Genomic DNA, 57,671 nt, shown 5'->3' on the forward strand with positions numbered 1-57,671 from the left:
GATTTTTGTTTACAAATATAAATATTGTGATATAATTAACAATAAAAGATAGTTCATTATTTATCAAAGTATTATTGTTAAAAAGGATTATGTTTATTATTTTTTTAGAAAGCAACCTTAAGTATTAGAAGGTATTTTGAAAAAAACTTATTCTATAACGTTAGGTATTCAGATGTAGTCTGGAAAGATTATCTTATAGCATATGGGACTTATTTGGTCCATACATGGATATATTTTTTCCAATTTATAGTTTGTTATTTAACAATCTAATACTAAAATTTATTGTTGAGGTGAATGAGATGGAAGTTAAAAATAAGGAAGAATTATTACAAAAATTGAAAGAAGTGAAAAAAGCTCAAAAACAATTTTCGCATTTTACTCAGGAACAGGTGGATGAAATATTTTTTAAAGCTTCCATAGCTGCCAATAATAAAAGAATTGAATTGGCAAAGATGGCTGTAGAAGAAACAGGAATGGGGGTAGTTGAAGATAAGGTTATTAAAAACCACTATGCTTCGGAATATATTTATAATACTTACAAAAACGAAAAAACCTGTGGGATAATAGAGGAAGACTATTTTTTCGGTACCGCAAAAATAGCAGAACCTCTTGGGGTCATTGCAGCTATAATACCTACAACTAATCCTACTTCAACAACGATATTTAAAGCACTGATTGCCCTAAAAACTCGAAACGGAATAATTTTTTCTCCCCATCCGAGAGCTAAAAAATCTACTATAGCTGCGGCTAAGTTAGTTCTTGATGCAGCAGTTAAGGCGGGAGCGCCTGAAGGAATTATAGGTTGGATAGATGGACCTTCTATTGAACTTTCCCAGTTATTAATGAAGGAAGCTGATTTTGTTCTTGCAACGGGAGGACCTGCAATGGTTAAAGCTGCTTATTCATCAGGGAAACCTGCAATTGGAGTGGGACCTGGGAATGCTCCTGCGGTTATTGACGAAACTGCTGACATTAAAATGGCTGTGAGCTCAATTCTTATGTCAAAAACTTTTGATAACGGCGTTGTATGTGCATCGGAACAATCTGTAATAATAGTCGATAAAATATATGATGAAGTTAGAGAAGAATTTAAAAGAAGAGGAGCTTATATATTAAATAAGGAAGAAATTGATAAGGCAAGAAATATAATCTTAAAAAACGGACAAGTAAATGCAGATATAGTTGGACAGCCGGCATATAAGATTGCCAATATGGCAGGGATAACAGTACCTGAAGAGACCAAAGTACTTATAGGAGAAGTAGAATCTGTAGGAATAGAAGAACCATTTGCTCATGAGAAACTTTCACCTGTATTGGCAATGTATAGGGCTGAAGATTTTGAAGATGCTGTATCAAAGGCTGAAATACTGGTGGAACACGGAGGATTCGGACATACTTCTTCATTATATACAGATCCCATAAAGTCCAAGGATAGGATAGAAAAATTCGGGCTGCTGATGAAAACGGGGAGAGTCATAGTTAATATGCCTTCTGCCCTCGGAGCCATAGGAGATATATATAATTTCAAACTTACCCCTTCATTGACCTTAGGATGTGGATCTTGGGGAGGAAATTCCGTATCTGAAAATGTTGGTGTAAAACACCTGCTTAATATTAAGACTGTTGCAGAAAGGAGAGAGAATATGCTTTGGTTCAAAGTTCCGGAAAAAATTTATTTTAAATATGGCTGCCTTCCCGTAGCATTAAAAGAATTAAAGGACATGAATAAAAAAAGAGCATTTATTGTTACTGATAAAGTTATTTATAACCTTGGATATACCGCTGAGATTACAAAAACTTTGGAGGAATGCGGAATCAGTTATGACATATTTTATGATGTTAATCCTGATCCTACATTGGAAACAGCAAAAAAAGGTGCTGAAAGAATGAAAGATTTTAAACCGGATGTGATAATAGCATTGGGAGGGGGTTCTCCCATGGATGCGGCAAAGATTATGTGGGTTCTGTATGAGCATCCGGAAGCAGAATTTGAAGATCTGGCCATGAGATTTATGGATATAAGGAAGAGAGTATATAAGTTTCCCCACATGGGAGAAAAGGCAACTATGGTGGCAATACCGACATCCTCCGGAACGGGATCGGAAGTAACTCCTTTTGCGGTAATAACTGATGAAAAAACAGACATAAAATATCCTCTTGCAGACTATGAATTGACTCCGGACATGGCAGTAATAGACACAAAACTCATGATGAATATGCCGAGAGGTTTGACGGCGGCTTCGGGAATAGATGCATTAACTCATGCTATTGAAGCCTATGTTTCTGTTTTATCTACGGAATATACTGACGGATTATGTTTGCAGGCTATTGATTTGATATTTAAGTATCTTCCCATTGCTTATAATGAAGGGCCCTCTGATGTGGAAGCAAGGGAAAAAATGGCTCATGCATCAACTATTGCAGGAATGGCCTTTGCCAATGCTTTCTTAGGTGTATGTCATTCTATGGCTCACAAATTAGGTTCAATGCATCATGTGCCTCACGGTATTGCCAATGCACTGCTGATAAATGAGACAATAAAATTTAATAGTTCAGATGCTCCAAGAAAACAGGCATCATTTCCTCAGTATAAATATCCGCATGCTAAGTCTAAGTATGCTCAGATATCGGATTATTTAAAATTGGGAGGAAATACTGAAGAAGAAAAAGTAGAACTTTTAATTAAATCAATAGACGAATTGAAGAAAAAAATAGGAATTCCTAAATTTATCTGTGAATTTGGGATATCCAAAGAGAATTTTTACAGTACTTTGGATGAAATGTCGGAAAGAGCTTTCGATGACCAATGTACGGGATCCAATCCGAGATATCCTCTAATAAGTGAAATAAAACAAATGTATATAAATGCTTTTGAATAAGAGTCAGCATATGCTTACAGCTCAAAAAAATAAAGGCAGATTAAATTCTGCCTTTATTTTTTTGAGATATTCTATTTTAAAACGGTGAAGACTATATCTACATTCATACTTTTCCCATTTCTTATAATATTTAAACTTGCTTTGTCGCCTTTATTGTATTTATAAAGTATTTTTTTCAGCTGACTCATATTTTCTACTTCCTGATTGTCGATTTTTGTTAACACGTCTCCGTTTTCAAGCCCTGCTTTTTTTGCAGGAGAACTAGGATCTATTTCCAAAATTATTATACCCTTGTCTACATTTAAATTTACTCCCAACTGAGCTTCATATTTTTCTACTTCCACTCCGGTTATTCCCATGTAGACAATTTTATAAGATCCATCCTTTATTACTTGTTCGATTATAGGTTTTGCCACATTAATTGGTATGGAAAATCCCAGCCCCTCTGCTGTTTGAATCTTTGCAGTATTTATACCTATTACCTGCCCTTTTTCATTTAACAGAGGACCTCCGCTGTTCCCAGAGTTAATTGCCGCATCTGTCTGTATCAGATCTTCAATTACGTTATATTCATCTACCTGAATTGTTCTATGAAGACCGCTGATTATACCTGACGTAACACTTCTCTGAAAATCCAAACCTAATGGATTTCCTATTGCAACAGCTAATTGTCCTATTTCAAGGTTGTCGGAATCTCCAAGCTCTGCGGCATTTAATCCTGTGGCATCTACTTTAACTATTGCTAAGTCCAAAGCAGTATCGTACCATAATACCTTGCCCGATTTTTTGGTGCCGTCTTCAAACAAAACGGTTATTTTTTTAGCATTTCCGTCTCCGATTACATGAGAATTGGTAAGAATATAACCGTTGCTGTCTACTATGATTCCTGAACCGACACCTTCCACTTCTCTCTGCCAAAACATATCATTTTGTATTTCTACTGTTGTAATTCCTACAACCGAACTTATTGTTTTTTCTGCGACGGCCGTTACGCTGCTGACATTGCTATTTGGAGTTATATTTATTTTTTGCGCTGTATTTGTTCCGCTTTTTCCCTGCGTATAGATGGCAGGTACGGGAAGTATTTTCCCATATAAATAATTTGGGGCTATATATGATGTTACGATTCCTCCAATAATAGCTGCAACTATAGCTACAATAAAGTAGGAAAGAAAATTCTTCTTTTTTGGTTTTTTACTATTATCCTGAGAATAATAGATGATATCCGGTTTGTTCTCATCCATTTAAATTACCTCCTTATTCATTTTTCGTATCCTATACATATATAATAAAAAACAAATATCGAAGAAATATGGTAAAAGTGAATTTTTTTATAAAAAAATTTTTTCAAGATTTCCCACAAAGTCTTGATAATAATTACATATTTTTTTCAGATACTATAAACAAGGAGGTATTCAAAAATGTATAAAGAAAGGAGTGTTCTTAATTAAATTGTTGAAAAAAATTTCGATTATTACTGTTGCATTGGTTCTTTCTGTGTCTGCATTAGTATTCGCAGATACGGAAGAATATTCTAACACCAAAATTGAACAAAATACACAAGAAGAAGATTCTAAGAAGATAAGATCAGATATTAAAGAAGACTTGCCGGCAGAAACGAAAGCACAAATTAAAGAATTACGAGAAAAATTAAAGAGTGGCGAGATAACCAAGGAAGAATTTAAAGAAAAATTGAAAGAAATATTGCCGGAAGGATTTGAATTCAAAGAGAGAAAAGAATTACCGGAAGAAGTAAAGACTCAGATTAAAGAATTACGAGAGAAGTTAAAAAAAGGTGAGATAACAGAAGAAGAATTTGAAAAACAAATGAAAAAGATAATGCCGGAAGGCTTCAAATTCAAAATGAGAATTAAAGATGGGAAAGAATTACCAGAAGAAGTAAAAACCGAGATTAAAGAATTACGAGAAAAGCTAAAAAATGGAAAAATAACCAAGGAAGAATTTAAAGAACAAATGGAAAAGATCATTCCGTCGGATTCAAAATAGAAAATACACAAATTAGAGAGAATACCTCCTTTCCCCCCTCTGATATTATTTTAGTTAAACCCCAAAAAAGGTATGGTGAAATTCCATACCTTTTTGCTATAATATATTTAATATTATATAAATTTGAACATAGGGAGATTGATTTATATGTCTTTTAAAATATATTTAGTAGAAGATGACAGCAATTTAAATTTGGTCTTAACTACTTATTTAAAAAAAGAAGGATGGGAAGTAAGTCCTTTCTTAACTGGTAAAGACGCTCAAAAAGCTATTTCAAATCCGCCGGATTTATGGATATTGGATATTATGCTTCCGGATATAGACGGATATCATCTTCTTCAGGAAATCAGGGAGGCTTCTTTAAATATTCCTGTTATATTTATATCTGCAAGAGATGCGGATATAGATAGGGTTGTCGGTTTGGAATTGGGAAGTGACGATTATTTGCCTAAACCTTTTCTCCCCCGGGAATTGGTTATTCGTACCCGGAATCTTTTAGAAAGAGTATATGGAAGCGGCAGCAGAAACTTGAATATTTCTCCTTACAGTATAGATGAGTCCAGTAGAACAGTAAAATTAGACAATGAAGTTATTGAATTAACTTCAAAGGAATTTGATCTTTTGGTATTTTTCGCTAAGAATAAAGACAGAGCCCTTTCGAGAGAACAGGTACTCAATTATGTTTGGGGAGAAAATTATTTTGGAACGGATAGAGCTGTGGATGATTTAATAAGAAGACTCAGGAAGAAGCTTCCTCTTTTAAACGTAGAAACTATATACGGATATGGATATAGGGTGATGGACTCATGAAAAATTATCCTTTATCAATACAGATTTGGATGGTATTTGCTTTGATTACATTATGTATATCAATACTATTGGTCTTTGTTTTACCGTTGACTTTAAGAGATTTTTTTACTAAAGAAATTTATGAAACTATAGAAAGCGCTCAAGACTTATTAATTAATAGAATTGACAGAGATTATTCCGAAGATGATTTTAGTTCCGACAGTTTTTCTGAAAAAAAACAAATAGAAAATATTCGAACAGTAAATCATTTTATGATATATGGCAATAATACTATATTTATTACTTCCCCCACAATTTCTATAGACTTTCTAAGTGAAGTAAGAGAAAAGATAGAAACGCAAAACGCCAGCAGCCAAAGATACAGCGGACAAATCAACAGCAGAAAAATGTTTTATGTAATCTCAAGGGGCAAGATATGGGACCATGATGTGTACCTTGTATCTTATATGTGGGACTCCTATAGAGATGATTTAGTTCATACCTTATTCAGAAGATTAGTTGTAGTTATGACTTTTATTCTTCTTTTAAGTTGGATCCCAGCTATTTTTCTGTCAAGATATTTGTCCAAACCCTTAGTGGCATTGGAAAGAAGAGTCAAAAAATTAGCAAATCATGAGTGGGATGAGTCGTTTCAACTTGACCGAAAGGATGAAATAGGGGAACTGGGAGACTCCATAGAACAGTTAAGAAATCAGCTTCTTAAGCAGGATGAATCCCAGCAGTCATTTTTACAACATGTATCTCATGAATTAAAGACTCCTGTCATGGTTATCAGAAGCTATTCCCAAGCCATAAGAGATGGCATATATCCAAAAGGAAATTTGGATTGTACTCTTCAGGTTATTGACAACGAATCGGAACGATTGGAAAAGAGAATAGGAAATCTCCTTTATTTGACCAAATTGGATTATCTATCTTTGCACAATACTTCTAAAGAGATATTTGCATTAGACGAATTGATAAGAGAAGTTGTAGAAAGGCTCAGGTGGCGTAGAAATGAATTGGATTGGTTTGTAAAATTGGAACCTATAAAGATAAAAGGGGATATAGAACAGTGGATTGTGGTATTAGAAAATTTGTTGGATAATCAAATCAGATATTCTAATACAAAAATATCTATTTTCTTGACTAAATCCATAGAAGATGACAATGAGAAAGCATTGCTGAAATTGTGGAACGACGGAGCTCCCATTGAAGATAAGATCATGGAAAGACTCTTTGATAAATTCAACAAGGGATACAAAGGACAATTCGGATTGGGGCTTGCAATTGTTTACCGTATAGTGACTCTCCATGATTCCAAAATTTGGGCAAAAAACGAAGAAGAGGGCGTTTCTTTTTATGTAGAAATTCCATTAAGTGAAAATAAAAATTAAAATTCTTAAAAAATTAGTTGAAATATTTTTGGGTAGGTGCTAATATGGGTTTGGATAATTAAATATGTTCAGATGAGGATAATGAGAGATATTCATTTAGAATGGCCGAAGAAGAAATATAGTGATTTTGTCAAATGACTATAGAAGCTTTCAGGCAAAGGGATTGTTATCCGATGGATCTCTGGAAAGATGGAAATCACCGTAGGAGCAAGTGCATCATTTACGATGCTGCAACTCTCAGGTAAAAATACAGAGATATAATGACATCTGTATTGTCGTGTCATTATATCTCTGTATTTTTTTGTTTTTTATTATTAAAATTTGGAGGTGAATGTATTTGGAAAATTTAAAGAAGACCCCATTATATGAATGCCATCTGAACCTTAATGGAGAAATGGTTGATTTTGCAGGATGGAATCTTCCTTTGCAATATAAAGGAATAATCCAGGAACATGAAAAAGTAAGAAATGATGCAGGAATTTTTGATGTTTCTCATATGGGGGAAATTACTGTAAAGGGGCAAGATGCCTTTAATTATTTGCAGTACATTGTTACAAATGATATTTCCAAGCTTCAGAATAATGATGTCATATATACCTTTATGTGCAATCCTCATGGCGGAGTGGTTGATGACCTTCTTGTATATAAGTTTGAGGAAGATTATTTCATGCTTGTCGTAAATGCGGGAAATATTGACAAGGATTTTCAATGGCTGATCAGCAATAAGGAACATTTTTATGTTAATATTTGCAATATTTCGGCTGGGATAGCTCAAGTTGCCGTTCAGGGGCCTAAAGCCCAAGACGTGCTTCAGAAAATTACTGACTTTGATCTTAATGAACTCAAATTCTTCAAATTTAAAAGGGGTGCATATATAGGCGGTAATAAGTGCATGATTTCAAGAACCGGCTATACAGGTGAAGACGGATTCGAAATATATTCCGACAATGAAAGTATAATTTCTGTTTGGAAAAGCACAATTGAGGCGGGAAAAGAATACGGTATTCTTCCGGCAGGTCTCGGTGCGAGAGATACTTTGAGATTTGAAGCAAATCTTCCTCTTTACGGCAATGAGCTTTCCGAAGATATAAGCCCTATTGAGGCAGGATACGGCTTTTTTGTAAAAACTAATAAAGGAGATTTTGTAGGAAAAGATGCCCTGCTAAGGCAGAAAAAAGATGGAGTTAAAAGAAAAATAGTGGGATTTAAAATGACAGGAAGAGGAATACCCAGAAAGGGATATGAAGTTAAAAAGAACAACAAAAATATTGGGTTTGTAACGACCGGATATTTTTCTCCTACTTTAAAGAAAAGCATAGGTCTTGCAATGATAGATATCGATTATACTGATTTAAATACGGAAATAGATGTAATGATAAGGAATAAACCTATAAAAGCAGCAGTAATCAGCAGAAAATTTTATACAAAAAATTATCGGGAGGAATGAAAAATGAAAATATTGAAGGATTTGCTTTATACGAAAGATCATGAATGGGTGAAGGTTCAAGGCAATGAAGCATACATCGGGATTACAGATTATGCGCAGCATGCCCTTGGAGATATAGTCTTTGTAGATCTGCCCGAAATAGGTCAGGAATTTGAGGCTGGAGATAATTTCAGCGCAGTGGAGTCGGTAAAGGCGGCTTCCGATATTTATATTCCCATAAGTGGGAAAATATTAAATATAAATGAAGCTTTATCCGATGATCCCGCTCTTATAAATCAAGATCCCTATGAAAATTGGCTTGTATTAATTGAAATTAAAGATGAATCCCAATTGAATGATTTAATGAATTCCGAAGAATATGAAATTCATTGCAAAAAGGAGGATTAATTGATGTATCCCTATATACCAAATACCCCGGAAGATGAAAAAATTATGTTAGATTCTATAGGGTTATCCTCTGTCGATGATCTTTTTGACGATGTACCGGAAGAAGTGAAATTAAAGAGAAGACTCAACATAAATTCTCCCATGTCTGAAATGGAAGTTTTAAATCGTTTAAAAGCTCTTTCCAAAAAAAATATCAGTACCGAAGATATGGTATGTTTTCTTGGAGCGGGAGCTTATGATCACTATATTCCGTCAGTAGTGAAATATGTAATTTCAAAGCCGGAATTTTATACTGCCTATACGCCTTACCAGGCAGAAATAAGTCAGGGAACTCTTCAATCTGTATTTGAATATCAGAGCATGATATGCAGCCTGACCGGAATGGACGCAGCCAATGCTTCAATGTATGATGTAGGTACGGCCGCTCAGGAAGCTGGATTTATGGCTTGCGAAATTACAAGAAGGAAGTCTGTGGTTGTTTCCAAATCGGTTCATCCCGAAGTACGTAAAGTACTTAAGACTTATATGAAATTCAGACAAATTGAAGTTGTGGAAGCGGACCTAAAAGACGGAGTTACGGATATTGAAAAGCTCCAAAAAATTATAAATGAGAATACAGCAGGAATTATAGTTCAAAATCCTAATTTCTTCGGAATAATAGAAGATTTTTCCGAAATCGAAAATATAATTCATAGAAACAAGGGATTAATGATTATGAGCGTTGATCCCATATCTTTGGGAATTCTTAAAACCCCTGGGGAATGGGGAGCGGATATTGCTATAGGGGATGGACAAAGTTTGGGAAACAGTCTGAATTTTGGAGGCCCTTATTTGGGATTTATGGCAACAAAATCAAAATTCATGAGGAAACTTCCGGGAAGAATTGTAGGGCAGACGGAAGACAAAGACGGAAAGAGAGCTTTTGTCTTAACTCTTCAGGCAAGGGAGCAGCATATAAGAAGAGAAAAGGCAAGTTCAAATATATGCTCCAACGAACAATTAAATGCCTTAGCTGCAACAGTGTATATGACTGCAATGGGCAAGGAGGGCTTAAGAGAAGTAGCTCTGCAGTGTATAAGTAAATCTCATTATGCCTTAAAAAAGATAATTGACACGGGAAAATTTCAGTTGCTGTTCGACAAACCATTTTTCATGGAGTTCTGCCTAAAGAGTAAATATGACGGAACAAAAATAAACGAAGAACTTTTGAAGAAAAATATTATAGGAGGATATGAATTGGAAAGGGAATATCCTGAATATAAAAATTCCGTTCTTTTATGTGTAACGGAAAAGAGAACAAAAGATGAAATAGATATTCTTGCTGATGCATTGGAGGGAATAAAGTAAAATGAAGGAATACAATAAACTTATATTTGAAATTTCAAGGAAAGGCAGAAAAGGGTATTCTCTTCCAGAAAATGATGTTCCCCATCTAAAAGCAGATGATATAATTCCGGAGAATTTGTTAAGCAAAAATGAAATTAATCTGCCGGAAGTAAGTGAAGTAGATATAGTCAGACATTATACCCAATTAGGAAATAAAAACTATGGAGTGGATACGGGATTTTATCCTCTCGGTTCTTGTACAATGAAATATAATCCTAAGGTAAATGAAGAAGTTGCAGCTCTTTCGGGATTTACAAATATTCATCCCTATGAAAATGAGGAGAAGGTTCAGGGAGCTTTGGAGCTTATGTATGATTTATCGAAGAAACTTGCCGAAATAGGGGGAATGGAAGAAGTTACACTTCAGCCTGCTGCCGGCGCTCACGGAGAAGTTACAGGACTCATGATTATAAAATCATACCATGAATATAGGAATGATTACAAAAGAAGGAATATAATAGTCCCAGATTCTGCTCATGGAACTAATCCGGCATCCGCCGCAACCGTAGGATTTAATGTAATACAAGTGGAATCAAATTCCGAAGGGAGAATAGATATAGCAAAGCTGAAAGAGGTTATTAATGATGAAACGGCAGGACTTATGCTTACTAATCCCAATACCTTAGGCCTATTTGAAGATGATATATTAGAAATATCCCGTCTGATTCATGAATCAGGAGGCCTTCTGTATTATGATGGAGCAAATATGAATGCTGTGATGGGTATGGCAAGACCGGGAGATATGGGATTTGACGTAGTTCATTTTAATCTTCACAAGACCTTTTCAACCCCTCATGGCGGAGGTGGACCGGGGAGCGGTCCTGTAGGAGTAAAAAAGGATTTGGTTAAATTTCTTCCTTTGCCGATAATAGAAAAAAAGAATAATAAATATCGTTTGGACTATAACAGACCGGAATCGATAGGAAAAGTAAAGTGCTTCTATGGCAACTTTGGAGTTATGGTCAGGGCATATGCTTATATTCTTTCAATGGGAGGAGAAGGTCTCAAACAAGCAAGCAAAATGGCTGTATTGAATTCCAATTATATAAAATCGAAACTGAAAGGATATTATAATATTCCTTTTGATCATCTATGCAAGCATGAGTTCGTTTTGGGAGGACTTAAAAATGGAAACGGAGTTACTACATTAGATGTGGCCAAAAGATTGTTAGACTACGGTTACCATCCTCCAACCATATATTTTCCTCTTATTGTTAAGGAGAGTATAATGATTGAACCGACAGAGACCGAAAGCAAGGAAACGTTAGATGAATTCATTGATGCCATGATTGAGATTGCCAATGAGGCTGAAAAAGATCCTGAGATCCTGAAAAATGCGCCTTACAATACGATAATTAAGAGAGTTGATGAAGTCAAAGCCGCAAGAAGGCCAATTGTTAAAGGGATATAAACTGGGAGGTGATGAATATTATGGAAAAAGATGTTGTGGTAATAGGAGGAGGACCTGCAGGATATGCTGCAGCTATAAGAACAGCTCAAATGGGGGGGACTTCCCTGCTTATAGAAAAGAATAATCTTGGAGGTACATGCCTTAATGAGGGATGTATTCCCACAAAAGTGTTATACAGAAATGCAGAGATTTTAAAAACCTTAAAGAATATAGAGAATTTTGGGATACATGTGGACGGATATTCCATAGATATAGAAAAAATTCAGGAAAGAAAAAATAATGTGATAGATAAGCTCAGAAATGGCATTTTACAATTATTGAAGAAAAATAAAGTTGAAGTACTTTATGGGATAGGGAAAATACAAGATAAAAATACGGTTGAAGTTATATTAAATAATGGGGAAATAAGAAATATTCGGACTAAAAATATAGTAATAGCAACAGGGTCAACCTCTGCCCGATTACCCATAGAGGGGAGCAATAATCCTCAGATTTTCAACAATAAAACTTTACTGGATTTTAACAAGGTTAGCAAAAGCTTATTTATAATAGGCGGCGGAGTTATAGGAATGGAATTTGCCAATATATTTAATGAAATGGGTTCGGAAGTAACGGTTGCGGAATTTATGCCTGCAATATTACAACAAGTAGATGAAGATTTAATTAAGAGATATAAAATACTTGCCAAAAAAAGAGGGATTCACATTCATACGTCGGTTAAAATAAATAAAATTGAAAAAGATGAAAAAGAGTTTATAATAACCGGAGAAAATAAAGACGGCGAAGTAATATTTAAATCGGAAGACGTACTTTTGGCAGCAGGGAGGACACCGAATCTTCGGAGATTAAATATTGAAGAAATGGGAATAAATTTTGATAAAAAAGGGATAAAAGTGGATGAAAGATATATGACCAATATTCCCGGAATATATGCCGTGGGAGATGTAAACGGCATATCAATGCTTGCTCATTCAGGTTCATATCAGGGTATACAGGTGGCAGAAAGAATAATGGGAAATGAAGACACTTTAATTTTGCCTCCTATTCCAAGTTGTATTTTTGTCTTCCCCGAGATTTCTTCTGTGGGCATTACAGAAAAAGAGGCTAAGGACAAAGGGATAAAATACAAAACGAGTAAATTTATGTTCGGGGGGAACGGCAAAGCTCTCGCTATGGGAGAAGAAGAAGGATTGATAAAGATAATAGCCGATTCGGAAGACGATACAATCCTCGGAGTTCATATTATGGGAGCCCATGCCTCTGATTTAATTCACGAAGGAATGATCGCGGTATATAAGAAAATGAAATGCAGTGAATTTTCTCATACAATTCATGCTCACCCCACTTTGTCGGAAGTACTATCGGAAGCGATAATGACTGTAAATAAAGAGTCAATATATTCGTAGAACAGACCTTTTTATCCATGTATATCCCCTTGATCTTTTGTTAATAATTACTAATAAAGGAACGGGGGGATATTATGGATTATAAAGAAAGAGGAAAAAGAATAATTAAGTTGGCAAATGTATTATCTTTTAAACCTATTGAAGAAAAATATACGGCAGAATATGAAAAAAAGGAACTTATTGAAGATTTAAAAGCAGCTCATAGGGAATGGAAAGACAAGGAATCTCATTTTAATGATGTCACGGACCCGGACTTGATAGATCACGCTATATACGAAATAGAAGCTTCCAAGATAAAATATTTCTATTTTTTAAAAAAGATAAAAGAAAATCATCCGTTATAGCCCATAGGTAAATCATGTTCTTCCTCAATATAAATTTTCCGTAAAGTGGGTTTCAAAAAAAGCTTCCTTAAAATTCTACTTCATATAAAAGCCTTTTTTATAACCCATAGGGAAATTAAGATTTCCTTAATATAGATTTCCCGTTAAATGGGTTTCAAAAAAGACTTCCTTAATTTCTATTTCATATAAAAGTCTTTTTTATTATATAATAATATTAATATATAGTAGGGAGGATAATATTATGGGAATTGATTTTGGGGTAATACTTGCTTACGGAATTGGGCTGATTCTTCTTTATCTTATAGGTATGCTTCTTGTAATACCTATAAAAATGATAATCAGACTTGTTATAAATGGAGTACTGGGTGGAATACTTCTTTTGATTGTAAACTTAATAGGAGGATTTATAGGGATAAATATAACCATAAATCCTTTGACGGCAATATTGACGGGATTTCTGGGAATTCCGGGAGTTATACTGTTAATAATCCTTCAATATATTTTATAATCCATGGAAAATCCCATTTATCTTAATTTATATTTGACCTGAAATGGGTTTCAAAAAAGGCTTCCTTAATTTATAAGGTCTCAATAGAAGCCTTTTTTATTACTCATGGGGAAGTCATATTTTATTATTTGCATTTACATGATTTTTTTGATATAACATTATTAGTAAATAAAAAACCAAGGATAGGAGGAACTATATATATGGTAACCGAAAAATTGAAAGTCGAAACCAGAGAAGAAATAGGAAAAAATAAAGTCAATAAAATTAGAAAAGCTGAATATATTCCAGGAGTTATATATGGAAAAGACCAGAATACTTACCATGTGAAAATAAAAGAAAATGAGTTTTATAAAACTTTAAGAAAATTTGGGCGTTCTTCTATGCTCAACTTAGACCTTGACGGCGAAACAGTTCCGGTTATAATTAAGGAAATTCAAAGTGATGTTATAAATAATAAAGTTGTTCATGTGGATTTTCAGAAATTAGTTATGACAGAGAAGATCAAGATGAACATACCTATAAATTTAATTGGGAAAGATAATATAAAAATTCAACCTTCTATGGTAGTTCAACAATTGGATGAAATAGAAATTGAATGTCTTCCTGGAGATATTCCTGAAGTAATAGAAGGAGACGTATCGAATATTGATTTCAAAACTCCTCTTTTAGTTAAGAATTTAAATATTTTTGGAAACGAGAAGATTACAATACTTAAAAATGAAAATGATGCAGTAGCCATTTTGGTAGAACCTTCAAGATATACTGAAGAAGAACCTGCAGAAACTACTGAAGAAACTCCGGAAGAAACAGCGGAGGACGAAAAAGAATAAAAAAATATGTAGAAAAAGGTGTTAATTCTTGGTATAATGTTGTATAATTTAATAAAATGTTGGATATCAAAATACCTGTGGTGGGAGTTGGTATTGATGACTAAGATTATACTTCTTATACTAGTGATAATACCTGTATTTATTTTTGAATTCTATATTCTTACAGATTTAATAAAGGACTATTATTCTCAAAGAGATAAGAAAAAAACCAATATTAAAAAATTTCATGGGTTGCAGAGAAACGACTTATATATGAAAATGAAATAAGTACCTTTTTAGGTGCTTATTTTTTTAAAAAAGAAATTTAAAAGGGAGTGGACAAAATGGGTAGAATATTAGGATTTTATTTGTTTCCTCATCCTCCCGTTGTTATTGAAGAAATAGGAGGAGAGGAGAGACTTAAAGCTCAACAAACCATAACGGGGGTCGAGAAGCTGTCGGAGGATATTGAAAAGAAAAAACCTCAGACTATTATTATAATAACACCTCACGGTCCCATGTTTTCTAACGCAGTTTCTATTTCAACAGAAAAGAACCTTAAAGGGGATCTGAAAAAATTCGGAAATAATAATCTGGAATTTAACTTTGAAAATAATCTGGATTTAGTTGACAAAATAGTGGGAAAAGCTCAAAAGGAAGGAATACCCACGGCTAAAATAGATGAAAGGTTTGGATCCCTTTATAACGTAGATCCAAATATTGACCATGGTACATTAATCCCGTTATACTTTGTTAATAAAAAATATTCGGACTATAAGCTGGTCCATATAACATATGGGCTTATTTCTCCTTTAAAATTATATAAATTCGGAATTCTTATTAAAGAAGCAGTATTGGAATCCAATGAAGATATAGTGTTTATAGCAAGTGGGGATCTATCTCACAGGCTTTCCGACGAAGGACCATATAACTATGCCCCTGAAGGGAAGATATTTGACAGAGAAATAGTTGAATTTTTGAAAGAAGGTAATTTTGAAGATATTGCTTCCTATGATTTAAATTTCGGAGAAAAAGCGGGAGAATGTGCATTAAGAAGTTTAATTGTTCTGTCAGGATTTTTGGACGGTTTAAAATTAAAGACAGAAGTTGTATCCTATGAAGGGCCTTTCGGAGTGGGATACTGTACTATGAAAGGGTCCGTGGAAGGGGAGAAAGGCGAAGGCTCCACATATGAAAAGATATTGAAAAAACAACAGGATAGAATTGAAGATATAAGAGCAAAGGAAGACTCTTATGTAAAACTTGCAAGGCAGAGTTTGGAATATTACGTATCAACGGGAGAGACCATGAAAATTCCGAAGGATCTTTCAAAAGAATTATTGAATGAAAGAGCAGGAGTATTTGTAACGATTAAAAAGGATAATCTTCTCAGAGGATGCATAGGGACCATAGATCCGGAAGAAAGTTCAATAGCGGGAGAAATAATAAGGAATGCTGTAAGTGCGGGAACAAAAGATCCCAGATTTAATCCTGTTCGTAAAGATGAATTAAAGGATATTGTATATTCGGTAGATGTTCTCGGGAAAGCAGAGATTATAAAATCGATTGATGAACTGGATATAAAAGAATACGGAGTAATAGTATCCAAAGGGTTTAAAATGGGATTGCTGCTGCCCGATATTGAAGGAGTGGATACTCCGGAAGATCAAGTTAGTATTGCTATGCAAAAAGCCGGCATAAAAGATATCAAAGGCTGTACTCTTGAGAGATTCCAAGTAGTAAGGCATTTTTAGGGGATGAAAAATTAAGATTGTTAGAGGTAGAAAGAAGTTTGTTGTGGGAGATGAAATATATGCGTGATTTTAAGGAAGCCATGTATTATGAAAAAATGAATAACGGCAGAGTTAAATGTTTTTTGTGCCCTCACCGATGTACAATAAAAGACGGATATTCGGGGATATGCGGAGTCAGGAAAAATAAAAACGGGATTTTAAATACAATAAATTATGGGAAAATATCGTCCTATGCCTATGATCCTATTGAAAAGAAACCATTACGCAATTTTTATCCCAATACAAGGATATTTTCCATAGGAAGCTTCGGATGCAATTTAAAATGTCGATTTTGTCAGAACTGGCAGATTTCTCAACAGCTTCCCCCTACGATAGAAATTCCGGATAAGGATATTTTGGCTCTTGCAGGAGAAAATTCCATAGGAATTGCCTATACTTATAATGAGCCTACAATATGGTACGAATATGTTTTCCACATAGCAAAGAAGATAAGGGAAATAGGGTTAAAGAACGTATTGGTAACTAACGGGTATATTGAGCAAGAACCCTTGAAAGAACTTCTTCCGTTTATAGATGCATTAAATATAGACCTGAAATCCTACGATGACGAATACTATAGAGAACTATGCGGAGGGAATATAGGACCGATACTTGAAACAATTAAAATGTCCGCAGAAAAGTCTCATGTGGAAATAACTACTCTTATTGTTGAAGGAGAAAATGATTCTCCTGAAAAAATTGGGAGTATGGCTTATTGGATTTCTCAGATTGATAAGAATATTCCTCTTCATATTACAAGGTATTTCCCCGCATATAAGATGAACAATCCCCCTACATCTTTGGATATATTGACGGAGCTGAAAGAACAAGCAGATAAGTACCTAAAATATGTTTATTTAGGTAATGTATAAAGAAGGAGATGTCTTATGAATACTCCCATATTTAATGCACTGACAGAATATATGGATAAAAAAGGAGTATCTTTTCATATGCCCGGACATAAAGGGAAAAATACTCTCATAGATTGGGGAAAATATATTCCATATATAGATGTAACCGAAATTGAAGGAATGGATAACCTGCATAATCCTACCGGTATAATAGAGGAAAGTCAGAGACTATCGGCAAAAGCATTCCATTCTAAAGAAACTTTCTTTTCCGTGAACGGAACTACGGGAGGAATATATATAGCATTAGCAGCAGCGACCGATCCTGGGGATAAGATTTTGATTCAAAGGAACTGCCATAAATCCGTATATAATGGAATAATACTTAACAGACTTATTCCCGAATATATTTATCCTCATTATAATAAAAAATATAACTTAATAACAGGAATAAATCCGGAAGATATAGAATTAATATTAAGTAAGGATTCCGATATAAAGGCAGTAGTTGTCACATACCCTACTTATTATGGGATATGTTCAAACGTTGAAGAGATTTCAAGAATAGTCCATAAATATAACAAGATCTTGATAGTGGATGAAGCCCATGGAAGTCATTTCGTTTTTTCTCCCCATCTTCCCATATCATCTTTGGAGGCGGGAGCGGATATTGTAGTTCAAAGTACTCATAAGACTCTTCCAAGTTTTACTCAAACTTCCATGATTCATGTAGGAACAGACAGGGTAAATATAGATAAATTAAAAACCATGTCCTCCTTGTATCAAACCACAAGTCCTTCTTATATATTTATGGCTTCTTTGGATATAGCAAGAGAATATATGGAGACAAAGGGAGAGGAAAAACTGAACTCTCTTTTTGAAAATATTGACTATACTTTAAATAGGATACGACATATGAATAATGTATTTGTTTTCGAAGGGGATGCTGAAGATGATACGATATGGGATTTTGATAAGACAAAGATTATTTTAAGAATTAACGGAATGAAGGGAACGGAGCTCCAAAGAGTACTGAACAAAAAATATAATATACAATTGGAAATGGCTGATTATTATTATGGACTGATTTTAACTACGTTAATGAATGATAGGGAGGATTTTGAAAAATTAATATCTGCATTGACAAATATAAAAAAAATTGACAAGAATATTCCGACCTTATCTGTAGATTTCCCACCTGTTAATCAAATTCTTAGTCCCTGGGAAGCCTTTTATGGGAATAAAGAGGAATGTAAATTAAAAGATGCAGTGGGAAAAATTTCAGGAGAATTTGTAGTACCGTATCCCCCGGGTGTCCCCTTGATATGTCCTGGGGAAGAGATAACACCGGAAATCTACGAAAAAATTAGATTTTTAAAAGAAAATTCAGTGGAAATAATCGGGTTATTAGATTATAATATAGAAAAGATACGAACAATTAAATAGAAAGGAAGACTTAATATGAGGGGATTATTCATAACTTTGGAAGGACCTGATGGTTCGGGTAAGAGTACGGTTATCAAACTATTGTCAACATGGCTTAAAGAAAAAAATGTAGAATTTATAACAACCAGAGAACCAGGAGGAACCAATATAGGAGAAGATATAAGAAAAATTATATTGGATAAAAAAAACAACTCAATGTCTCCTCAAACAGAAGCTCTTCTTTATGCGGCAGCCAGAAGTCAGCATGTTTCGGAGAAGATACTTCCAGCATTAAAGGAAGGAAAGGTAGTTATTTGTGAAAGGTTTGTTTTATCCAGTCTTGCATATCAGGGAATTGGAAGAGATTTAGGAATAGATGAAGTGAAAAAGATAAATGATTTTGCAACAATGGGAATAGAGCCGGATTTAATTTTATTTTTCAATGTAAATCCCAGGTATTCTCTTAAAAGAAAAACCATAAGACATGGAGGGGATAGGCTGGAAAAAGAAGGAGAAAACTTTCACCAAAAGGTTTATGAAGGGTATCTGAAACTTTTAAAGATATACCCTAAAAATGTTAAAGTGATAGATGCTACAAGTACATTGGAGGAAGTTTTTTATGAAGTCAAGGAGAGCATGAAAAATATTCTTAAAGGAGGGGGAATTACAAAGTGAAGTTAATAATTGCCATAGTTCAGGATCAGGATGTTGTTACTCTTATAGATGAATTAACTGAAAAAAATTTTAGGGTTACAAAGTTGTCTTCAACGGGAGGATTTTTAAAATCGGGAAATACCACGCTTCTGATTGGAGTAGAAAACGAGAAGACACAAGAAGTATTGAAAGTTATCGAATACAGTTGTAAGACCAGAGAAATTACCACTTCTTTATTGACGATGTCTATGCCGGGAGAAAGCTATATTCCATATCCTATGCAGGTAAAAATAGGAGGAGCTACGGTATTTGTTGTAGATGTAGAACAGTATATAAGAGTGTAAATAAAGGGGGAGATAATATGAAGCTGATAATAGTCATTATTCATAATGAAGATGAAAATAGACTGATAAAAGAGTTAATCAAAAATAGATATCAAGCTACAAAGTTATCTTCAACAGGGGGATTTTTAAAGTCAGGAAATACTACTCTTCTTGTAGGGGCGGAAGATGAAAAGGTAGAAGAAATAGTGGATATAATTAAATCTGTATGCAGAAAAGAAACTAAAAACAAAGAAAACAGGAAAGACGAACAAGGAGGAACAAATATATTTATAATGAATGTTGATAAATTTAGGAAGATGTAGTTGGGGGAATTATATGAATTTTCAGGATATAATAGGTCAGGAAAGAATAATTGAAAATCTTAAAAGAGCTTTTAAAAATAATAAACTCAGCCACAGTTATCTTTTTCAGGGAGCCGACGGAATAGGGAAAAAGATGACTGCCTTGGCTTTTTCAAAGGCTCTTTTATGTAAAGAAAAGGGAGAAGAGCCATGCAATCGATGCAGTTCATGCGTTAAATTTGAAACAGGAAATCATCCGGATTTTTTTTTAATTCAGCCGGATAGAGATATAATAAGGAAAGAACAGATTGAAGATGTTATAAGTGATATAAATTTTAAACCCTTTGAGAGCAGCAGAAAAATTTATGTAATAGATGACAGCCAGAAGATGACCAGAGAAGCTCAAAACTGCTTTTTAAAAACCTTGGAGGAACCTCCTGACTATGCTATATTTTTTCTCATTATCGGACAGAACATGGGACTTCTTCCTACAATATTGTCAAGATGTGAGATAATTAAATTTTTCCCTGTGAGAAAAGACGAATTGGAAAAATTTTTAATAAGTAAGTATAAAAAGAGCAAGGAAGAAGCGGAATTTATATCTTCATATTCCAAAGGCAGTGTGGAAAAAGCGATAAGCATTGCTTCATCTGATGAATTCGTTGAATTGAGAGAAGAAACCATAAAAATTATTACGGATATAGTAGAGGGAAACAGTTTAAAACCATTTACTTCAATGGAATTTTTTATAAAAAACGAAAAAAAGAAAGAAGAAATATTTAATATAATATTATATTGGTTCCGAGATATATACCTGTATAAAGAGCTGAAGAAAAAAGACCTGATAATAAATAAAGACAAATTAAAATTGATTTCTGATCAAACTTTTTTAGATATAGATAAAATCAATGATATAATAGATAATGTACAATATACAAAAAATAATGTAGATAGAAAAGCTAATTACCAACTTTCGATAGAAACAATGCTCTTAAACATACAGGAGGGATGAGATGGTAACCGTTGTAGGAATTAGATTTAAAAAAGCAGGAAAGATATATTATTTTGATCCGGACGGATTGAATATAGAAAAAGACGATTGTGTTATAGTTGAAACATCAAGGGGAATAGAATTTGGATACGTGGTGGTAGGAATGAAACAAGTCACGGAAGATGAGATAGTTCCGCCCCTTAAGAAAGTTTTAAGAATCGCAACGGAGGAAGATTATGAAACTCATAGGCTGAATAAAGCAAAAGCTAAAGAAGCCTTTGATATATGTTTGAAAAAAATTGCAGAACACAAATTAGATATGAAACTTATAGATGTGGAATACACGTTTGATAATAATAAGGTCATATTTTATTTTACCGCAGACGGCAGAATAGATTTCAGAGAACTGGTAAAGGATTTGGCAAGTATATTCAGAACGCGTATTGAGTTAAGGCAAATAGGAGTAAGAGATGAAGCAAAGATGATAGGGGGACTTGGTCCCTGCGGGAAGCCTATATGTTGTGCCGCCTTTTTAGGGGAGTTTGAGCCTGTTTCCATTAAGATGGCAAAAGAACAGAATTTATCCCTTAATCCTTCAAAAATTTCAGGTATCTGCGGAAGACTTATGTGTTGTTTAAAATATGAATATGAAGTCTATGAAGAGCTCCTCAAAAAAATTCCTTCTGTAGGCACTATAGTTATTACGCCTTTGGGAAGAGGAACAGTAGTAGACACTTATATCATATTGGAAGCTGTGAAGGTAAAAGTAAAATTAAGCGACGGTACTGAAGGGTTAGTCAATTATAAGGTTTCCGAATTGGAAGTAACGGAAGAAAGGGATCCGGATTATGTTGTCCCTGTGGAAGAAAATCAGGAATTAGAGAATATAGAAAATTTTTGTAATAATACAGGCTGTGAAAGAAACATAGATTGCAAAGGCTGTGAAAGAAATATGAACTGCCCCATGAGAGAAGAAATAGAAAAACGTAAAGAATGAATAATAAATAATAATTCCCCTTTAAATCTTTCTGAATAAATGGTAAAATAACTTTAGTTGTTAAGATAAGTATTTTAGGGGGTGAATGTAAATGGCATATGTAATAGGTGATGCATGTATAGCCTGTGGCAGCTGCGCAGCTGAATGCCCAGTTGAAGCAATAAGTGCCGGAGATGATAAATACGTTATTGATCCAGATAAATGTATTGAGTGTGGATCTTGTGCAAATGTATGTCCGGTAGATGCACCAAAACCAGAATAATGATCTTTAAAAGGCCCCCTAATAGGGCCTTTTTTGATAATGGGAGAGAAAATCTATGGGCATAACTTTGAATTCTGATGAAAGATTGGATACAGTACCGGGAAGTTGTTATAAAATAATACAGAATATAAAAAAATTTTCTTATGGAACAGATGCAGTTCTTCTTGCTAATTACTGTAATGTAAAAAGAGGTTCAAAAGTTGTGGATCTGGGAACCGGAACGGGAATTATTCCTCTTTTGCTTGTGGGAAGATTTGAAGCGGATAAGATATATGGATTGGAGATTCAAAAGGATATGGCAGAAATGGCGGAAAGAAGCATTATATTGAATAAACTACAAGATAAAGTTAAAATAATTAATATGGATTTAAGAAATGTTTCCGATTTTTTTAAAAAAGAAAGTTTTGATGTAGTGACTTCAAACCCGCCCTATATGGTTAATGGAGGGGGAATTATAAATTCCGACGATAATTTCAGTATTTCCCGCCATGAAATATGTGCTACCTTAGAAGACATAGTGAAATCCGCAGAATTCCTTTTAAAGGATAAAGGGGAATTTTACATGATTCACAGACCATACAGAATAGCAGATATAATATGGAATCTCAGAAAGTATAAATTAGAACCTAAATCCATATGTTTAGTTTATCCCAAAATTGGGAAAAAACCTAATATGGTATTGATAAAAGGCGTGAAAAGAGGAAATCCCGAAGTAAGGTTTGATGATCCTATATATGTTTATAACGAAGACGGAAGTTATACTGATGAAATATATAAAATTTATCGTATGAATAAGGAGAAAAATGATGGATAAAGGTACTCTGTATATATGTCCTACTCCTATCGGCAACCTGGAAGATATAACTTTAAGGACATTAAATATTCTTAAAGAGGCAGACCTAATTGCTGCGGAGGATACCAGACATACATTAAAATTACTAAATTACTATAATATAAAGAAACCCCTCATCAGTTATCACGAGCACAACAAAAGGGAAAGAGGAGAAAAAGTAATTAAAGAGATAATTGAAGGAAAAAGGGTAGCTTTGGTTTCTGATGCGGGAATGCCCTGTATACAAGACCCGGGAGAAGATCTTATTAAACTTGCAATAGAAAAGGAAATACAAATAGTAGCCCTTCCCGGAGCAAGTGCTTTTATTCTGGCATTGGTTCTCTCAGGATTTCCTACGGACAAATTTGTATTTGAAGGGTTTCTTTCTTCATCAAAAAAAGACAGAATTAAAGATCTAAACAGGATTAGAGACGAAAATAGGACCATAATTCTTTATGAGGCTCCTCATAGATTTTTAGATCTGATGGAGGATATAATTCAGGTACTGGGAGATAGAAAAATGTCAGTATCAAGAGAACTTACAAAGATTCATGAAGAAACTTTTAGAGGAAAAGTGTCGGAAGGAATTAAAAAATTCAAGGAGGAAGGAGTAAAGGGAGAGCTTGTTATAATTCTTGAAGGAAAAAAAGAAGAGGAAAAAAATTTTGATGATTTACCTGTAAAGGAACACATTAAACAGTACATGAGAGAAGGGCTTTCTAAAAAAGAAGCGGTTAAAAAGGTAGCTAAGGAGAGAAAATTGCCGAGAAATCAAATATATAAAGAAGGAATAAATATAGAGGATAAATAACCCCTTCTGTAAGAAGGGGCAAATGGAATTATTTCTTTCTTAATTCTTCCAAGCAAGCAGGGCATATATTTTTACCTTTAAATACTTGAACATCTTTAGCTTGTCCACAGAAAATACATGCTGGGGCATATTTCTTAAGTATAATTTGCTCTCCTTCAACATAAATTTCCAATGCGTCTTTCTCGGCAATATCCAGTGTCCTTCTTAATTCAATAGGTATAACCACTCTTCCAAGCTCATCTACTTTTCTTACAATTCCAGTTGATTTCATATTTCATTCCTCCCATTTATTTAATTTATATCGACTTTATTCTACAAGTTAAATAGTATCATATATGCCAAATTAAGTCAACATTTTTCTGAGTGAATTATGAAAAAATTTTGAGAAGATAAAGTTGTAAAGTTTAAACGGAACAGAAAGGGGAAAACATGTATAAAATCAGTAAGGAACTCAAAGATAGGACAAAAGAACTAAATGAAAAATTAAAAACCAAGTACAGCAAGGTTTTTCAGATGAGCAAAAATGAAATTATTTCATATATTGAAGAAAATATCGGGGAAATAATTAAACTGGAAAGTTTACCTTTGGAGGAACTTAAAAAATATTATGAAAAGGGAGGAATAATAGGAGTTGATGGCTCAAAAAACAGGATAGGGAGTGCTTTTCCTCATTTTGTGGAATTATATCAGGGCCTTGCTAAATGTACTAAAGGACAAGATTCCTCAGTATATAAGGGAGATTTTTATACTCCTTTGTACAATGAGGAAGAGAAAAATATTTTAAATGAAAATGAGGTAAAGACAAATTCGGAAGAAAAAATTCTTAATTATAAATTATCGAAAATAGAAGTGGATGCGGCTCTTGAAGGCATTAATAAATTTAATCCTTCCGTTGTGATGATGGATGGTTCCTTGATAAGGTACAATATTGAATGTAACAATGAATGGATAAAATTAAAAGATGAATGTGAAAAAAGAAAAATAATACTTATAGGCGTGATAAAAGAAATAGAAACCTCAATTATAGGAAACTCCATGATTAAAAACAAAATTCTCAAAGATTACGAAATATTTGGAGATAGGGAGATGCTCTACGGACTATTGGAATATAAGGATATGATTTTAATAGAAACAAATGTAGGAAATAAAAATGAGGCAGGGCTTTCTTCGGCATTCATCAGAAGTTCCTTTTCACCTACGGCTATCGGATTGGATATATTGGAAAGCCAAAGGGATTGTATAATCGATATGGGGAGGCTTGTTGTTTCACTTACGGCAGAAAACAGCAGGGGTGTTCCCCTGTGGCTTGATATTGTGGATAAAGAAGTAAAGATTTCAGATAAAATGATGAGAGGAATACTGGAAACCGCTTTGGACAGAGAAATATTGGAGAAACTTTTTATTTCCGAAAGAGATAAAAGATGGTTATAGGAGGGAAAGATATGAAGGTTGTGGGAGTAACTACGTGTCAGGAAATATATATAGGCTCAAGGTCCAGAAATTTCAGAATGAATGAATTTCTAATAATACAGGACTCATATCAGGGAGACCTTTTGGGAGAAGTAGTGGAGGCTCAGACTTATAACCGCTACATTCCTTTAAATATAAACGGAGATTTGGCAGACAATCATGTCTTAGAGTCCTTACGAGCAATAGGCTATGATATTGATGAAGATACTATTTACATAGCCAAAATCAGATTGGTAAACGAAGCTTCTTATCCTGTGGAAACCGGGTCGGATGTACGAATTCCGGAATTTTCCGAAGTAAAGGATTTAATGATTAAATCTTCTCTGGAAGAAGGGCTGATATTGGGAGAAATAAAAAATACGGATCAAATGGTAAAAGATATGGATGATGAATTCAAAGATATTCTATATACCTTTGAAAATAATGAACTTAATGAACAGAAAGGCATCCCTTTTATATTTAATTTAAGAAGTATGCATCAATATCCTCATATAGGTGTGTTCGGCGGTTCAGGCTCGGGAAAATCATTTGGACTCAGGGTTATTCTTGAAGAACTTATGAAATTGAGCATTCCGACCATTGTTTTAGATCCTCATTTCGAGATGGATTTTTCTCAGGAAGGAGAATATATTCCGAAGGATTTAAGAAAGGATTTCTCGGAGAAATTTAAGTGTTTTCAAGTAGGATATCATATAGGAGTGAAATTTGAAGAGCTTTCCAATCAGGATTTGAAAAATTTGCTGGAATCTTCGGGTAGAATGTCTGATTCCATGAATAATGTGGTAGATATCCTATTTAAAACGAGAGACTCCTATTTGAGCTTTCATGAAAGATTGAAAATGCTTATGGATGCTCAGGAAGAAGGCTCCTTAGATAAAATAATCAACAAAATAAACGCTGCCACTACAGCTCAAGAAAGGAAAGGATGGGAAAGAAGAAAAGAAATATTTTTAAATTATGATAAAATATGTCCTTACAGTTCAGTAAAAGGAATAATGTGGAGACTCAATAGGCTCAATAATGAAGGGATATTCAGCAAGGATATAAGAGAGGTGGAAGAAAACCTTAAAATGGGTAAACTTGTGGTAATTCAGGGAAGTACAAGAATTCTTCAGGTATTTTCTACCTATCTTTTGAACAATCTTTATCATAAGAGAAGGGAATATAAAGATGCCCAGTATAAAGGAATAGCAGAAGATTATTTTCCGCCTTTTATCATAGTTACGGACGAAGCCCACAATTTTGCCCCGAAGGGATATGAAAGCCCTTCTAAGTCCATACTTAGAGAGATATCCCAGGAAGGAAGAAAATACGGAACCTTTTTAATTTTGGCTACCCAGAGGCCTACCCTCCTTGATGAAACCATTACTGCTCAATTAAACACTAAATTTATATTCAGAACCGTAAGAGCATCGGATATTCAGACAATAAAAGAAGAAACGGATATCACGGAAGAAGAATCAAGAAGGCTTCCATATTTAAAATCGGGAGATGTATTTATTTCTTCTGCCGTAATGGGCAGAACGGTATTTGTAAGAGTAAGAGCATCGGATACTACAAGTCCCCATATAGAGAACCCCTTTGATGAACTGGTAAGAAACAAATCAGATGATGAAGAAAAATTTTATGATATTATTAAGAACAGTATTCCCATAAATGAGCCTGATATTATATATATAATTCAAGATATAGAAAAAGAAACGGGAATAACATATACGGTGGAAGTTTTTAAGGAAAGGCTGGAAAAATTAGTACAGTCGGGAAGGTTAAAAAAAGAATCCACTCCGTTTTATGACGTATATAGATAGTGATGTTCTATAAAAAAGACTCTCCTCATATATTTAAACAAAAGGAGAGTTTTTTAATGATAAATACCATATGGTTTTTGCTTATATTTTTAGGAATAATTTATTCTCTGTTTTCAGGAAATCTTCAGGAAATAAATAATGCAATCTTAAAAGAAGCCGAGGCAGGAGTACTATTTTCTATAAATCTTATCGGAATTATGTCTTTTTGGCTTGGGGTAATGAACATAGCCGAAAAATCAGGAATATTGAAAAAGATTTCAAGACTGTTCAAAATACCCATTAAAATGCTTTTCCCCGGAGTTCCCGACAATCATCCTGCTCAAAGATGGATAATAATGAATTTGATTTCCAATATGTTTGGAATAGGAAACGGAGCAACAGCCTTTGGGCTGAAAGCAATGAAGGAATTGAATAGTCTTAATCAGAATAAAAAAAGAGCTTCTAATGCTATGTGTATGTTTCTCGTGATAAACATGTCATCAGTTCAATTAGTTCCGTTGACTGTCATCAAGATGAGAATGGATTTGGGATCTAAAAATCCCATGGAAATAATAGCCCCTGCTTTTTTGGCAACATCTGTTTCTTTAATAGTGGGAATAATAACCGTTAAGTTATTGGAGGTAAAATACAGATGTTAAATGCCATATCCGTAATCATCATACCGTTTATTGTAGGGACAATATTATTATATGGTTGGCTTAAGGGAGAAGATATATATTCTCTTTTTATAGAAGGAGCAAAAGAAGGACTAAAGACTTCCATAAAAATCATGCCCTATCTTATAGCGATATTTATAGCGGTAGGGATATTTAGGGCCTCTGGAGCAATGAATATGATGCAAACTTTATTTGAACCGGTGAATAAGATCTTAAAAATACCCGAAGGAATACTTCCGCTTATAATAATCCGTCCCATATCCGGAAGCGGAGCTTTGGGAGCGGTTAAAGACGTGTTGGAACACTGGGGGCCCGATTCTTTTCAAGGAAGAGTTGCGTCAATAATGATGGGCTCTACGGAAACTATTTTTTATACCATATCGGTTTATTTTGGCTCAATAGGAGTAAAAGACTACAGATATACCTTAAAAGCTGCTCTTATTTCTTATGCTGTTTCCATATTCTCATCAATATTGATTGCCGGAATTTTTTTTAGATAATGATAAATTTTAACTAAATTAAAAAAATAGGAGCTCTGAGCTCCTATTTTTTTAAAACATATACCCTTACCTTCCTTCTGCCAAAATCTTTGCAATCATCAGCAGAAGAAAAAAACAGATCTACTCTGCTTCCCTTTATAGCGCTTCCTGTATCTTCAGCTACAGCAAATCCATAATCCTGAGTATGGTCTAAACTTTCTATATATAGTTTAGAACCTAAAGGAATAATGCTTGGATCAACGGAAACTACCCCAGGCCGTGCTTTAGTACCCAAGGCGGTTAAGCCGTAACTATTGTCCCCGGGATTTTTACCTGTACTTTCATAAGATAAATCATAAGCCGTGGCAACGGCTACAAAAGAATGAGTATACCTTATGGCACCACGGGAAGACACAAAGTAATCCTTGGAACCTTTTTCCACAATTCTGGGAATTGGCTGAGAAACAATACTCTCTGATATTGTATCTTGAGAAGATAATTTTCCATCCTTAAATGTTGATTTTACAGTTATTTCTTTTAATCCGTTTGTTCCCTCTTGTACTACCTTTGTAGTTCCCTTTTCTAATTTATCCGTATGTTTTATGATACTCTCAAAGGGTAATTCTTTTTTAACTGTGTTAATCTTTTCTTCTACTCTTACGATTTTAATTTCTTCCATAGGTTCTATTTTTTCTCCTAATGCAGGATATGTGTAATCAAGTTCCCCCAATTTATAATTTAAATCTTTAAGTATATCTTCCACTCTATTATTTACAGATTGAACTTCGGCTGTTTTCCCTCCCATATTTATAACATAAGTTTTAGGCGTCTTAATGACGATAGTTGTGTCTCTATCAATCTTATAATTAGGTTTTAAATTTATTTTGGAACCTTCGGGAAGAGATATTTTTTCGCTTTTCAATAATTCTCCCACAGTAGACTGAAACGTATTTACTTTTCTTGTTTTATTGTCTATAGAAATAATAACCTCTTTTTGCTCCGCTTGATAAATCCCCAGAATTAATACAGCTGCTAATGATAATAAGGTCAAAATTTTTAGGTATTTGTTATTTTTATTCCAAAAAATTTTCATATTTTTTCCTCCTTCAATTTTGACTGTATAGTATTTTATTTCAAAATTATATGTTTGTCAAATTTTATAATAAAAAAGTGTAAACTTATGTAAATACAATAGCTCTATCAATAGGTTAGTATTGCCATAATATTTAATATTATTACATTTTGGATTTTAGTGGGTTGGAACAACAAAATAGATTGAATATTCTTGCATTTATAAAGAATTTATAATTCGCCCCTTGACAAAAATAGCTTTTTCCTATATATTATTTAAATAAATCATTATATGTGACAAATAATGAAGGGAAGAGTAAGCTTAAAAGAAAACTTTAGAGAGCCGGGTTTGGTGAAAACCGGTATTGGAAGTTAAGCTGAATATGGCCCCGGAGTTTTACGGCTAAACATGAAAGTGAAGCCGTAACGGAGTTATGTACGTTAACACATAAGGTTATTATTTGTAACTTAATGAGGTTTGAACTGCGAAGTTTAAACAAATTAGAGTGGTAACATGAAAAATAAGTCTTCATCTCTATAACAGAGGGGAAGACTTTTTTATTTGGAAAATATAATTTGGAGGGATTAAATTGAAGACTTATTATTTAACTACACCTATTTTTTATCCCAGTGACAATCTTCATATAGGGCATGCTTATACTACAGTAGCAGCAGATACATTAAAAAGGTATAAGAAACTTATGGGATATGATGTTTTATTAGTAACGGGAACGGATGAACATGGACAAAAAATTCAACAAAAAGCATTAGAATCCGGGGAAACTCCCAAGGAATATGTAGACGGAATTGTTGAAGATATAAAGAAACTTTGGAATATGCTGGATATTTCCTATGATATATTTATCAGAACTACAGACGAATATCATGAAAAAGCCGTTCAGAAAATATTTCAGAAGCTCTATGAAAAGGGAGATATTTATAAATCATATTATGAAGGACTTTATTGTACTCCCTGTGAATCGTTTTGGAGTGAAAGCCAATTAGTTGACGGAAAATGTCCCGATTGTGGCAGAGAAGTCCATTTTGAGAGAGAAGAGGCATATTTCTTCAGACTATCAAAATATAAGGACAGAATAATAAAATTATTTAATGAAAACCCGAATTTTATACAACCTGATTCCAGAAGGCATGAAATGATAAACAACTTTTTGAATGAAGGATTAGAGGACCTTTGTGTTTCAAGAACAGCCTTTGATTGGGGGATTAAAGTTCCCTTTGATCCGAAGCATGTAGTATATGTATGGATAGATGCTCTTTTATGCTATATAACTGCATTAGGATACGGAAGTGAAAATGATGAAAGATTTAAAAAGTATTGGCCTTGCGATGTCCATTTGATAGGTAAAGAAATAGTCAGATTTCATACTATCATATGGCCTGCCGTATTGATGGCTTTAGATATTGAGATACCTAAAAAGGTATTTGGCCATGGATGGATACTTCTTGAAAATGATAAGATGTCTAAGTCAAAGGGAAATGTCATATATCCGGAGCCTATGATTAAATTATACGGATTGGATTCCTTTAAATATTTTCTTTTACGAGAATTCTCATTTGGGCAAGACGGTTCTTTTTCAAGAGAGAAATTTTTGCAAAGGCTTAATTCGGATTTAGCAAATGATTTAGGAAACCTGGTCAGCAGAACCGTTACAATGATAGAAAAATATAGTGAAGGATTAGTACCTGAACCATCCGAAGAAGGGGAATATGATAAAGATTTAAAATCCTTGGCTTTGGAAATTCCAAAACAAGTTGAAAAGTATATGGACGCTTTGAATTTCAGCGATGCATTGGAAGAAATATGGAAACTGATTAGGAGAGCCAATAAGTATGTAGACGAAACATGTCCTTGGATTTTGGAAAAGGAAGGGAAAAAAGAAAGGCTGGATACGGTTCTTTATAATCTATTGGAGTCTTTAAGAATTATTTCTGTGCTAATAAGACCTTTCATGGAAAAAACTTCTGATGAGATATTTTCAAGATTAGGATATGAGACTAAAGACCATTCTTGGGAAGAAAGTAAAACATGGGGATTAATTCCTTCCGGCCAGAAAGTCCATAGAGGAGATGTATTGTTCCCCAGATTGGATATTGAAAAGGAACTGCTAAGATTAAACAAAGAAAACGAGAAGCTTATGGAAGAAAGAAGAGAGAAAAGATCTTTAGGAAAAAAACCAAAAGAAAAACTTAAGAAAAGCTATATAGATATTGATGATTTTGATAAAATAGATTTAAGAATCGGAAAAGTTCTTGAAGTAAAAAAACATCCCAGAGCAGATAAACTTTTAGTATTTAAAATCCAATTAGGAGAAGAAATAAGACAGATAGTATCGGGAATAGCAAAATATTATTCTCCTGAAGAATTAGTAGGGAAAAATGTAGTTGTAGTCGCTAATCTGAAACCTATAAAGCTAAGAGGGGAAGAATCTCAGGGAATGATATTGTCTGCTGCAGATGAAAAAAAACTTTCCGTAATTACTACCTTGTCCGGTATTGATTCGGGGGCAAAGGTAGAATAGGAGGTAGAAAATGTTAATAGACAGTCATGCTCATTTAGACGATGAACGGTTTGATCCCGACCGGGAAAATATTATTAGTTCCTTAAAGGAAAATGGAATATCTTTAGTTGTAAATCCCGGGTCGGATCTTTCTTCCAGCATTAAAGCAGTAAGGCTATCGGAGGAATATGAAAATATTTATGCCGCTGTGGGGGTACACCCCCATGAGGCAAAGGCAATGAGCGAGGAAACAATAGAAGCATTGAGAAGTCTTTCTGCAAGAGAAAAAGTTGTTGCCATAGGAGAAATCGGTCTTGACTATTTTTATGATAATTCTCCGAGAGACATTCAAAAAAAATGGTTTTTGGAACAGATAAGACTTGCTAAAGAAGCAGACCTTCCTATCATTGTTCATTCAAGAGATGCTTCTCAGGATACTTTTGATATAATTAATCAGGAAAAGGATAACAGGCTTAGGGGGGTTCTTCATTGTTACTCCGGAAGCGAAGAAATGGCAAGGGAATATATAAAATTAGGTTTCTACATTTCCTTTGGGGGACCAGTAACATTCAAGAACTCTAAAGTTTCAAAAAAGGTGGCTCAGGATATTCCTTTAGACAAGATGCTTATTGAGACCGATTCTCCTTATTTAACTCCCGAACCTAACAGAGGGAAAAGAAATGAACCGTCATATGTAAAATATGTAGCGCGCACTATTGCAGAGATAAGGGGAATAAGCTTTGAAGAGTTGGCGGAAAAAACAGCGGAAAACGCAAAAAATCTTTTTAAAATCGAAGAATAGATATGGAGGATATAATTGATTAAGGAAATAATAGTGGTAGAAGGCAAAGATGATATTCGGGCGGTAAAAAACGCCGTAGATGCGGAAGTCATAGCTACAGGAGGCTACGGATATTCTAAAGAACTTATAAACAGATTAAAAAAAATATCGGAGCGAAGAGGTGTGATTATTCTTACGGATCCTGATTTTGAAGGAGAAAGAATACGAAGGAATATCTCAAAGGATTTAAAAAATTGCAAGCATGCTTTTCTCCCGAGAAGAAAAGCATTGAAAAAAGGTGATATCGGAGTAGAAAATGCAGGTAAGGAAGATATAATAGAAGCTTTAAAAAAAGCAAGGCCTGCTTCTGTAAAAAGAATCGAAAAATTTACTCATGATGACATGATAAATTTTGGATTAACAGGCAGCAATAATTCTAAAAGAAGAAGAGAAATCTTGGGGGAAATCTTGGGTATAGGATACGGAAATTCTAAGCAGTTTTTAAACAGGCTAAATAATTATGGTATATCCAAAGAAGAATTTATAGATGGATTAAAGGAAATGGAGAAATGGAATGGAAGATAGAAGACTTTACTCTCCCAAAATGGTGAGAGATATCTTAGAAAAACATAATTTCAAACTATCGAAAAGCCTTGGGCAAAATTTTCTGATAGATGGGAATATTGTAAGAAGCATCGTAGAAAAAGGAGGGATAACTGAAAAGGATTTTATTCTTGAAATAGGGCCGGGAATCGGAACGCTAACGGAAGAACTGAGTATAAAGGCAAAATATGTTGTAGGAATAGAATTAGACGAAGCCCTTCTTCCCATATTAAAAGAAACACTCCGAGAGAGAAAGAATGTGGAAATAATTCATGGAGATATATTAAAAATAGATCTTGAAGAGCTTTTTCATAAAGAATTTAAGGGAGAAAGTATAAAAATAGTGGCAAATCTTCCCTACTATATAACTACTCCCATTATTGGAAGGTTGCTCGAAGAAGAATTAAACATCCAAGGAATAATAGTAATGATTCAAAAAGAAGTAGCAAGAAGAATGATTGCTAAAACTAATTCAAAAGATTACAGTGCATTATCCATATTTGTTCAATATTATACCGACCCTGAAATAATTCTTAATGTTCCCCGCTCTGTATTTCTTCCCAAACCAAAAGTCGATTCTTCCGTTATAAGGTTAAATTTGAAAGACCAAAAAATGGAGGTCGAAAATAAAGAAATATTTTTCAAAGTAGTACGGTCAGCATTCAATCAAAGGAGAAAAACTATCCAAAATTCTTTATCTTCCAAGGAATTAAATATTTCAAAGGAAAAAATAAAGGAAATACTAACTTTATGCAATATAGATCCCCAAAAAAGAGCGGAAAATTTAACTGCAGAAGATTTTGCAAAGATTAGTTCACTTTTTCCTCCTATTTAACATATATTAATAATAGTAACAAAAAGGGAGGGAGATATATGGGGACATCTTATATGAGAAAATTTTTTATACTTAAAGATGATCATTGTATGTTTTTAAATATTAAGCCTAAAGGTTTTGGCAAAATTATGGTAAAAGGGATAAAGGGAGAATTAGAGCTAAATATTGAAAACTGCGAGACGGAAGAAGATTATAAAATATTTTTAATAGGTAGAGGCAATCAGAAAATAGTATCAAACCTATTGGGGAGGATCATGACTGATGAAAGAGGTAAAGGAGCTGCAAAACTTACATTTAACTTGAATAGTATGGGAGAAGAAAAAATACCGATAGAAAAATATAGCGGAATAATTCTTAAAAGAGGAGAAAATATTTTGCTTACAGGATATATTGTTAAAGATGATGGTATAATAAATCAATATATAAGAAATTCTTCCCATGGGAAAACATTTCCTCAGGAAAGAATTGTTAAAGAGCCTATTGAAAAAGAGGATAAAGTGCCGGAAATATCCCATATACCTGAAAATCAGGAAAATATCCCGGAGCCGGAGCAAACTCTTCAGGGGCTTCACGAGGAACAGGAAATAGTAGAAGAAGAAAAGATACAAGATGTAGAAAATATGGTGGCAGATTCGGAAAACCAAGAATCATCTGATGATACTTTTGAAGAACAGGAAATGAAATACAAAGAGAGACAGCAAGATATGGAATACATAAAGAGAGTCAATTATAAATCTCAGATGACAAACTATTTATTGAGTATCCTCAGATTTTTTCCTAATATAAAACCATTTAAACTTGATCTTAAAGGATATGAATGGTGGAGAATAGAAAGTGGAGATCCTGACATGCACAGAGGTTTTCTTCCTTTTTATAATTATATATTTAATATGGGAAATGAATATGATTTTATGGGTGATACCCCCAATTGTAAAAGTATGATGAAAAAATACGGACATTATATCTTTGGAATGTATAAAGAAAGTGGAGAAGTTAAATATTATATATATGGGATTCCCGGAGAATTCTCTGCAGAAGAGCATCCATTAAGAGGTGTTACGGGGTTTAACACGTGGTTTGAGGGAGAAAGTGCCATAGGATATTGGTTAATATATATTGACCCTATGACAGGACATGTAATTCGTCTTCTTAATCCAATGGTTCCTTCTAATTGAACAGTATATGATATAATTATATTAAGGAATAGGAAAGGAGGAAATTTATAATCTTGCAATATATAAATAAAGGAAAAACTGAAGAAAATGGTTCAAGTTGTGCAGTCTGTTTCGACGAGAGAAATCTTAAAAAGGTTAAAGAGAATATGATTGAAGAAAAGAAAATAAAACTGCTTTCAGAAACTTTTAAAGCCTTGTCAGATCCGACGAGACTTAATATTATCTACGCTCTTTCTCAGAGCCCATTATGTGTGTATGATATAGCTCGGGCTTTAGATATGAGTCAGTCGGCAATATCTCATCAATTAAGAATTCTCAGGAATTTAAGATTGATAAAATATAAAAAGGAAGGGAGAATGATGATTTATTCTTTAGACGATGATCATGTTCTACAGCTTTTTAATCAAGGCTTGGATCATGTTAAGCATCAATAAAGAAGAGAAAAACTATAAATTCTTTGTTACTATATTAATGGCACTTATAATTTCGGACAAAACAGCTATTCGTTTTTGCCTATCTAAAATAAAAGCTTTTTTTTCTCCTTCGCTTATATTTGATAAAAAATACATTGGGGGCAGGTTATTAAGTGCTATGGATTTGACATCATTTGAATAATTAATATTTTTAAGGAAGGGGTAACCTTCTTTAATTTCATTTAATATTTCACATACCAAAATTTCCATATAATTTTTTACCATTTAATCCAGCTTCCCTTACATTAGATTTGTAATAAATATAATTTAAATTATATCATATAGTCTTTTAGTCATGCAATACTTTAGAGCAGAGGTCCTATAAGTTTTTAAAGAAAAAATTAACGAACCAATAAAAGGATTTAAAAAACTTGTTATATTTATAATGGAATGAGGTATATATATAATAGGTTTTTAATAAGGAGGAATTTAAATGTCAAATGTTGTAGTATATTCAACAAGTACTTGCCCTCATTGTGTAGCTGCAAAAGAATATTTGTCGAGTAATGGGATAGAGTATACGGAAAAAAATGTACAAACGGACCCGGCTGCAAGAAAGGAACTTATGGCAATGGGACATATGGGAGTTCCAGTTATATTGGTAGATGGAGAAGAAGTAGTCGGATTTGACAAGCAGAGATTAGATGATCTTTTATCATTAAACAAACAAAAACAGTAAATACTGTTATCAATTGAAAAGTTTAGCAAAAAAGGCTTCCATCAAAATATTGATAAATTAAGGAAGCCTTTTTTGAAGCCCATTTGATGGGAAATATAAATTAATGAAAACAGGATTTCCCTATGGGTTATAAAATAAGAGGCTTTTTCTTTATATAATATATTATATAAAGAAAAAGCCTCTTAAAAGCTATATTTAATTATTCAAAGCTTCTAATAATTTTTCCAAATCCATTCCATGAACCATTGCGGCTTCTTCTAAAGATTCCATCTGGCTGGCAGGGCATCCAATACAACCCATTCCATTTTTTATAAGGATTTCAATAGATTCGGGATACTCTCTGATTATTTCACTAATAAGCATATCCTTTGTTATTGCCAATTTATATTTCCTCCTCTAATTTTTTTAGATAATAATATCATCTTTTATATACCCATTGTACTATATATATATCATTTCATAAACCCTAAAAATTATAAAAAATAATTAAAATTAAAAAATATTAATCATAAAGAATAAAAAAAATAATAATGGACATTCTTATAACAGGAGGTGAAAATATGGAAAATAATGATAATAACAGAAACAGGGAAAATGAAAAAAGCAGGGATAAAAATAATACAGGCGGTAGAACAAGTGTGGGGGAAGTGCTTTTAAGGATACTTGTTACAGCAGTAGTAGTAGCAATAGCAGCGTTTTTGACTCCCGGATTTACTATAAACGGATTGTGGAGTCTTTTATTGGCAGCAGTTGTAATAGCTCTTCTTGACTGGTTGATACAAAAGGTAGCGGGAATAGACGCATCACCTTTTGGAAGAGGAATTACAGGGTTTATAGTGGCAGCAATTATTTTATATGCTACAAAATTTATAGTACCCGGATTTAATATATCAATATGGGGAGCTATCATAGGAGCCTTAGTTATAGGCATATTAGATGTAATAATCCCAGGAAGAGCAATGTAGATGAAATACAGGAAAGCAGATTATCTGCTTTCCTGTATTTTATTGTTTTTGGATATCTCGTTAATTTTTTCATATAGCTTTTTGGTATTCCTATTGCTTATAAAAAATGGGAAATTTTTTATTATAATCTTTGATTCTTTGTATAAAAATAAAAAGCATACATAAAATACATAATGTACATTAAATAAAAATTATGATATAATGGGGGTGAAAGAGAGGTGTTTTTAATGTTATCTATAAATGCTACAGATATGAGAAAAAATTTTGGAAAATATATTGATGAAATTGTTAGGACTAAGCCTATATTTGTGAAACGTTCCAGAGACTGTTTTATGGGTATCAGTATAGAAATGGCTAAAGAATTGGTTAAAGATGTTACTTTTACCGTGGATAAATATATAGAAAAAGACAATTCTGTTACTTTATCACTCAATGGATTTGACTTGGTAGTAAATGAAAAGGATGAGACTACTGCAATAAATTCTTTGATAAAAGATTTTAGAGAATATGCCTTGGAATATTATAAAGATATAGAGTTTTGGTCAAGTGATATAAATAGAAGAAACCAGATGAAATCTATATTGAAAGTTCTCCTAACCGATAATGACGAAGAGATAAGAGAGAGTTTTGTATGCCAAGTTGGAAAGAATTAAAAAGATTTTGCGATAGAGATGGATGGGAATTATATAAAAATACTGACCATTGCTTCTATCGAAAAGTAGAAAAGGATGGAACCATCAGAAGGGTAAAGATTTCAAAAGGTTCGGGAGAAATAAAATATCATCTTTGGCGAGAGATACTTAAAAAACAATTAGGAATAACTCAGGAATATTTTAATAGTAAAATTTAACAACAGAATAAAGGAGGAATTATTGTTGGATAAAAATGAAATATACAAAGCGCTGGCAAAAGTCAATGATCCGGAACTTAACAGAAATTTAGCGGAATTAAATATGATAAAAGAAGTAACGGAGGAACAAGGAAATATTAATGTGGTACTTTCTCTGACTGTAATGGGATGTCCCATGAAAAATAAAATAGAGAACGACGTAGTTGATGAATTGATGAAGTTGGACGGAGCAAAAAATGTGACTGTAAAGTTTGTAGAGATGACCAATGAAGAAAAGAAAAAATTGTTTTCCGACAATAAAAAAACTATAAATGATTTTAAAAATACTGTTATTCTTGCAATAGGAAGCGGAAAAGGCGGAGTTGGAAAATCTACGATTACGGCTAATATTTCTATAGCATTAAGCAGACTTGGATTTAAAGTAGGGGTTCTTGATGCGGATATATTAGGTTATAGTATTCCTCAGATAATGGGTATTAAGGATCAAAGACCTAAAGTAATAGGAGAAAATATAATAATTCCGATAGAAAAGTTTGGGATAAAAATAATAAGTATGGGAAATTTGGTAGATGATGAAAAGCCTCTTATATGGCGAGGACCAATTCTTGCAGGAATATTTACTCAATTTTTAAATGAAGTAAGTTGGGGGAAACTGGATTTTTTGTTATTGGATCTTCCACCCGGAACGGGAGATATTCCTTTAAGCATTATGCAGCAAGTTAACGATTCAAAATTTATTATAGTTACTACTCCTCAGATTACGGCAAAGGATGTTGCCAGAAGACTGGGGTATATGGCTCAAAGAACCAATACAAAGATATTGGGAGTAATTGAAAATATGTCTTATTTTGTATGTGATAAATGCGGTGAAAAGCATTATATATTCGGTAAAGGAGAAGGGCTGAATTTGAGCAAAGAATTAGGAGTTGATTTGTTGGGAGAAGTTCCTTTGCTTAAAGAGATAAGAGAGGGAAGCGATAAAGGCAAGCTGCCTATTTTGAAATATAAAGAAGTAGAAAGAATATATATGAATATAGGAGAAAATATAGTTAACCATTTAAAATAAATTTGAAGCGGAGAGATTATCATGATAAAACCAAAAGCATTGAAAGTTGGAGATACTATAGGGGTTATATCACCTTCCGGACCTACTTCAAGGGAAAATGTTGAAAAAGCTCATGATGTACTTATGAAAATGGGCTTTAAAGTAAAAATGGGGAAAAGTGTATATGAGCATTATGGCTATTTATCAGGCCGGGATGAAATAAGAGCAGAAGATATAAATAATATGTTTTCGGATGATGAGATAGATGCAATAATATGCATGAGAGGGGGATATGGGGCTTCAAGGATATTGGATATGATAGAATATGATAAAATCAGGAACAATCCTAAGATATTTGTGGGATATAGCGATATCACTCTTCTTCATATAGTATTTAATCAGATATGCGGACTTGTCACCTTTCATGGGCCTATGGTTTCATCAGATATGATAGAAAATTTCAGCGATTTTTCGAGAAAAAGCCTTTTTAACTTTATATCCGAAAAGAATCCCGAAAAGAAAATCAAAAACCCCGGGGATGAAAAGATAGAAACCTTTAGTATGGGTGTATGTGAAGGAGAGATAACAGGAGGTAATTTGTCCCTTATAACGGCAACCTTAGGGACACCTTATGAAATAAATACAAAGGGAAAGATACTTTTTCTTGAAGACGTAAATGAGGAACCTTATAGTATAGACAAAATGCTTACTCAGTTGAAACTTTCAGGGAAATTTTCGGATGCCGCAGGGCTTATTCTCGGAGATTGGAATAATTGTACTCCTAAATCCCATGAATATTCAAACAGCCTTACTCTTGAACAAATATTTGAAGATATCATTAAGCCTTTAAAAAAACCTGTCATAAAAAATTTGAAATCAGGTCACTGCAAACCTAAAATCACAATACCCTTTGGAGTCAAAGCGCGGTTAGATGCGTCTAAGGGAGAATTATATATATTGGAAAATACAGTAGAATAAAAAATTGGACAAAATAAGCACCTGAGATTTAAGCTAAAAATAAATCTCAGGTGCTTTTTATTTATGGAAAATGACCACTTTCATCTTATTAAATGCTTTTGAAAGATATAACTATATTCTGCTGCTCATTTTTTAACAAATAATTAAAAAACGTATTGCATTTTGTTTTATAAGTAGTATAATAAGCTTAAGAAATATTTCTTAAGTGAAATTTTGTGCAAGGGAGTTGAGTTAACAAATGAAAGCAGCGGTTTTTCACGGTATAGAAGATATAAGAATCGAAGAAAGAGAAATTCCTAAAATAGATGATGACGGTATTTTAATAAAAGTCAGCTATTGTGCTATATGTGGAACTGATGTAAGAATATATTTTAATGGGCAAGATAATGTAATTCCACCGAGAATAACAGGCCACGAAATTTCTGGAGTAATTGATTCAATAGGAAAAAATGTGCAAGGATATAAAGTAGGGGACAAGGTTGTAGTAGTTCCTCAAATTGCCTGCGGAAAATGTTTTGAATGTTTAAGAGGAAATAGCAATATGTGCAATTCAGCAGACGTTATCGGCTACGGGCTTGACGGAGGATTTGCAGAATACATGGCCGTCCCCGGAAAGGCAGTGGAACATGGAAATGTAATAAAGCTTGAGAAAGATCAGGATTTAAAATTTTCGTGCATAGCAGAACCTCTTTCCTGTGTAATAAACGGGCATAAGAATTTAAATATAAAATTAGGAGATGATGTATTAATCGTAGGTGCCGGACCTATCGGTACAATGCACGCGCTTCTTTCAAAAGCCCAAGGAGCATCCCGTGTAATATTAGCAGATATCGAGGAGAACAGATTAAATTTAGCTCATGAATTGGGTACTGATTTTGTAATAGATACCAGCAAAACAGATCTATATGAAGAAGTTAATGAAATAACTAAAGGTCAGGGGGTGGATGTAGGTATCGCAGCGTGTTCAGTTCCATCTGTTCAGAGTCAGGTATTGAGTGTTATAAAAAAGGGGGGAAAAGCTCTTTTTTTTGCTGGTCTTCCTAAAGGTAAATCTATAAATCCTATAGATACAAATATTATTCATTATAAAGAGATATCATTGTACGGATCCTTTGGTTCAACTATAACTCAGCATATCACAGCACTTAAGTTGATAAATTCAAAGGTTATAAATGCAGATAGGCTGATAACTACAATACTTCCAATTGATAAACTTGTAGACGGGATTAAAATGGTAAGAAGAGGAGAAGGACTTAAAATAGCAATAAAGATGTCATAAAATATATATTTACAAACCACCTCAGTATATTATACAATTATATTATACGCATAATTTCCTATAAGAAAATTTGTGCATAAATAATTGTTATGGGGTGATAAAGTGATAGATATAAATCAAGAAAGATTGATGCTTAGAGTGCTGGATATGTATTATAATAAGGAACTTTCTCAGGAAGTTATAGCTAAAAAATTTCATATATCCAGGTCAACCGTATCGAGACTGATTAGTAAAGCTAAAAAACAAGGATATGTAAGCATTCATATTAACTATCCGGTGAATAACTGTATTGAATTGGAAGAGAAATTTGAAGGAAAGTTCCACTTAGAAGAAGCTATTATATTGAATGCTACCAGTACGGAATTTTCCGACATGGTTGTTCCTCGGGCGGCGGCAGAATATTTACTCAGAATAATTGATGACGATATGTACATATCTATGTCCTGGGGTACAACTCTGAGAAAAACAGTAGATAATATTGCTGCTTTAATGCCTGGGGTAAAAAGAATCTTTAGGGGAGTTAAAATTATTCCTCTCTTGGGATCTCCTAAAATGACTTTAAATATTGATGCTCAGCTTAATTATTCTAACGAATTGGTTGAAAGGTTGGGGAAAATTTTGAATTCAGCCAGTTATAATTTATCTGCACCGATGATAGTTGAAAATAAGACTGTCAAAGGGGTATTAGAATCAGAGAAGCAAATAAGTGATATTTTAAAGATGGCTAAAAAAGCAGATGTTGCTATTGTAGGAATTGGTTCGGTAGATGAAAAATCATCACCATTATTTTCAGGATTGATAACAAAAGAAGAGCAGAAAAAACTTCTTAGTCTGGGGATAGTGGGAGAAATTGCATTTCACTACTATAATGAATCGGGAGATATAATATCAACTGAGTTTGATGACAGGTGTATAGGGTTAAAAATAGGTGAAATATTAAATATACCATTGAGAGTGGGAATAGCTTATGGGGAGAAGAAGATTAAATCAATTCGGGCTGCTCTTAAAGGGAAATTAATAAATGTGATTATAACGGACAGCATTACAGCGGAAAAAATTTTGAAGGAAGGTTAAATTATGAATGATTTTTCTTTCATAGTTTTATTTTCAGCTTTAGGGTTATTTTGGATAATACAAGGAATTTTTACTTATTATCAAATGAAGAATGTTAAAAGGAACTACCAAGATATTTGTAAGAATTATGATAAAGGATATTTTTTTGGAATGGGAAATAAAAAGGGAATACTGTCAAGGGGGTATATAGTATTCCTTGTGGCTAAAAAAAACGGAGAAATTGTTCAAGGAAAAATATTAGGCGGAGTGTCGGTTTTCAATAGGTTTAAGAATTATGATGAGATAATTGGTAAGAATATCTACAATTATAAACCGGACAGTACGACTTCAAAATATAAAGCTGTAATTATGGCAATAGAAAATATAAAAAATTATATAGAAGAGAAAAAAATTGAAACTAAGGAGTGTTAAAATGCTTGTAAATACAAAGGAAATGCTTTTAGATGCAAGAAGGAAAAAATATGGAGTTGTACAAGCCAACGCATGGGATTTAAATAGCTTGAGAGCTATTTTAAGAGCAAGTGAGGAGAAATCCTCTCCTGTAATAATCGGCCTTGCAGAAGCTCATTTTAAATATATATCTTTAGCTGAAGTTTATAGTTTAATTAGATACTATGAAAATACGTTTTCTGTTCCGATAGCCCTGCATTTAGATCATGGAAATTCTTATGAAGCAGTGATTGGTGCTATAAGGAATGGTTTTACTTCTGTAATGATAGATGCATCCGGTGAAAAGTATGAAGAGAATGTAAGAAGGGTTTCCGAAGTGGTAAAGGTTGCTCATGCTTGTGATGTGACTGTTGAAGCCGAATTAGGACATGTAGGCATGGGAGAGGATTATGAAAAAATAGATGGAGAATTAAAAGATAAGTTTACAAATCCAAAACAGGCCAAAGAATTTGTTGAACTAACAGGAGTAGATAGTTTAGCTGTAGCTATTGGAACAGCTCATGGTGAATATAAGGGAAAACCCAAATTGGATTTTGAAAGATTAAAGGAAATAGCAGATGCAGTAAAAGTCCCATTAGTTCTTCATGGAGGTTCCGGAACGGGAGATGAAGCTCTTAAAAAAACAGTAAAACTGGGGATTTCTAAAATAAATATTTGTACTGATCTGATGAAAGCGGCAAAGGCTGAGTTTAATTCAGTAATCAATAATAATAATGTAAATTATGCTGATGCGCTGCTTGCCGGAGAAGATGCAATCAAAAATTGCTTGGAACATTATTTTGACATATTCGAATCATCAAATAAGGTAAATGCCTGCTTGTAAGCAGGTATTTACCAAAGATAATATTTAAACCGATAATAGTTATTTATAAAGTATAGTTTTTAAATATAAAGAAATGAAGTGAAATTATTATTTATTAAATATATTAATTCAAGGAGGGAACTATATGAATGCGTTATCTAAAGGAGCAGAATATTTTATTTCACTGTTTCAGGCAGGAGGTAAAACTTTAGTAGGACAAATTACCGGTATATTGCCGACCTTGGCATGTTTGATGGTAGTTATAAAAGCAATAATAAAGTTTATCGGTGAAGAAAAATTAAACAGTTTTGCACAGCACAGTTCGAGTAATACTTTTATGAGACATTTGATATTACCTGCAATTTCGTGGTTTGTACTTACAAATCCGATGTGTTATTCTATGTCAAAGTTTATGCCGGAAAAATATAAAGCATCCTTTATAGATTCGACATTTTCATTGGCACATCCTTTTACAGGGTTATTTCCTCATACTGACCCGGGAGAATTATTTATATGGCTGGGAGTATCTCAGGGGATTCAAAAACTCGGACTTCCTATAGGAGGGCTTGCAATAAGATATTTATTGGCAGGACTTGTTTTGGCCTTTATAAGAGGGTCATTAACTGATAAATTATGGATGTATTTTGCTAAGAAAAATAATCTTCAAGTTGATTAGTATTTTGATGGAATGAAAACGTTGCTTGTTTTTTTGAAGGAGGAATAATATTATGACTTATAAAACAGTTAAAGTAGAAAAAGGCAGAGGAGGATGGGGAACTCCTTTACTAATTACGCCTGTACCCGGAAAAGATAAAATATCATCTATAACGGGAGGAGGAATTCATCCCGTAGCTCAGAAGATTGCCGAACTGTCGGGAGGAACTGCCATCGATGGATTTAAACATCCTGTGGCGGACAGTGAAGTGGTCTGTGCTGTTATTGACTGCGGAGGTACATGTAGATTGGGGATACTTCCGAGTAAAAATATTTTAACGATAAATATTAATGGGGGAGGGCCTTCAGGTCCTTTTGCAAAATTTATAAAGGAAGGATTATATGTTTCGGGAGTCAGGGTTGAAAATGTGAGTTTAGCGGAAAAACAAACAGGAGGGGAGAAATAAAATGGATAATAAAGCTGAAAAAAAATCCAATAGCTGGGAAAAAGCGTTAACTTCTTTCGGCAGAGGAGCGGGAGTTTTTACTTCAACATTTTTTCAGGCAGGTAAGGAAACAGTAGAAGTAATTATAAAAACAGTTTTGCCTTTTATGTTTTTTGTATCTGCCCTGATAGGGATAATTACAAAGACCGGAATAGGAAATGCTATAGCTAAAGTTTTGAGCCCTCTTGCATCGACTTTGTGGGGATTAATACTTATATCATTATTCTGTGGCATTCCGGTACTTTCTCCGTTACTGGGACCTGGAGCCGTAATTGCCCAAGTAATAGGAGTTTTAGTTGGGACGGAAATAGGACGGGGTAATATTCCTCCGCAATACGCCCTTCCTGCACTTTTTGCGATAAATGTTCAATGTGGGTGTGATTTTATTCCGGTTGCTATGGGATTGGGAGAAGCTAAACCTGAGACGATAGAATGTGGGGTACCTGCAATTTTAGTTGGAAGATTTTTAACAGGTCCGGTTGCCGTCCTGATAGGAGTACTATTTAGTATAGGACTGTTTTAGAAGGTATAGTATAAATTGGAAAAAATAATATTCGAAACTAAAATTGTGGAAATAGGTAAGGATGCGCAATCAATGCTAAATAATAATCTTCTTATATTGTTTGGGACAGATGCGCCCGAAATATTAAGAGATGTATGCTTTATGCATAATAACAAGGATTTAATTGGGAAAATCTCAGCCGGAGATGAAGTAGAAATAGACGGCCAAATTTATACTGCCGGGCATGTTGGAAATGTCGCCTGTAGTACTTTGAGCACTATCGGACATTGTACTTTTGTATTTGGATTAAATAAAAAGCAGTTTCTTCCGGGGACAATATATCTTAATGAGATAAAGATTCCGGAAATTAAGGTCGGAACAATAATTAAAATAAGTAGTAGTCATTAAAAAAAACGGAGGTTTTATAAAACCTCCGTTTTTTTATTAAATATGTTCTTTGATATTTGTTCCAAAATTATCCTTTCAAAAATCTATTTTAATACATCATTCACTAACTAATCTTGCCGTTCATAAGATATATTAATAGTCGTATAAAAGGGGGAGATAATTATGGAGGACTATTTTTTTGTAAGATATTTTGATGTAGAAAACAATGAAAAAGTGGATAAACCCCTTGAGGAAGTAGTAAAGATATTGTTGCCTTCTCAAATTAATATAGATTTTCATGTGGAAGCATTAAAGGCTCAGGCTATAATACTTAGGACGAATATAATTCGGAAATCTATTAAACTTGGAGGAAAAGGGTGTGATAAACATGAAGGGGTTGATTTTTGCAGAAGCAGCCATTGTTATTCCTTCTCTTATTTAGAGGATTACAAAGACCTATGGAAAGATAAGTATGATGAGAATATAAAAAAAATCGAAACTGCAGTAAAGGAAACAGAAGGTCTGGCGTTGACTTTTAATGGAAAACCGATTCTTGCAGAATATCATGAGACTTGCGGAGGCAGTACTCAAAATTCTGAGAATGTAATAAAATCCAATGTAGTGTATCTGAGAAAGGTTTTATGCGAAAATTGCAAGTATTCTGCTAATTGGGAAAGCTATAAAGATTTTAATTTAGAAGATTTGGAAAAAATTTTTAATACCACTTTCTCAAAAGAAGCTTTATCTGATAAAGGTCAAATAGAAGGATTTTTAGAAGGAATAGAAAGAGATGAAAATGGAAGAGTATTGAGTATAGATGTGAATGGAGAAAAATATGAAGGCAATTTTATAGTAGAGAAATTAAAATTGAACTCTAATAAATTTAGTATTCACCCTTTGACCATAAGGTTTATTACAAGAGGGAAGGGGCATGGGCTTGGTTTTTGTCAGTACGGAGGAAACCAGATGGCAAAAGAAGGCAAGTCGTTTAATGATATATTGGAGTATTATTATACAGGGATAAAAATAGATAAATATCCTCTGCCATGTATAAAATATCCTCTTTATGGAAAAATAATAGTTATAGATCCAGGTCATGGAGGGAAAGATTTCGGCCATGTGGGAAACCTGGGATTTAAAGAAAAAGATATAACTTTGAATATTTCAAAAGAAATTAAAGAAGTTCTCGAAAATTACGGAGCCAAAGTTTATCTTACGAGAGAAAAAGATGAGGAAGTTCTTCTTATTAAGAGAGCGGAAATAACAAATAATATAAAGCCTGATTTTTTTCTTAGTTTTCATATGGATTATACTGCAAATTCCGAAGGAAAAGGATGTAAGATATATTATTACAGAAAAGATGAAGAAAGTAAAAAATTGGGCACTATATTTTTAGATAATCTTGAAAAAAAATTGTCTGTAGTAAACAAAAATATAAGGGAAGGAAATTTTTATCTTTTGAAATATATTAATGTTAGTTCCTTGATTATAGAAATAGGATATTTATCAAATATTGAGGAAGAAAAAAGATATATGGACGAAGAATATATAAAAAAGTTGGCTAATGTAATATGTGAGAGTTTTTTAGAATATTATGAATATTATTTTTTATGCTCTTAAACATTGACAATAAAACAAAACAATAGTATAATATTTATTTTATTTGACACATTGGACAACTTATGATATAATGAACTTTGTGGGTGTCCCATTGCACTCCTTCGGCCTCCTAAATATAGGAGAGTATCAAAGGGTAGGTGATTACGTTGTTAGAAAAAAACGGATTGTTGAAAATTCGTAAAGATGTTGAGGATTGTATAGGCAAGAAAGTAATACTCAAAGCAAATAAGGGAAGAAAAAAAACTACTGTGAGAGAAGGAATAATTGAAAGTGCTTATCCAAGCATATTTGTCGTAAAAATTTGCAATCAATATGATAATACTCGCAGGGTATCATACACCTATTCAGATATATTAACAGCAACGGTAGAAATAACTGTATGTGATGGAGAAGAGAGAAGAATAATGATTAGTTAAATTAGTTAATTAGCGAGAATTTATAAAAAAGGCTTCCATTAAGATATTAAAAATTAATGAAGCCTTTTTTGAAACCCACTTAACGGAAAATACACATTAAGGAAATCATAATTTTCCTATGGGTTATAAAAAAGGCTTCCATTAAGATATTAAAATTAATGAAGCCTTTTTTGAAACCCATTTAACGGAAAATATACATTAAGGAAATCATAATTTTCCTATGTGTTATAAAAATGCTGCCGAAAACTTTCGGCAGCATTTTTTAAATTGTTATGGAATTTTACTTATGGTATAATTATTAATATAAAATTTTGTGAGGTGTAGTTATGACGACGAGAGAAAAAATGAGGAGAGAGAGGCAAAGGAAGAGAAGAATAAGATTTGGGTTTTTTCTTATAGCTCTAACAGCGGTAACTATATTTTTAGGGGTAAAAATCGGAGAATTTATACGAAAGGCTGATTTCGGTGATAAAAATAGTATAGGGGCTTCCATGGAAGTAAAAGAAGGAGAAGAAGCAGATGACAAAAATGACGATAAAAATGGTGAAGAAGTGTCTTATGAAGGAGAAGCCTTAAATGTGATAGAAAGAAACGGAATTACCAAAGTCTATAAGGAAAAGGATTTAAGCAGTGAAGTGATATATGAATTAAATGATCATGATAAAGTGGAACTATTAGAAACTTTGCCTTTTGGCTGGTTTAAAATAAAACTTCAAAATGGACAAACTGGCTTTGCCGATACCAGATACATACGTTCCAGAAGTATACCGCCTTTTGAATATGACGAAAATTCTTCAGAATGGGTATTGATGTTTACGGAAGAAGATCAAACTTTAAAGATATATAAAAATGGAAAAATCGAAAAGACATCCCTTGGTTCCAGCGGAGAATGGGATAATTTCACTCCTAAGGGAGTGTTTCAAATAGAAAAGGACAGGAGAGGAGATTGGGCTTATATTCCAAGGTTTGAACAGGGGATTAAGTATTGGGTAGGATTTAAGGATAGTTATTTATTTCATTCTTTGCCTTTTGATGAAAATAAGAAATTAATTCAGGAAGAAGCAGAAAAACTTGGAACTCCGGCAAGCCATGGCTGTATAAGACTTCCTGTAGAGATAGCAAAATATATATACGACAATGTGCCTGAAGGTTCAATAGTTATTATAAAATAATAAAAAAAATACCGACTGTCAAAGTCGGTATTTTAAAAAGGGAAATAAGCTAAACTATTTTAGTTAGCTTTTACGGGGAAGAAAGACCACTTGGAAGTCTCTTTTCTATTATATATTTTTTTTTGTATATAAGTAAATAGGACTTTAGAGCTATAAATTGACAATTTTATAAAATCTGTGACAAAAATTTCTCTTTTTTTTTAAATAAATTTTATCTTAATAATTTTGTAATTGACTTCATAATATATTTTGACTATAATAAAAAAATTTATTATAGTCAAAATACAGTACTTTTTTTGGACATTAACTCATATACTTCTCATAGGATATAGATATACAAATGGTATCGATAGGAGGGGTAATATGGCTGTAGAGCTTGTAAAGGACATACTTAAAGTAGATGAATTGAAAGGAAAAGACGAGACTCAAACTATGGTTGAAGCGGAAATATATTTGAATCAATCTAAACCGGAAATAGATAAAATACTGTGGGTAGATGGGAAAGCTCAAATAACAAATTCAAAGATTGTTCAGGATAAAGTAATTATTAATGGTATTGTTAAATTTAAAGCAGTATATAAGTCGAAGGAAGAAAATCCAAGGATATTTAAATTAGAAACAGTTCAAGACTTTAGAAATGAAGTAGAGCTTGAGGGAATAAATGAAAATATGACTTCTGATGTAAAGATAGGGCTGGAATATATAGAATATGAGTTATTAGATGAAAGAAAAGTGGGACTGAAGTCATTGGTAAATATACAAACTAAAGTAGGGCGAACCAACACATTGGAAGTTATAAAGGATATAAGAGGAGGAGAAGATGCTCAAATACTTAAAGAAAAGATTAAATATAACGATGTAATAGGCATGAAAGAATCTTATACGATAGTTAAAGAAGCCTTTGAGATAGAAGAGGGGATGCCGCCTATAGATGATATATTGAAGGTCGAATTAAATACATATGAAAAAGAATCTAAAGTGGTGGACGGAAGAGTTATAATTTCCGGAATATTGGATTGCTTAATTGTTTATAATGGCGGAGGAAATATTAATTCTTTAAAAAAAGAAATATCCTTCAATCATTTCCTTGAAATAGAAGGAGCAGAGAAGGATTTAAACTGTCAGATTAAAATGGAAGTCGAAAGTGTGGAATATGAAATAAAAGAAGATTCAGAGGGTATTTCAAGAATACTGGAGCTGGAATCAAAAGTTAAAATATTGGGCAAGGTTTATGACAACAGAGAAAAGGAAATAGTGCTTGATATGTACTCTACGGATCAGAATATCAACTTGAAAAAGGAAAAGACTTTGCTGCTGGAAAATGTCAAGAATCTTATATGCAGAGAGACCGTTACAAGAGAAATAGATATGCTGGGGGATATACTTACAATTGAAGGCCGTGTTTCAATATTAGACAGTAGATATATAGAGGGAAAGGTAGTAACGGAAGGAACTGTTAATTTAAATATATTGTACGTTGAAGAGAATACCGGCGAAATAAAGAATAGTCAGGAAGAAATTCCCTTCAAGTTTTATAACGATATAGATGAATTAAAAGGGAATATATCCGTAGAAGTGGAGAGCATTTTAGAACAAATATCTTATAAAGTCAATGCTGGAGGATTAAATATAGAAGCTGCGGTTAAGAATTCAATCATGTTGAACAGAGAAAAAGAAATAGATATAATAGTGGATTTGGAAGAAACGGGAGAAGCTTTAAATAAGAAAAACAGGCCGAGCATTACTGTATATATAGTTCAGAAAGACGATATTTTGTGGGATATAGCTAAGCGATACCATACTACGGTGAAAGAAATAATGTCGGCAAATAATATTACATCACCCCAAATTCTTATGCCAGGAGAAAAAATAATAATTGAAAAACATGTGGATACGCAATTTTAGAAAGTTTATTTAAGCCTTGGGGAAAATCATGCCCGGGCTTATTTATTTTACTAAATTTTTACCGGAGTAAAAATAAATGTGATATAATTTTATCTGAAAAATCTTATAACAAAGGAGACGGATTATGGATGAAGTAGTATTGGAAGCTTTCGGGAAAATAAATTTATACTTGGATGTTCTTTGGAAGCGAGAAGACGGTTATCATGAAATACGGAGTATTATGCAGAGTATAGATCTTAAAGATACTATTAAAATCAGAGAAACAAATTCGAATATGAAAATAGATTGCACTCATCCTCAAGTTCCTCTGGATTCTTCGAACTTAGTATACAAAGCTTGGGAGAAAATGAAGGAAATAAGTGGGATAGATAAAGAAGTAAATATTACCATACATAAAAGAATACCTGTAGCGGCGGGACTGGCAGGAGGAAGCGCAGATGCCGCGGCGGTTATTAAAGGATTAAATATATTGTGGGATTTAAATCTTAAGGAAGAAGATCTTATGAAAATAGGAATAAAAATAGGGGCAGATGTTCCTTTTTGTATCAAAGGCGGTACATGCTTGGCCGAAGGAATAGGAGAAAAACTTACATCCATTGAACCATTTAAAGGAAAACTCCTTCTTATAGCTACTCCCAATATTCCTATTTCAACAGAAAAGGCATATAAAAATCTTCCCTTGGATAAGATCCACGTTCATCCGGATATAGACAGGTTTATTAAGGGAATAAAAGATAAGGATTTTAAATTTGTTGCCGAAAATATGATAAATGTTATGGAATACTCGGAATTGGATGAACTTAAAATAATTCCTTCAATAAAAGAAGAAATGATTAGGTTTGGAGCTCTCGGAAGTATAATGAGTGGAAGTGGACCAACGGTGTTTGGGCTGTTTGAAGATGAAAAACTAATGATGAAATGTAAAAAAAGTTTGGAAAGAAAAATAGAAAACGTGTTTTTTTCAAGAACAATTTGAATAATATTCCCATTCTTTGCAAATTATATAATTATAATGGCGAAGGGTGGGAATTTTGTTTGTGTACAGAATAATCAGAAGTGCATATAATATTTACATTTTATTTACTATTTTTGGGATATCCTTATTTATTCTTTTTAATGATATCCCAAAATATAAGGCTGATAAATGCATGAAAGAAGCAAAAATTTTAAAAATTATAGGACTTATATACCTTATTGCTAATCCAATAATATATATAATATTGCACATAGGAGGATAAGCATGGAATATAACATACCTTTGAAAAAAACATTAAAAGAGAATTTAGATGAATTAAAGAAAATATTAAATGAGTGCGATGATATAATTTTTAGAGAATTAAAGGTAGGAAGTAATAAATCTGTTTCTATGGAACTAATATTTGTAGATGGAATGATAGACAGGGATGATTTAAGCTCTTTTGTACTCAGGCCTCTTCTTCGTATTTCAGGTGATATTTTGTCAAATGGAAATAAATCAATAGATTCGTTGATAGATGTACTCTCAAAAGAAAATATTCAAATTTCAGACATGAAAGTTATTCAAAATATGGAAGAAGTCATAAAGGCTGTTTTATCAGGTGAAACGGTACTTCTAATAGACGGTTCGGAAAAAGCTATAGATCTTTCCACAAGGGGTTGGCCTTCAAGAAGTATAGGAGAACCCGTCTCGGAAGAAACAGTCAGAGGACCGAGAGACGGTATGACGGAAACCCTAAAAACAAATATTGCCCTTATAAGAAGAAGGATTAGAGATACAAATCTTAAAGTAAAAATGATGCAGATAGGAAAAAGATCAAAAACCGATATAGCAGTCATGTATATGGAAGATATTGTAGAACCTAAATTATTGAATGAAACATACAGAAGGCTTAATAATTTAAATGTAGATGAAATAATAGACAGTTCCATGCTGGAAAATCTTATTGAGGATCACTGCTATTCCCCGTTCCCCCAAATAGAAAATACGGAAAGGCCGGATGCTGTTGCGGCATCTCTTTATGAAGGCAGAGTTGCCATAATAGTTGATAATTCCCCCTTTGCTCTTTTAGTGCCGGCCACTATAGGAACTCTCATGCAGTCAACGGAAGATTATTATACGAGATGGAGTGTTGCCAGCATAGTTAGAATAATAAGGTATTTTGCGGCATTTCTTGCGGTATTAGCCCCTTCTCTGTATATCGCGGTGACTTCCTATCATCCCGGCCTTCTCCCTACCCGTCTTACTTATTATGTGGCGGCATCCCGGGTAAATGTTCCTTTTCCTTCGGTGATAGAGGCATTTTTAATGGAAATTACATTGGAACTTTTAAGAGAAGCCGGAACAAGAATTTCAGGGCCTATAGGAACTACAATAGGAATAGTGGGAGGGCTTATAATAGGTCAGGCAGCGGTAGATGCCGGAATAGTCAGCCCACTGATGATTATAATAGTATCCGTGACTACCATATCCTCTTTTGCAATTCCCAGTTACGAATTGGCAACAGCCCTGAGGTTCTTTAGATTTTTGTTCATGATATATGCGGCAGTACTTGGACTTTACGGAGTGATGCTTGGGATAATAGTTATGATTACTCATATGGCAAAATTGGATAGCTTCGGAATTCCATTTACGTCTCCTTATTCGGGATTAGGGAGGGAGAAAGGAGATCTGCGTGATACTATCATCAAAGTACCATTTCAAAATATGAAAAAAAGGCCCAGATTTACTTTTCCGAAAAATAGAACAAGATTAAAATAGGTGAAAATATGGAAAAACGAGTATCAAATACGCAATTTAAAGCATTGATAATAACGGGAATAGTCGGAGTTGGAGTTCTTTCCTTACCAAGCTCTATAGCTCGTATTGCAAATAATGATGGTTGGATTTCAATTATTATAGGAGGAGCGATATCTGCCCTATTGATGTATCTAATGGTATCTCTTGCTCAAATGCATCCCGGGAAGGTCGTATTTGAATATGCCAGAGAACTTTTGGGTAATTTTGGATTTTATATATTTGCCGTAATATACATTATATATTTTATGATGGTGCTTGCCGTTGAAGTGAGGGTATTTGCCGAAGTCATAAAAGTATTTTTACTTGAAAACACTCCCATAGAAGTAATAATCATTTCTATGCTACTTACTTCTATGTGGATAGGAAGATATAAGATTGAAGTTGTTGCAAGAATTGCTCTTCTTATGTATACGGTTTTATTTATAATCATTGTATTTGGAGTCATAGCGGTATTTCCTCAATTGGATTTTACCAACATTTTTCCCCTTTTTCAAACAAATTTGAAGACGATTATTGGAGGAGTAGGAGAAACCTTTTTCAGTTATCTCGGAATTGATTTTGTTCTTGTATCTTTGGCGTATCTGGAAGAACCTAAAGAAGCGATGCACTACAGCATGAGAGCCATACTCTCCGTGACACTTTTATATGTTTTTGCTTTTATTCTTACTATTTCAACATTCGGAGTCAATGAGCTTAAACGCCAAGTATGGCCTACCATTGCCTTGGTCAGAGAAGTAGACTTTCCCGGATTTTTTTTGGAAAATATAGATGGAATTATAATGGCGGCGTGGGTATTGATAATATACGGGAATATAGGACCTACAGCCTATAATTCAACACTTGTTCTTTCAAATATATTTAAAACCAAGGAGCACGGTTTATATGTTTTACCTCTTGTCCCCATTGTGTATTTCATAAGCCTGTTTCCTCAAAATCTTTATGAAGTCTATAAAAACATGTTAATACCAAATATCCTCGGATTTATTATAACGATAATATTTCCTATTTTGCTTTTTATATTATCAAAAATTAAAGGCAGGAGAACAAAATGAAAAGAATAATTATTTTATTTTTAATAATATCCATTGCCCTTCTTTCAGGTTGTTGGGATATGGAAGAAATAAACAACAGATCTTATGTATCCGTTATAGGGATGGACTTAAATAATAAAGGAGATAATGGTGAAAAATTTAAAGTTACTTATTCATATCCGAATATAAATGCTCTTGGGAAGAATCCGTCATCCGAACAAAACAGATTTATTGAGACTACGTCGGCAAGTACGGCCTATGAGGCTACAAGAAAATTGTCAACATCAACGGATAAGCCCTTATTCTTTAAAAATTTAAAAACCCTCGTTATAGGAGAAGAACTCTTTAAGGAAAAAGAACTGGTAAAAGAAATATTAGATGGTTTAGGAAGAGAACAAAGAATAAACAGAAAAATAAATATTCTCCTTGCTGAAGGGAAAGCAGAAGATATTCTGAAAATAACTCCGGAAAAGGAGACTGCATCAGCCGTTGGAACGTATTTAAGCGATATCCTCAGAAATGATAAGATTACAGGAAGATTTACCGCTCGAACACTTTCTCAAGTATTGGCAGATACGGATATATCCGATGCCGCTCTTGTTCCTAAGATAAAAATAGAAAAAAAGGATTTAGAAATTTCGGGAGGCGGAATTATTAAGGATTATAAATTGATAGGAAAAATCGGTGAAATGGAAAATATATGTATAGCAATGATGAATGGGGATTTTAACTCAGATGTTATAGAAGCTACGTACAATGACACTCACATATCTTATGCGGTAACGATATTTTCTTCTTCCAAAAGAGTATATGTAGAAGGAGGAAAGATAATTGCAGATATAGATCTTAATATTGAGGGTTATCTGCAGCAGTACAAATTAGATAAAGAATTGCAGGCCTTTGACGAAAAATTTTTACAGGGAGCTGAAAAATCCCTTGAAGACAGAATAAAACGAGAAACATTAAATACTATAGAGCTTATTCAAAAAAAATACAACGCAGATGTAATAGGAATAGGAGAATGGATAAGTAAATTCAAACCAAGCCTTTGGAAAGAAATAAAAGATAATTATGATGAAGTATTTCCCAATATAGAAATAAGAATTAATCCGACAGTTGAAATACGAAGAACCGGATTAAGCAGATAAAAACAGAGTGAAGGAATAAAACCAAAAAAATGGTCAATAATAATATTAATAGAATACAAGGAGGAAATAGTATGAAATACAAAAAATTAATACTCATACTTACTTCGTTTATACTTATGACCGTTTATATAGTTTATCCTTATGTGAAAGAAACGAATAAACTGAAAGAAGGATTCAAAGAAAAAATAATAAGATTTCATGTAATAGCCAATAGCGATTACAAAGAAGATCAGGAAATGAAATTAAAGATAAGGGATAAAATACTCGGCAGTATGGGAGAAAAATTCGGAAATTCCCATTCAAAGGAAGAAACGAGAGAAATAATATATAATAATTTAGAAAATATTAAATCAATAGCAGAAGAAGAAATTAAAAAAGAGGGGAAAGATTATACTGTAGATGTATCCTTAGGGCAGGATACATTTCCTACTAAAACCTATGGAGATGTTACATTTCCCCAGGGGGAATATGAAGCTTTAAAGGTAGTAATAGGAGAAGGAAAAGGGAAGAATTGGTGGTGTGTCATGTTTCCCCCTTTATGTTTCATTGATATGACCCATGGGGTTACTAAAGATACGGAAAAGGAACTAAAAGGAGTACTTACGGAAGAAGAATATGCCCTTCTTTTATCCGAAAAGGAAGAGCCGGTGGTTTTAAAATCAAAAATTGCCGAAATATTCGAAAAAACAAAAGATTATCTGGCTAATATAAAATAGCAATATCCTCCTCATGAATAAAATATTTTCTTTTACAGAAAATATTATCAGAGAGGAGGATATTTTTATGAGAAAAAAAATTTTGATAATTGGTACATTCTTGTTAATATTTTTAACAATATTTACATTTATAGAGCCCAGTTTAAGAGATGCGTCTAAATATGATTATTATCAAGGAATAAGAATTCTCTATTGGGGGACTACGGGGGAAGATGTAAAAAGCGTTCAATGGCGACTTCTGCAGTGGAAATATTACAACGGAAAAGTCGATGGGATATATGGAACAGGGACCTATAGAGCAGTTCGTAAATTTCAACGTAAAAATGGGCTTAAGGAAGATGGAGTGGTAGGGCCTCAGACAGCAGCTGCCATAGGAATATCCTTAGGGACAACAACAAATACGGCTTATGCCACATCTACGGCAGGGGTGAGCAGGTCAGGAGATGAATACCTTCTTGCCAGAGTAATTCATGGAGAGGCGCGGGGAGAACCTTATTTAGGAAAAGTAGCAGTAGGGGCAGTAATACTCAATAGGGTTAATAGCCCGTCATTCCCTAATACCATGGCAGGAGTTATATATCAACCGCTGGCATTTACGGCAGTAGCCGATGGTCAGATAAATCTTACTCCTAACAATGATTCCATAAAAGCGGCAAGGGATGCTTTAAACGGATGGGATCCTACTTACGGATGTCTGTATTATTGGAATCCTGCTACAGCAACAAGCAAATGGATATGGTCGAGGAAAGTAATGCTAAAAATCGGAAAACATTGGTTTGGAATATAGGAGGTGAAAAAATATGAAGATAAAATGGAAAGCGTGGATACCTACTGTAAT

Annotated in this window: 65 protein-coding genes, 2 riboswitches and 1 other annotated feature (1 of these 68 running past the window's edge); of the genes, 60 read left to right on the plus strand and 5 right to left on the minus strand. The window is 33.5% G+C overall.

What is annotated here, in order from left to right; genetic code table 11:
- The first annotated feature begins 299 nt into the window (after nt 1-299).
- Nucleotides 300-2,879: a bifunctional acetaldehyde-CoA/alcohol dehydrogenase gene (adhE, locus tag PP176A_RS05540; RefSeq protein ID WP_071139471.1), complete on the plus strand. Its 2,580-nt coding sequence runs from the start codon at nt 300-302 to the stop codon at nt 2,877-2,879.
- A 71-nt stretch (nt 2,880-2,950) separates the two neighbouring features.
- On the opposite strand, the gene htrA is transcribed toward adhE, so the two are convergent.
- A complete protein-coding gene (htrA, locus tag PP176A_RS05545; protein WP_083381809.1) occupies nt 2,951-4,123 on the minus strand; it encodes a serine protease HtrA in 1,173 nt (390 codons plus the stop codon).
- A 208-nt stretch (nt 4,124-4,331) separates the two neighbouring features.
- Here htrA and PP176A_RS05550 point away from each other — a divergent pair, with 208 nt between their 5' ends.
- The 23 genes from PP176A_RS05550 to rsmI all read left to right on the plus strand — a co-directional run bounded on the left by PP176A_RS05550 (nt 4,332) and on the right by rsmI (nt 24,008).
- On the plus strand, nt 4,332-4,886 hold the full coding sequence (locus PP176A_RS05550) for an SHOCT domain-containing protein (RefSeq protein ID WP_143037648.1): 555 nt from the start codon (nt 4,332-4,334) through the stop codon (nt 4,884-4,886).
- A 147-nt stretch (nt 4,887-5,033) separates the two neighbouring features.
- Nucleotides 5,034-5,696, plus strand: coding sequence for a response regulator transcription factor (locus tag PP176A_RS05555; RefSeq protein WP_071139473.1), 663 nt, complete (start codon nt 5,034-5,036; stop codon nt 5,694-5,696).
- On the plus strand, nt 5,693-7,072 hold the full coding sequence (locus PP176A_RS05560; protein ID WP_071139474.1) for a sensor histidine kinase: 1,380 nt from the start codon (nt 5,693-5,695) through the stop codon (nt 7,070-7,072). Before PP176A_RS05555 ends, PP176A_RS05560 begins: the two co-directional genes overlap by 4 nt.
- Before the next feature lie 72 nt (nt 7,073-7,144).
- Nucleotides 7,145-7,248, plus strand: a riboswitch (glycine riboswitch).
- A 1-nt stretch (nt 7,249) separates the two neighbouring features.
- Nucleotides 7,250-7,329, plus strand: a riboswitch (glycine riboswitch).
- Between the two features lie 80 nt (nt 7,330-7,409).
- Nucleotides 7,410-8,519 (plus strand): glycine cleavage system aminomethyltransferase GcvT, encoded by a 1,110-nt coding sequence (gcvT, locus tag PP176A_RS05565; protein WP_083381827.1) that lies wholly within the window; start codon nt 7,410-7,412, stop codon nt 8,517-8,519.
- A 3-nt stretch (nt 8,520-8,522) separates the two neighbouring features.
- Nucleotides 8,523-8,906, plus strand: a complete 384-nt coding sequence (gene gcvH / locus PP176A_RS05570) for a glycine cleavage system protein GcvH (protein WP_071139476.1) — start codon at nt 8,523-8,525, stop codon at nt 8,904-8,906.
- A gap of 3 nt (nt 8,907-8,909) precedes the next feature.
- Entirely contained in the window at nt 8,910-10,253 is a 1,344-nt protein-coding gene (gcvPA, locus tag PP176A_RS05575; RefSeq protein ID WP_071139477.1) for an aminomethyl-transferring glycine dehydrogenase subunit GcvPA, read from the plus strand.
- A 1-nt stretch (nt 10,254) separates the two neighbouring features.
- Nucleotides 10,255-11,703 (plus strand): aminomethyl-transferring glycine dehydrogenase subunit GcvPB, encoded by a 1,449-nt coding sequence (gene gcvPB / locus PP176A_RS05580; protein WP_071139478.1) that lies wholly within the window; start codon nt 10,255-10,257, stop codon nt 11,701-11,703.
- A 20-nt stretch (nt 11,704-11,723) separates the two neighbouring features.
- Nucleotides 11,724-13,109 carry a dihydrolipoyl dehydrogenase gene (gene lpdA, locus PP176A_RS05585; protein ID WP_083381810.1) on the plus strand — a complete coding sequence of 462 codons (1,386 nt, stop codon included), beginning with the start codon at nt 11,724-11,726 and terminating at the stop codon, nt 13,107-13,109.
- A 74-nt stretch (nt 13,110-13,183) separates the two neighbouring features.
- Nucleotides 13,184-13,453 carry a DUF2508 family protein gene (locus PP176A_RS05590; RefSeq protein ID WP_083381811.1) on the plus strand — a complete coding sequence of 90 codons (270 nt, stop codon included), beginning with the start codon at nt 13,184-13,186 and terminating at the stop codon, nt 13,451-13,453.
- Nucleotides 13,454-13,694: 241 nt separating this feature from the next.
- Nucleotides 13,695-13,961 carry a pro-sigmaK processing inhibitor BofA family protein gene (locus PP176A_RS05595; protein WP_071139480.1) on the plus strand — a complete coding sequence of 89 codons (267 nt, stop codon included), beginning with the start codon at nt 13,695-13,697 and terminating at the stop codon, nt 13,959-13,961.
- A 200-nt stretch (nt 13,962-14,161) separates the two neighbouring features.
- The gene (locus tag PP176A_RS05600) at nt 14,162-14,791 is read left to right on the plus strand and encodes a 50S ribosomal protein L25 (protein ID WP_071139481.1); all 630 of its coding nucleotides are present in this window, start codon (nt 14,162-14,164) and stop codon (nt 14,789-14,791) included.
- Nucleotides 14,792-14,887: 96 nt separating this feature from the next.
- Nucleotides 14,888-15,058, plus strand: coding sequence for a hypothetical protein (locus tag PP176A_RS16180; RefSeq protein WP_159429039.1), 171 nt, complete (start codon nt 14,888-14,890; stop codon nt 15,056-15,058).
- Between the two features lie 56 nt (nt 15,059-15,114).
- On the plus strand, nt 15,115-16,524 hold the full coding sequence (gene amrA, locus PP176A_RS05605; RefSeq protein ID WP_071139482.1) for an AmmeMemoRadiSam system protein A: 1,410 nt from the start codon (nt 15,115-15,117) through the stop codon (nt 16,522-16,524).
- A 59-nt stretch (nt 16,525-16,583) separates the two neighbouring features.
- Nucleotides 16,584-17,435, plus strand: coding sequence for an AmmeMemoRadiSam system radical SAM enzyme (amrS, locus tag PP176A_RS05610; protein WP_071139483.1), 852 nt, complete (start codon nt 16,584-16,586; stop codon nt 17,433-17,435).
- A 15-nt stretch (nt 17,436-17,450) separates the two neighbouring features.
- Nucleotides 17,451-18,857: an aminotransferase class I/II-fold pyridoxal phosphate-dependent enzyme gene (locus PP176A_RS05615; protein ID WP_071139484.1), complete on the plus strand. Its 1,407-nt coding sequence runs from the start codon at nt 17,451-17,453 to the stop codon at nt 18,855-18,857.
- 15 nt (nt 18,858-18,872) lie between these two features.
- Nucleotides 18,873-19,511 (plus strand): dTMP kinase, encoded by a 639-nt coding sequence (gene tmk / locus PP176A_RS05620; RefSeq protein WP_071139485.1) that lies wholly within the window; start codon nt 18,873-18,875, stop codon nt 19,509-19,511.
- Entirely contained in the window at nt 19,508-19,834 is a 327-nt protein-coding gene (locus PP176A_RS05625; RefSeq protein ID WP_071139486.1) for a cyclic-di-AMP receptor, read from the plus strand. Before tmk ends, PP176A_RS05625 begins: the two co-directional genes overlap by 4 nt.
- A 17-nt stretch (nt 19,835-19,851) precedes the next feature.
- A complete protein-coding gene (locus tag PP176A_RS05630; RefSeq protein ID WP_071139487.1) occupies nt 19,852-20,136 on the plus strand; it encodes a cyclic-di-AMP receptor in 285 nt (94 codons plus the stop codon).
- A 13-nt stretch (nt 20,137-20,149) separates the two neighbouring features.
- A complete protein-coding gene (gene holB / locus PP176A_RS05635; RefSeq protein WP_071139601.1) occupies nt 20,150-21,127 on the plus strand; it encodes a DNA polymerase III subunit delta' in 978 nt (325 codons plus the stop codon).
- Nucleotide 21,128: 1 nt separating this feature from the next.
- The gene (locus PP176A_RS05640) at nt 21,129-22,103 is read left to right on the plus strand and encodes a PSP1 domain-containing protein (RefSeq protein ID WP_083381813.1); all 975 of its coding nucleotides are present in this window, start codon (nt 21,129-21,131) and stop codon (nt 22,101-22,103) included.
- Nucleotides 22,104-22,194: 91 nt separating this feature from the next.
- A complete protein-coding gene (locus PP176A_RS05645) occupies nt 22,195-22,365 on the plus strand; it encodes a DUF362 domain-containing protein (RefSeq protein ID WP_071139488.1) in 171 nt (56 codons plus the stop codon).
- Nucleotides 22,366-22,420: 55 nt separating this feature from the next.
- Nucleotides 22,421-23,179: a tRNA1(Val) (adenine(37)-N6)-methyltransferase gene (locus PP176A_RS05650; RefSeq protein WP_071139489.1), complete on the plus strand. Its 759-nt coding sequence runs from the start codon at nt 22,421-22,423 to the stop codon at nt 23,177-23,179.
- Nucleotides 23,172-24,008 (plus strand): 16S rRNA (cytidine(1402)-2'-O)-methyltransferase, encoded by an 837-nt coding sequence (gene rsmI / locus PP176A_RS05655; RefSeq protein ID WP_071139490.1) that lies wholly within the window; start codon nt 23,172-23,174, stop codon nt 24,006-24,008. Before PP176A_RS05650 ends, rsmI begins: the two co-directional genes overlap by 8 nt.
- A gap of 28 nt (nt 24,009-24,036) precedes the next feature.
- Here the strand turns inward: rsmI and PP176A_RS05660 are convergent, their stop codons facing one another.
- On the minus strand, nt 24,037-24,279 hold the full coding sequence (locus PP176A_RS05660) for an AbrB/MazE/SpoVT family DNA-binding domain-containing protein (RefSeq protein WP_071139491.1): 243 nt from the start codon (nt 24,277-24,279) through the stop codon (nt 24,037-24,039).
- Between the two features lie 158 nt (nt 24,280-24,437).
- Here PP176A_RS05660 and PP176A_RS05665 point away from each other — a divergent pair, with 158 nt between their 5' ends.
- From PP176A_RS05665 to PP176A_RS05680, 4 genes are read left to right on the plus strand one after another with little or no spacing between them, the layout of a single operon-like run.
- Nucleotides 24,438-25,439, plus strand: a complete 1,002-nt coding sequence (locus PP176A_RS05665; RefSeq protein ID WP_071139492.1) for a DNA double-strand break repair nuclease NurA — start codon at nt 24,438-24,440, stop codon at nt 25,437-25,439.
- A gap of 11 nt (nt 25,440-25,450) precedes the next feature.
- Nucleotides 25,451-27,286, plus strand: a complete 1,836-nt coding sequence (locus tag PP176A_RS05670) for an ATP-binding protein (protein WP_071139602.1) — start codon at nt 25,451-25,453, stop codon at nt 27,284-27,286.
- Between the two features lie 56 nt (nt 27,287-27,342).
- Nucleotides 27,343-27,924 (plus strand): nucleoside recognition domain-containing protein, encoded by a 582-nt coding sequence (locus tag PP176A_RS05675; RefSeq protein ID WP_071139493.1) that lies wholly within the window; start codon nt 27,343-27,345, stop codon nt 27,922-27,924.
- Nucleotides 27,918-28,442: a spore maturation protein gene (locus PP176A_RS05680; protein WP_071139494.1), complete on the plus strand. Its 525-nt coding sequence runs from the start codon at nt 27,918-27,920 to the stop codon at nt 28,440-28,442. The genes PP176A_RS05675 and PP176A_RS05680 overlap by 7 nt, the downstream gene beginning before the upstream one ends.
- 43 nt (nt 28,443-28,485) lie before the next feature.
- Here PP176A_RS05680 and PP176A_RS05685 read toward each other — a convergent pair whose 3' ends face one another.
- Nucleotides 28,486-29,514, minus strand: coding sequence for a 3D domain-containing protein (locus PP176A_RS05685; protein WP_071139495.1), 1,029 nt, complete (start codon nt 29,512-29,514; stop codon nt 28,486-28,488).
- Nucleotides 29,515-29,787: 273 nt separating this feature from the next.
- Nucleotides 29,788-30,032, plus strand: a binding site (T-box leader).
- Between the two features lie 44 nt (nt 30,033-30,076).
- Here PP176A_RS05685 and metG point away from each other — a divergent pair.
- The 6 genes from metG to PP176A_RS05715 are packed head-to-tail and all read left to right on the plus strand — an operon-like array spanning nt 30,077 to nt 35,839.
- Complete coding sequence (gene metG, locus PP176A_RS05690) at nt 30,077-32,032, plus strand: methionine--tRNA ligase (protein ID WP_128751876.1); 1,956 nt, start codon at nt 30,077-30,079, stop codon at nt 32,030-32,032.
- Nucleotides 32,033-32,042: 10 nt separating this feature from the next.
- Nucleotides 32,043-32,813, plus strand: a complete 771-nt coding sequence (locus PP176A_RS05695) for a TatD family hydrolase (protein WP_071139497.1) — start codon at nt 32,043-32,045, stop codon at nt 32,811-32,813.
- 15 nt (nt 32,814-32,828) lie between these two features.
- Nucleotides 32,829-33,377 carry a ribonuclease M5 gene (rnmV, locus tag PP176A_RS05700; RefSeq protein ID WP_071139498.1) on the plus strand — a complete coding sequence of 183 codons (549 nt, stop codon included), beginning with the start codon at nt 32,829-32,831 and terminating at the stop codon, nt 33,375-33,377.
- Entirely contained in the window at nt 33,367-34,230 is an 864-nt protein-coding gene (rsmA, locus tag PP176A_RS05705) for a 16S rRNA (adenine(1518)-N(6)/adenine(1519)-N(6))-dimethyltransferase RsmA (protein ID WP_071139499.1), read from the plus strand. Before rnmV ends, rsmA begins: the two co-directional genes overlap by 11 nt.
- A 38-nt stretch (nt 34,231-34,268) precedes the next feature.
- The gene (locus tag PP176A_RS05710) at nt 34,269-35,405 is read left to right on the plus strand and encodes a hypothetical protein (protein ID WP_071139500.1); all 1,137 of its coding nucleotides are present in this window, start codon (nt 34,269-34,271) and stop codon (nt 35,403-35,405) included.
- A 53-nt stretch (nt 35,406-35,458) separates the two neighbouring features.
- A complete protein-coding gene (locus PP176A_RS05715; protein ID WP_373419501.1) occupies nt 35,459-35,839 on the plus strand; it encodes an ArsR/SmtB family transcription factor in 381 nt (126 codons plus the stop codon).
- A gap of 12 nt (nt 35,840-35,851) precedes the next feature.
- On the opposite strand, the gene PP176A_RS05720 is transcribed toward PP176A_RS05715, so the two are convergent.
- On the minus strand, nt 35,852-36,103 hold the full coding sequence (locus tag PP176A_RS05720) for a late competence development ComFB family protein (protein ID WP_071139501.1): 252 nt from the start codon (nt 36,101-36,103) through the stop codon (nt 35,852-35,854).
- 208 nt (nt 36,104-36,311) lie between these two features.
- On the opposite strand from PP176A_RS05720, the gene PP176A_RS05725 reads away from it, so the two are divergent.
- A complete protein-coding gene (locus PP176A_RS05725) occupies nt 36,312-36,557 on the plus strand; it encodes a glutaredoxin family protein (protein ID WP_071139502.1) in 246 nt (81 codons plus the stop codon).
- Between the two features lie 195 nt (nt 36,558-36,752).
- On the opposite strand, the gene PP176A_RS05730 is transcribed toward PP176A_RS05725, so the two are convergent.
- Nucleotides 36,753-36,938: a DUF1858 domain-containing protein gene (locus PP176A_RS05730; RefSeq protein WP_071139503.1), complete on the minus strand. Its 186-nt coding sequence runs from the start codon at nt 36,936-36,938 to the stop codon at nt 36,753-36,755.
- A 179-nt stretch (nt 36,939-37,117) separates the two neighbouring features.
- Here PP176A_RS05730 and PP176A_RS05735 point away from each other — a divergent pair, with 179 nt between their 5' ends.
- The 25 genes from PP176A_RS05735 to ypeB form a co-directional block, all read left to right on the plus strand.
- Nucleotides 37,118-37,522, plus strand: a complete 405-nt coding sequence (locus PP176A_RS05735; RefSeq protein WP_083381814.1) for a phage holin family protein — start codon at nt 37,118-37,120, stop codon at nt 37,520-37,522.
- A gap of 227 nt (nt 37,523-37,749) precedes the next feature.
- Nucleotides 37,750-38,175, plus strand: coding sequence for a hypothetical protein (locus tag PP176A_RS05740; RefSeq protein ID WP_071139504.1), 426 nt, complete (start codon nt 37,750-37,752; stop codon nt 38,173-38,175).
- Complete coding sequence (locus PP176A_RS05745) at nt 38,154-38,372, plus strand: hypothetical protein (RefSeq protein ID WP_071139505.1); 219 nt, start codon at nt 38,154-38,156, stop codon at nt 38,370-38,372. Before PP176A_RS05740 ends, PP176A_RS05745 begins: the two co-directional genes overlap by 22 nt.
- A 25-nt stretch (nt 38,373-38,397) precedes the next feature.
- Nucleotides 38,398-39,438, plus strand: coding sequence for a P-loop NTPase (locus PP176A_RS05750; RefSeq protein ID WP_200796050.1), 1,041 nt, complete (start codon nt 38,398-38,400; stop codon nt 39,436-39,438).
- Nucleotides 39,439-39,459: 21 nt separating this feature from the next.
- On the plus strand, nt 39,460-40,395 hold the full coding sequence (locus PP176A_RS05755) for a S66 peptidase family protein (RefSeq protein ID WP_071139507.1): 936 nt from the start codon (nt 39,460-39,462) through the stop codon (nt 40,393-40,395).
- Between the two features lie 238 nt (nt 40,396-40,633).
- The gene (locus PP176A_RS05760) at nt 40,634-41,674 is read left to right on the plus strand and encodes a zinc-dependent dehydrogenase (protein ID WP_071139508.1); all 1,041 of its coding nucleotides are present in this window, start codon (nt 40,634-40,636) and stop codon (nt 41,672-41,674) included.
- A 102-nt stretch (nt 41,675-41,776) separates the two neighbouring features.
- Nucleotides 41,777-42,748: a sugar-binding transcriptional regulator gene (locus PP176A_RS05765; RefSeq protein ID WP_071139509.1), complete on the plus strand. Its 972-nt coding sequence runs from the start codon at nt 41,777-41,779 to the stop codon at nt 42,746-42,748.
- A 3-nt stretch (nt 42,749-42,751) separates the two neighbouring features.
- Nucleotides 42,752-43,159, plus strand: coding sequence for a transcriptional regulator GutM (locus PP176A_RS05770; RefSeq protein ID WP_071139510.1), 408 nt, complete (start codon nt 42,752-42,754; stop codon nt 43,157-43,159).
- A 1-nt stretch (nt 43,160) separates the two neighbouring features.
- A complete protein-coding gene (locus PP176A_RS05775) occupies nt 43,161-44,021 on the plus strand; it encodes a class II fructose-bisphosphate aldolase (RefSeq protein WP_071139511.1) in 861 nt (286 codons plus the stop codon).
- A gap of 124 nt (nt 44,022-44,145) precedes the next feature.
- The gene (gene srlA, locus PP176A_RS05780; protein ID WP_071139512.1) at nt 44,146-44,676 is read left to right on the plus strand and encodes a PTS glucitol/sorbitol transporter subunit IIC; all 531 of its coding nucleotides are present in this window, start codon (nt 44,146-44,148) and stop codon (nt 44,674-44,676) included.
- 52 nt (nt 44,677-44,728) lie between these two features.
- Nucleotides 44,729-45,121 (plus strand): PTS sorbose transporter subunit IIB, encoded by a 393-nt coding sequence (locus tag PP176A_RS16615; RefSeq protein WP_255401621.1) that lies wholly within the window; start codon nt 44,729-44,731, stop codon nt 45,119-45,121.
- Between the two features lies 1 nt (nt 45,122).
- Nucleotides 45,123-45,683, plus strand: a complete 561-nt coding sequence (locus PP176A_RS16620) for a hypothetical protein (RefSeq protein WP_255401622.1) — start codon at nt 45,123-45,125, stop codon at nt 45,681-45,683.
- A 15-nt stretch (nt 45,684-45,698) separates the two neighbouring features.
- A complete protein-coding gene (locus PP176A_RS05790) occupies nt 45,699-46,070 on the plus strand; it encodes a PTS glucitol/sorbitol transporter subunit IIA (RefSeq protein WP_071139513.1) in 372 nt (123 codons plus the stop codon).
- Between the two features lie 162 nt (nt 46,071-46,232).
- Nucleotides 46,233-47,669: an N-acetylmuramoyl-L-alanine amidase gene (locus PP176A_RS05795; protein WP_071139514.1), complete on the plus strand. Its 1,437-nt coding sequence runs from the start codon at nt 46,233-46,235 to the stop codon at nt 47,667-47,669.
- 146 nt (nt 47,670-47,815) lie between these two features.
- The gene (locus PP176A_RS05800; protein WP_071139515.1) at nt 47,816-48,085 is read left to right on the plus strand and encodes a Veg family protein; all 270 of its coding nucleotides are present in this window, start codon (nt 47,816-47,818) and stop codon (nt 48,083-48,085) included.
- A 326-nt stretch (nt 48,086-48,411) separates the two neighbouring features.
- Complete coding sequence (locus tag PP176A_RS16370) at nt 48,412-49,257, plus strand: L,D-transpeptidase family protein (protein ID WP_071139516.1); 846 nt, start codon at nt 48,412-48,414, stop codon at nt 49,255-49,257.
- A 363-nt stretch (nt 49,258-49,620) separates the two neighbouring features.
- On the plus strand, nt 49,621-51,162 hold the full coding sequence (locus PP176A_RS05810) for a DUF3794 and LysM peptidoglycan-binding domain-containing protein (RefSeq protein ID WP_071139517.1): 1,542 nt from the start codon (nt 49,621-49,623) through the stop codon (nt 51,160-51,162).
- 124 nt (nt 51,163-51,286) lie between these two features.
- Nucleotides 51,287-52,138 carry a 4-(cytidine 5'-diphospho)-2-C-methyl-D-erythritol kinase gene (gene ispE / locus PP176A_RS05815; protein WP_071139518.1) on the plus strand — a complete coding sequence of 284 codons (852 nt, stop codon included), beginning with the start codon at nt 51,287-51,289 and terminating at the stop codon, nt 52,136-52,138.
- 61 nt (nt 52,139-52,199) lie between these two features.
- Nucleotides 52,200-52,400: a CLC_0170 family protein gene (locus PP176A_RS16735; RefSeq protein ID WP_373419506.1), complete on the plus strand. Its 201-nt coding sequence runs from the start codon at nt 52,200-52,202 to the stop codon at nt 52,398-52,400.
- 2 nt (nt 52,401-52,402) lie between these two features.
- Entirely contained in the window at nt 52,403-53,899 is a 1,497-nt protein-coding gene (locus tag PP176A_RS05825) for a spore germination protein (RefSeq protein ID WP_071139520.1), read from the plus strand.
- An 8-nt stretch (nt 53,900-53,907) separates the two neighbouring features.
- A complete protein-coding gene (locus tag PP176A_RS05830; protein ID WP_071139521.1) occupies nt 53,908-54,990 on the plus strand; it encodes a GerAB/ArcD/ProY family transporter in 1,083 nt (360 codons plus the stop codon).
- Nucleotides 54,987-56,117, plus strand: a complete 1,131-nt coding sequence (locus PP176A_RS05835) for a Ger(x)C family spore germination protein (protein ID WP_071139522.1) — start codon at nt 54,987-54,989, stop codon at nt 56,115-56,117. The genes PP176A_RS05830 and PP176A_RS05835 overlap by 4 nt, the downstream gene beginning before the upstream one ends.
- A gap of 71 nt (nt 56,118-56,188) precedes the next feature.
- On the plus strand, nt 56,189-56,833 hold the full coding sequence (gene spoIIR, locus PP176A_RS05840; RefSeq protein WP_083381815.1) for a stage II sporulation protein R: 645 nt from the start codon (nt 56,189-56,191) through the stop codon (nt 56,831-56,833).
- Between the two features lie 67 nt (nt 56,834-56,900).
- Nucleotides 56,901-57,620: a spore cortex-lytic enzyme gene (gene sleB / locus PP176A_RS05845; protein ID WP_071139524.1), complete on the plus strand. Its 720-nt coding sequence runs from the start codon at nt 56,901-56,903 to the stop codon at nt 57,618-57,620.
- A 13-nt stretch (nt 57,621-57,633) separates the two neighbouring features.
- Nucleotides 57,634-57,671 carry the beginning of a germination protein YpeB gene (gene ypeB, locus PP176A_RS05850; protein WP_071139525.1) on the plus strand. It continues 1,324 nt past the right edge of the window, so 38 of the gene's 1,362 nt are visible here — the first part of the coding sequence; the start codon lies at nt 57,634-57,636; the stop codon falls past the right edge of the window.

The organism is Sporanaerobacter sp. PP17-6a (assembly GCF_900095615.1).
GTDB classification, from domain to species: Bacteria; Bacillota; Clostridia; order Tissierellales; family Acidilutibacteraceae; genus Acidilutibacter; species Acidilutibacter cellobiosedens.

Coding starts and splice junctions, on each gene's coding strand:
- amrS (WP_071139483.1), top strand. CDS start 16,584: ATGCGTGATTTTAAGGAAGCCATGTATTATGAAAAAATGAATAACGGC.
- PP176A_RS05695 (WP_071139497.1), top strand. CDS start 32,043: ATGTTAATAGACAGTCATGCTCATTTAGACGATGAACGGTTTGATCCC.
- PP176A_RS05795 (WP_071139514.1), top strand. CDS start 46,233: ATGGAGGACTATTTTTTTGTAAGATATTTTGATGTAGAAAACAATGAA.
- PP176A_RS05630 (WP_071139487.1), top strand. CDS start 19,852: ATGAAGCTGATAATAGTCATTATTCATAATGAAGATGAAAATAGACTG.
- PP176A_RS05595 (WP_071139480.1), top strand. CDS start 13,695: ATGGGAATTGATTTTGGGGTAATACTTGCTTACGGAATTGGGCTGATT.
- PP176A_RS05600 (WP_071139481.1), top strand. CDS start 14,162: ATGGTAACCGAAAAATTGAAAGTCGAAACCAGAGAAGAAATAGGAAAA.
- htrA (WP_083381809.1), bottom strand. CDS start 4,123: ATGGATGAGAACAAACCGGATATCATCTATTATTCTCAGGATAATAGT.
- sleB (WP_071139524.1), top strand. CDS start 56,901: ATGAGAAAAAAAATTTTGATAATTGGTACATTCTTGTTAATATTTTTA.
- PP176A_RS05640 (WP_083381813.1), top strand. CDS start 21,129: ATGGTAACCGTTGTAGGAATTAGATTTAAAAAAGCAGGAAAGATATAT.
- rsmA (WP_071139499.1), top strand. CDS start 33,367: ATGGAAGATAGAAGACTTTACTCTCCCAAAATGGTGAGAGATATCTTA.
- PP176A_RS05810 (WP_071139517.1), top strand. CDS start 49,621: ATGGCTGTAGAGCTTGTAAAGGACATACTTAAAGTAGATGAATTGAAA.
- PP176A_RS05770 (WP_071139510.1), top strand. CDS start 42,752: ATGAATGATTTTTCTTTCATAGTTTTATTTTCAGCTTTAGGGTTATTT.
- PP176A_RS05665 (WP_071139492.1), top strand. CDS start 24,438: ATGTATAAAATCAGTAAGGAACTCAAAGATAGGACAAAAGAACTAAAT.
- PP176A_RS05680 (WP_071139494.1), top strand. CDS start 27,918: ATGTTAAATGCCATATCCGTAATCATCATACCGTTTATTGTAGGGACA.
- PP176A_RS16615 (WP_255401621.1), top strand. CDS start 44,729: ATGACTTATAAAACAGTTAAAGTAGAAAAAGGCAGAGGAGGATGGGGA.
- PP176A_RS05725 (WP_071139502.1), top strand. CDS start 36,312: ATGTCAAATGTTGTAGTATATTCAACAAGTACTTGCCCTCATTGTGTA.
- PP176A_RS05710 (WP_071139500.1), top strand. CDS start 34,269: ATGGGGACATCTTATATGAGAAAATTTTTTATACTTAAAGATGATCAT.
- PP176A_RS05745 (WP_071139505.1), top strand. CDS start 38,154: ATGCCAAGTTGGAAAGAATTAAAAAGATTTTGCGATAGAGATGGATGG.
- PP176A_RS16370 (WP_071139516.1), top strand. CDS start 48,412: ATGACGACGAGAGAAAAAATGAGGAGAGAGAGGCAAAGGAAGAGAAGA.
- gcvPA (WP_071139477.1), top strand. CDS start 8,910: ATGTATCCCTATATACCAAATACCCCGGAAGATGAAAAAATTATGTTA.
- lpdA (WP_083381810.1), top strand. CDS start 11,724: ATGGAAAAAGATGTTGTGGTAATAGGAGGAGGACCTGCAGGATATGCT.
- PP176A_RS16180 (WP_159429039.1), top strand. CDS start 14,888: ATGACTAAGATTATACTTCTTATACTAGTGATAATACCTGTATTTATT.
- PP176A_RS05670 (WP_071139602.1), top strand. CDS start 25,451: ATGAAGGTTGTGGGAGTAACTACGTGTCAGGAAATATATATAGGCTCA.
- PP176A_RS05660 (WP_071139491.1), bottom strand. CDS start 24,279: ATGAAATCAACTGGAATTGTAAGAAAAGTAGATGAGCTTGGAAGAGTG.
- PP176A_RS05615 (WP_071139484.1), top strand. CDS start 17,451: ATGAATACTCCCATATTTAATGCACTGACAGAATATATGGATAAAAAA.
- PP176A_RS05760 (WP_071139508.1), top strand. CDS start 40,634: ATGAAAGCAGCGGTTTTTCACGGTATAGAAGATATAAGAATCGAAGAA.
- PP176A_RS05555 (WP_071139473.1), top strand. CDS start 5,034: ATGTCTTTTAAAATATATTTAGTAGAAGATGACAGCAATTTAAATTTG.
- PP176A_RS05740 (WP_071139504.1), top strand. CDS start 37,750: ATGTTATCTATAAATGCTACAGATATGAGAAAAAATTTTGGAAAATAT.
- amrA (WP_071139482.1), top strand. CDS start 15,115: ATGGGTAGAATATTAGGATTTTATTTGTTTCCTCATCCTCCCGTTGTT.
- PP176A_RS05645 (WP_071139488.1), top strand. CDS start 22,195: ATGGCATATGTAATAGGTGATGCATGTATAGCCTGTGGCAGCTGCGCA.
- tmk (WP_071139485.1), top strand. CDS start 18,873: ATGAGGGGATTATTCATAACTTTGGAAGGACCTGATGGTTCGGGTAAG.
- adhE (WP_071139471.1), top strand. CDS start 300: ATGGAAGTTAAAAATAAGGAAGAATTATTACAAAAATTGAAAGAAGTG.
- gcvH (WP_071139476.1), top strand. CDS start 8,523: ATGAAAATATTGAAGGATTTGCTTTATACGAAAGATCATGAATGGGTG.
- PP176A_RS05590 (WP_083381811.1), top strand. CDS start 13,184: ATGGATTATAAAGAAAGAGGAAAAAGAATAATTAAGTTGGCAAATGTA.
- PP176A_RS05775 (WP_071139511.1), top strand. CDS start 43,161: ATGCTTGTAAATACAAAGGAAATGCTTTTAGATGCAAGAAGGAAAAAA.
- PP176A_RS05560 (WP_071139474.1), top strand. CDS start 5,693: ATGAAAAATTATCCTTTATCAATACAGATTTGGATGGTATTTGCTTTG.
- PP176A_RS05675 (WP_071139493.1), top strand. CDS start 27,343: ATGATAAATACCATATGGTTTTTGCTTATATTTTTAGGAATAATTTAT.
- PP176A_RS05755 (WP_071139507.1), top strand. CDS start 39,460: ATGATAAAACCAAAAGCATTGAAAGTTGGAGATACTATAGGGGTTATA.
- PP176A_RS05825 (WP_071139520.1), top strand. CDS start 52,403: ATGGAATATAACATACCTTTGAAAAAAACATTAAAAGAGAATTTAGAT.
- PP176A_RS05830 (WP_071139521.1), top strand. CDS start 53,908: ATGGAAAAACGAGTATCAAATACGCAATTTAAAGCATTGATAATAACG.
- PP176A_RS05735 (WP_083381814.1), top strand. CDS start 37,118: ATGGAAAATAATGATAATAACAGAAACAGGGAAAATGAAAAAAGCAGG.
- spoIIR (WP_083381815.1), top strand. CDS start 56,189: ATGAAATACAAAAAATTAATACTCATACTTACTTCGTTTATACTTATG.
- PP176A_RS05835 (WP_071139522.1), top strand. CDS start 54,987: ATGAAAAGAATAATTATTTTATTTTTAATAATATCCATTGCCCTTCTT.
- PP176A_RS16620 (WP_255401622.1), top strand. CDS start 45,123: ATGGATAATAAAGCTGAAAAAAAATCCAATAGCTGGGAAAAAGCGTTA.
- rsmI (WP_071139490.1), top strand. CDS start 23,172: ATGGATAAAGGTACTCTGTATATATGTCCTACTCCTATCGGCAACCTG.
- PP176A_RS05720 (WP_071139501.1), bottom strand. CDS start 36,103: ATGGTAAAAAATTATATGGAAATTTTGGTATGTGAAATATTAAATGAA.
- gcvPB (WP_071139478.1), top strand. CDS start 10,255: ATGAAGGAATACAATAAACTTATATTTGAAATTTCAAGGAAAGGCAGA.
- PP176A_RS05685 (WP_071139495.1), bottom strand. CDS start 29,514: ATGAAAATTTTTTGGAATAAAAATAACAAATACCTAAAAATTTTGACC.
- srlA (WP_071139512.1), top strand. CDS start 44,146: ATGAATGCGTTATCTAAAGGAGCAGAATATTTTATTTCACTGTTTCAG.
- PP176A_RS05650 (WP_071139489.1), top strand. CDS start 22,421: ATGGGCATAACTTTGAATTCTGATGAAAGATTGGATACAGTACCGGGA.
- ispE (WP_071139518.1), top strand. CDS start 51,287: ATGGATGAAGTAGTATTGGAAGCTTTCGGGAAAATAAATTTATACTTG.
- holB (WP_071139601.1), top strand. CDS start 20,150: ATGAATTTTCAGGATATAATAGGTCAGGAAAGAATAATTGAAAATCTT.